This is a genomic window from Paenibacillus cookii (assembly GCF_018333375.1).
GTDB lineage: Bacteria > Bacillota > Bacilli > Paenibacillales > Paenibacillaceae > Paenibacillus_AQ > Paenibacillus_AQ cookii.
Window position 1 is genome coordinate 1 of the sequence record NZ_BORW01000030.1, and the last position, 57,671, is coordinate 57,671.

53 protein-coding genes, 1 pseudogene and 1 riboswitch (1 of these 55 running past the window's edge) are annotated in these 57,671 nt (G+C 53.7%); of the genes and pseudogenes, 39 read left to right on the plus strand and 15 right to left on the minus strand.

The genetic code is table 11. From position 1 onward, the window contains the following. Positions 1–171 precede the first annotated feature (171 nt). From KI367_RS20650 to KI367_RS20670, 5 genes are all read left to right on the plus strand, one after another. The gene (locus KI367_RS20650) at positions 172–879 is read left to right on the plus strand and encodes a DNA alkylation repair protein (protein WP_036710134.1); all 708 of its coding nucleotides are present in this window, start codon (positions 172–174) and stop codon (positions 877–879) included. A gap of 301 nt (positions 880–1,180) precedes the next feature. Next, entirely contained in the window at positions 1,181–1,534 is a 354-nt protein-coding gene (locus KI367_RS20655; protein ID WP_036710139.1) for a VOC family protein, read from the plus strand. A gap of 41 nt (positions 1,535–1,575) precedes the next feature. Further along, positions 1,576–2,970: an MDR family MFS transporter gene (locus tag KI367_RS20660; RefSeq protein WP_212952038.1), complete on the plus strand. Its 1,395-nt coding sequence runs from the start codon at positions 1,576–1,578 to the stop codon at positions 2,968–2,970. 154 nt (positions 2,971–3,124) lie between these two features. Beyond that, entirely contained in the window at positions 3,125–3,700 is a 576-nt protein-coding gene (locus KI367_RS20665) for a PadR family transcriptional regulator (protein WP_212952039.1), read from the plus strand. A 175-nt stretch (positions 3,701–3,875) separates the two neighbouring features. Further along, positions 3,876–5,015: a beta-ketoacyl-ACP synthase III gene (locus KI367_RS20670; protein WP_212952040.1), complete on the plus strand. Its 1,140-nt coding sequence runs from the start codon at positions 3,876–3,878 to the stop codon at positions 5,013–5,015. Positions 5,016–5,126: 111 nt separating this feature from the next. Here the strand turns inward: KI367_RS20670 and KI367_RS20675 are convergent, their stop codons facing one another. Then, positions 5,127–5,453: a DUF4406 domain-containing protein gene (locus KI367_RS20675; RefSeq protein WP_036710212.1), complete on the minus strand. Its 327-nt coding sequence runs from the start codon at positions 5,451–5,453 to the stop codon at positions 5,127–5,129. Positions 5,454–5,607: 154 nt separating this feature from the next. On the opposite strand from KI367_RS20675, the gene KI367_RS20680 reads away from it, so the two are divergent. The 4 genes and pseudogenes from KI367_RS20680 to KI367_RS20695 form a co-directional block, all read left to right on the plus strand. Next, positions 5,608–6,129, plus strand: coding sequence for a ribonuclease FAU-1 family protein (locus tag KI367_RS20680; RefSeq protein WP_212952041.1), 522 nt, complete (start codon positions 5,608–5,610; stop codon positions 6,127–6,129). Positions 6,130–6,213: 84 nt separating this feature from the next. Further along, positions 6,214–6,798: a histidine phosphatase family protein gene (locus tag KI367_RS20685; protein WP_212952042.1), complete on the plus strand. Its 585-nt coding sequence runs from the start codon at positions 6,214–6,216 to the stop codon at positions 6,796–6,798. A gap of 54 nt (positions 6,799–6,852) precedes the next feature. Continuing rightward, a complete protein-coding gene (locus tag KI367_RS20690; RefSeq protein WP_036710153.1) occupies positions 6,853–7,377 on the plus strand; it encodes a hypothetical protein in 525 nt (174 codons plus the stop codon). 28 nt (positions 7,378–7,405) lie between these two features. Next, positions 7,406–7,663 (plus strand): annotated as a pseudogene (locus KI367_RS20695) (GNAT family N-acetyltransferase); the annotation flags it as partial. Between the two features lie 173 nt (positions 7,664–7,836). Here KI367_RS20695 and KI367_RS20700 read toward each other — a convergent pair. Continuing rightward, positions 7,837–8,460, minus strand: coding sequence for a TetR/AcrR family transcriptional regulator (locus tag KI367_RS20700; RefSeq protein ID WP_036710156.1), 624 nt, complete (start codon positions 8,458–8,460; stop codon positions 7,837–7,839). A 179-nt stretch (positions 8,461–8,639) separates the two neighbouring features. Here KI367_RS20700 and KI367_RS20705 point away from each other — a divergent pair, with 179 nt between their 5' ends. Then, complete coding sequence (locus tag KI367_RS20705; RefSeq protein ID WP_036710159.1) at positions 8,640–9,002, plus strand: winged helix-turn-helix transcriptional regulator; 363 nt, start codon at positions 8,640–8,642, stop codon at positions 9,000–9,002. Between the two features lie 124 nt (positions 9,003–9,126). Here KI367_RS20705 and KI367_RS20710 read toward each other — a convergent pair whose 3' ends face one another. From KI367_RS20710 to KI367_RS20720, 3 genes are all read right to left on the minus strand, one after another. After that, entirely contained in the window at positions 9,127–10,353 is a 1,227-nt protein-coding gene (locus KI367_RS20710; RefSeq protein WP_212952043.1) for an MFS transporter, read from the minus strand. A 157-nt stretch (positions 10,354–10,510) separates the two neighbouring features. Further along, complete coding sequence (locus KI367_RS20715; protein ID WP_246537152.1) at positions 10,511–11,746, minus strand: hypothetical protein; 1,236 nt, start codon at positions 11,744–11,746, stop codon at positions 10,511–10,513. 613 nt (positions 11,747–12,359) lie between these two features. Further along, positions 12,360–14,501, minus strand: a complete 2,142-nt coding sequence (locus tag KI367_RS20720) for an alpha-amylase family glycosyl hydrolase (protein ID WP_212952045.1) — start codon at positions 14,499–14,501, stop codon at positions 12,360–12,362. 337 nt (positions 14,502–14,838) lie between these two features. Here KI367_RS20720 and KI367_RS20725 point away from each other — a divergent pair, with 337 nt between their 5' ends. The 3 genes from KI367_RS20725 to KI367_RS20735 all read left to right on the plus strand — a co-directional run bounded on the left by KI367_RS20725 (position 14,839) and on the right by KI367_RS20735 (position 17,004). Beyond that, positions 14,839–15,540, plus strand: a complete 702-nt coding sequence (locus KI367_RS20725) for a DUF421 domain-containing protein (protein WP_036710163.1) — start codon at positions 14,839–14,841, stop codon at positions 15,538–15,540. 81 nt (positions 15,541–15,621) lie between these two features. After that, positions 15,622–16,440, plus strand: coding sequence for a Cof-type HAD-IIB family hydrolase (locus KI367_RS20730; protein WP_212952046.1), 819 nt, complete (start codon positions 15,622–15,624; stop codon positions 16,438–16,440). A 183-nt stretch (positions 16,441–16,623) separates the two neighbouring features. Continuing rightward, positions 16,624–17,004 (plus strand): hypothetical protein, encoded by a 381-nt coding sequence (locus KI367_RS20735; protein ID WP_212952047.1) that lies wholly within the window; start codon positions 16,624–16,626, stop codon positions 17,002–17,004. 190 nt (positions 17,005–17,194) lie between these two features. On the opposite strand, the gene KI367_RS20740 is transcribed toward KI367_RS20735, so the two are convergent. Beyond that, positions 17,195–18,019 carry a methyltransferase domain-containing protein gene (locus KI367_RS20740; protein WP_212952067.1) on the minus strand — a complete coding sequence of 275 codons (825 nt, stop codon included), beginning with the start codon at positions 18,017–18,019 and terminating at the stop codon, positions 17,195–17,197. Positions 18,020–18,137: 118 nt separating this feature from the next. Then, on the minus strand, positions 18,138–19,793 hold the full coding sequence (locus KI367_RS20745; protein ID WP_212952068.1) for a histidine kinase N-terminal 7TM domain-containing diguanylate cyclase: 1,656 nt from the start codon (positions 19,791–19,793) through the stop codon (positions 18,138–18,140). 446 nt (positions 19,794–20,239) lie between these two features. Between KI367_RS20745 and KI367_RS20750 the strand changes: the two genes are divergently transcribed. The 15 genes from KI367_RS20750 to KI367_RS20820 all read left to right on the plus strand — a co-directional run bounded on the left by KI367_RS20750 (position 20,240) and on the right by KI367_RS20820 (position 34,689). Further along, positions 20,240–21,940, plus strand: a complete 1,701-nt coding sequence (locus KI367_RS20750; protein ID WP_212952048.1) for a molecular chaperone HscC — start codon at positions 20,240–20,242, stop codon at positions 21,938–21,940. Next, positions 21,940–24,033: a tetratricopeptide repeat protein gene (locus KI367_RS20755; RefSeq protein ID WP_212952049.1), complete on the plus strand. Its 2,094-nt coding sequence runs from the start codon at positions 21,940–21,942 to the stop codon at positions 24,031–24,033. Before KI367_RS20750 ends, KI367_RS20755 begins: the two co-directional genes overlap by 1 nt. Before the next feature lie 21 nt (positions 24,034–24,054). Continuing rightward, positions 24,055–24,696 (plus strand): DUF1266 domain-containing protein, encoded by a 642-nt coding sequence (locus tag KI367_RS20760; protein ID WP_052146998.1) that lies wholly within the window; start codon positions 24,055–24,057, stop codon positions 24,694–24,696. 269 nt (positions 24,697–24,965) lie between these two features. Next, complete coding sequence (gene adh, locus KI367_RS20765) at positions 24,966–26,486, plus strand: aldehyde dehydrogenase (protein ID WP_212952050.1); 1,521 nt, start codon at positions 24,966–24,968, stop codon at positions 26,484–26,486. A gap of 16 nt (positions 26,487–26,502) precedes the next feature. Continuing rightward, positions 26,503–26,880: a DUF779 domain-containing protein gene (locus KI367_RS20770; protein WP_036715029.1), complete on the plus strand. Its 378-nt coding sequence runs from the start codon at positions 26,503–26,505 to the stop codon at positions 26,878–26,880. A gap of 288 nt (positions 26,881–27,168) precedes the next feature. Beyond that, positions 27,169–27,492 (plus strand): hypothetical protein, encoded by a 324-nt coding sequence (locus KI367_RS20775; RefSeq protein ID WP_052147389.1) that lies wholly within the window; start codon positions 27,169–27,171, stop codon positions 27,490–27,492. A gap of 295 nt (positions 27,493–27,787) precedes the next feature. Further along, on the plus strand, positions 27,788–28,816 hold the full coding sequence (locus tag KI367_RS20780) for a phosphotransferase enzyme family protein (protein ID WP_052147388.1): 1,029 nt from the start codon (positions 27,788–27,790) through the stop codon (positions 28,814–28,816). A 31-nt stretch (positions 28,817–28,847) separates the two neighbouring features. After that, on the plus strand, positions 28,848–29,252 hold the full coding sequence (locus KI367_RS20785) for an RDD family protein (RefSeq protein ID WP_212952051.1): 405 nt from the start codon (positions 28,848–28,850) through the stop codon (positions 29,250–29,252). 175 nt (positions 29,253–29,427) lie between these two features. Next, a complete protein-coding gene (locus KI367_RS20790) occupies positions 29,428–29,673 on the plus strand; it encodes a hypothetical protein (RefSeq protein WP_156124735.1) in 246 nt (81 codons plus the stop codon). A gap of 119 nt (positions 29,674–29,792) precedes the next feature. Further along, positions 29,793–30,707, plus strand: a complete 915-nt coding sequence (locus KI367_RS20795; protein WP_246537153.1) for an AraC family transcriptional regulator — start codon at positions 29,793–29,795, stop codon at positions 30,705–30,707. 49 nt (positions 30,708–30,756) lie between these two features. After that, positions 30,757–31,347, plus strand: a complete 591-nt coding sequence (locus KI367_RS20800) for a GNAT family N-acetyltransferase (protein WP_212952052.1) — start codon at positions 30,757–30,759, stop codon at positions 31,345–31,347. A 39-nt stretch (positions 31,348–31,386) separates the two neighbouring features. After that, a riboswitch (ZMP/ZTP riboswitch) is annotated at positions 31,387–31,467 on the plus strand. 63 nt (positions 31,468–31,530) lie between these two features. Continuing rightward, positions 31,531–32,385, plus strand: a complete 855-nt coding sequence (locus KI367_RS20805; RefSeq protein WP_212952053.1) for a bifunctional 5,10-methylenetetrahydrofolate dehydrogenase/5,10-methenyltetrahydrofolate cyclohydrolase — start codon at positions 31,531–31,533, stop codon at positions 32,383–32,385. A 3-nt stretch (positions 32,386–32,388) separates the two neighbouring features. Continuing rightward, positions 32,389–33,027: a cyclodeaminase/cyclohydrolase family protein gene (locus KI367_RS20810; protein ID WP_036715022.1), complete on the plus strand. Its 639-nt coding sequence runs from the start codon at positions 32,389–32,391 to the stop codon at positions 33,025–33,027. Positions 33,028–33,031: 4 nt separating this feature from the next. Continuing rightward, complete coding sequence (locus KI367_RS20815) at positions 33,032–33,937, plus strand: phosphotransferase family protein (protein ID WP_036715020.1); 906 nt, start codon at positions 33,032–33,034, stop codon at positions 33,935–33,937. A gap of 140 nt (positions 33,938–34,077) precedes the next feature. Continuing rightward, entirely contained in the window at positions 34,078–34,689 is a 612-nt protein-coding gene (locus KI367_RS20820) for a histidine phosphatase family protein (protein ID WP_212952054.1), read from the plus strand. A gap of 425 nt (positions 34,690–35,114) precedes the next feature. Here the strand turns inward: KI367_RS20820 and KI367_RS20825 are convergent, their stop codons facing one another. The 7 genes from KI367_RS20825 to KI367_RS20855 all read right to left on the minus strand — a co-directional run bounded on the left by KI367_RS20825 (position 35,115) and on the right by KI367_RS20855 (position 42,643). Further along, positions 35,115–35,792 carry a methylthioribulose 1-phosphate dehydratase gene (locus KI367_RS20825; protein WP_212952055.1) on the minus strand — a complete coding sequence of 226 codons (678 nt, stop codon included), beginning with the start codon at positions 35,790–35,792 and terminating at the stop codon, positions 35,115–35,117. Positions 35,793–35,795: 3 nt separating this feature from the next. Then, positions 35,796–36,473 (minus strand): 2-hydroxy-3-keto-5-methylthiopentenyl-1-phosphate phosphatase, encoded by a 678-nt coding sequence (locus tag KI367_RS20830; protein ID WP_212952056.1) that lies wholly within the window; start codon positions 36,471–36,473, stop codon positions 35,796–35,798. Continuing rightward, complete coding sequence (locus KI367_RS20835; protein WP_212952057.1) at positions 36,470–37,693, minus strand: 2,3-diketo-5-methylthiopentyl-1-phosphate enolase; 1,224 nt, start codon at positions 37,691–37,693, stop codon at positions 36,470–36,472. Before KI367_RS20835 ends, KI367_RS20830 begins: the two co-directional genes overlap by 4 nt. Beyond that, positions 37,690–38,550 (minus strand): pyrroline-5-carboxylate reductase, encoded by an 861-nt coding sequence (gene proC / locus KI367_RS20840; protein ID WP_036715018.1) that lies wholly within the window; start codon positions 38,548–38,550, stop codon positions 37,690–37,692. The genes KI367_RS20835 and proC overlap by 4 nt, the downstream gene beginning before the upstream one ends. Positions 38,551–38,606: 56 nt before the next feature. Further along, positions 38,607–39,854 (minus strand): glutamate-5-semialdehyde dehydrogenase, encoded by a 1,248-nt coding sequence (locus KI367_RS20845; RefSeq protein WP_212952058.1) that lies wholly within the window; start codon positions 39,852–39,854, stop codon positions 38,607–38,609. A gap of 88 nt (positions 39,855–39,942) precedes the next feature. Further along, positions 39,943–41,046 carry a glutamate 5-kinase gene (gene proB / locus KI367_RS20850; RefSeq protein WP_212952070.1) on the minus strand — a complete coding sequence of 368 codons (1,104 nt, stop codon included), beginning with the start codon at positions 41,044–41,046 and terminating at the stop codon, positions 39,943–39,945. 388 nt (positions 41,047–41,434) lie between these two features. Beyond that, positions 41,435–42,643, minus strand: coding sequence for a pyridoxal phosphate-dependent aminotransferase (locus KI367_RS20855; RefSeq protein ID WP_212952059.1), 1,209 nt, complete (start codon positions 42,641–42,643; stop codon positions 41,435–41,437). A gap of 193 nt (positions 42,644–42,836) precedes the next feature. Here KI367_RS20855 and KI367_RS20860 point away from each other — a divergent pair, with 193 nt between their 5' ends. Beyond that, positions 42,837–43,688: a carbon-nitrogen family hydrolase gene (locus KI367_RS20860; protein ID WP_212952060.1), complete on the plus strand. Its 852-nt coding sequence runs from the start codon at positions 42,837–42,839 to the stop codon at positions 43,686–43,688. 49 nt (positions 43,689–43,737) lie between these two features. Here the strand turns inward: KI367_RS20860 and KI367_RS20865 are convergent, their stop codons facing one another. Continuing rightward, positions 43,738–44,652: a LysR family transcriptional regulator gene (locus KI367_RS20865; RefSeq protein WP_212952071.1), complete on the minus strand. Its 915-nt coding sequence runs from the start codon at positions 44,650–44,652 to the stop codon at positions 43,738–43,740. 194 nt (positions 44,653–44,846) lie between these two features. On the opposite strand from KI367_RS20865, the gene leuC reads away from it, so the two are divergent. The 10 genes from leuC to KI367_RS20915 form a co-directional block, all read left to right on the plus strand. After that, complete coding sequence (gene leuC, locus KI367_RS20870; protein WP_036715017.1) at positions 44,847–46,268, plus strand: 3-isopropylmalate dehydratase large subunit; 1,422 nt, start codon at positions 44,847–44,849, stop codon at positions 46,266–46,268. A gap of 14 nt (positions 46,269–46,282) precedes the next feature. Further along, entirely contained in the window at positions 46,283–46,885 is a 603-nt protein-coding gene (leuD, locus tag KI367_RS20875) for a 3-isopropylmalate dehydratase small subunit (protein ID WP_036715016.1), read from the plus strand. Between the two features lie 351 nt (positions 46,886–47,236). After that, positions 47,237–48,769, plus strand: coding sequence for an N-acetylmuramoyl-L-alanine amidase family protein (locus tag KI367_RS20880; RefSeq protein WP_212952061.1), 1,533 nt, complete (start codon positions 47,237–47,239; stop codon positions 48,767–48,769). 35 nt (positions 48,770–48,804) lie between these two features. Beyond that, on the plus strand, positions 48,805–49,491 hold the full coding sequence (locus tag KI367_RS20885) for a GerMN domain-containing protein (protein WP_036715553.1): 687 nt from the start codon (positions 48,805–48,807) through the stop codon (positions 49,489–49,491). A 276-nt stretch (positions 49,492–49,767) separates the two neighbouring features. Next, positions 49,768–51,183 (plus strand): N-acetylmuramoyl-L-alanine amidase family protein, encoded by a 1,416-nt coding sequence (locus KI367_RS20890; RefSeq protein WP_212952062.1) that lies wholly within the window; start codon positions 49,768–49,770, stop codon positions 51,181–51,183. A gap of 30 nt (positions 51,184–51,213) precedes the next feature. Next, positions 51,214–51,891, plus strand: coding sequence for a GerMN domain-containing protein (locus KI367_RS20895; RefSeq protein ID WP_212952063.1), 678 nt, complete (start codon positions 51,214–51,216; stop codon positions 51,889–51,891). Positions 51,892–52,237: 346 nt separating this feature from the next. After that, on the plus strand, positions 52,238–54,970 hold the full coding sequence (locus tag KI367_RS20900) for an S-layer homology domain-containing protein (RefSeq protein ID WP_212952064.1): 2,733 nt from the start codon (positions 52,238–52,240) through the stop codon (positions 54,968–54,970). Positions 54,971–55,061: 91 nt separating this feature from the next. Beyond that, positions 55,062–55,727 carry an endonuclease III gene (gene nth, locus KI367_RS20905; protein ID WP_036715557.1) on the plus strand — a complete coding sequence of 222 codons (666 nt, stop codon included), beginning with the start codon at positions 55,062–55,064 and terminating at the stop codon, positions 55,725–55,727. A gap of 46 nt (positions 55,728–55,773) precedes the next feature. Then, positions 55,774–56,046 (plus strand): hypothetical protein, encoded by a 273-nt coding sequence (locus KI367_RS20910; protein WP_036715558.1) that lies wholly within the window; start codon positions 55,774–55,776, stop codon positions 56,044–56,046. A gap of 222 nt (positions 56,047–56,268) precedes the next feature. Further along, positions 56,269–57,671: the 5' end (the start) of a dynamin family protein gene (locus tag KI367_RS20915; RefSeq protein WP_212952065.1), read on the plus strand. It continues 2,254 nt past the right edge of the window; only the first 1,403 of its 3,657 coding nucleotides appear in the window; its start codon is at positions 56,269–56,271; its stop codon lies off the right edge, out of view.

The window sequence follows — 57,671 nt, forward strand, 5'->3', positions numbered from 1 at the left end:
TCTGTTCTAAAATTCTGCAAGTCTGCCCTTTTCTTCATCCATATAATACCATTTTCGAAAATTACCCCTTAACGACAGTGAATATGCTATCGCTTCTTCTCTGAAACGGAATTATGCAAAACACTCAGATAAAAAAGCGTGATCTTAAACGAAAAAAAGGCGGTGCCAACGATGAACTTTGAATCGGTCATGCAGGAGCTGGAAGCTCTCGGCAAGGAGCGGCTTAAAAAACAGTATATGTCCAATGGAGCGCGGGAACCGCTTTTTGGCGTAGCGACGGGTGCCATGAAACCGATGGCCAAAAAGATCAAAATCAATCAGCCTTTGGCCGAGCAGCTATACGCCACAGGAAACTACGACGCCATGTATTTTGCCGGCATCATTGCGGATCCGAAAGCGATGACCGCGGCGGATTTTGAGCGCTGGATGGAGGGAGCTTATTTTTATATGCTTTCCGATTACGTCGTCGCGGTGACCTTAGCCGAAACGGATATTGCGCAAGAAGTCGCGGATCAATGGATCGAAAGCGGCGAGGAATTAAAAATGTCGGCGGGCTGGAGCTGCTATTGCTGGCTTTTGGGAAGCCGGCCGGACGCCCAGTTTGCCGAAAGCAAAATGGCCGGCATGCTGGAGAGGGTGAAAAAGACGATTCACGATTCGCCTGAACGAACGAAATCTTCCATGAATAATTTCTTGTATACGGTCGGGGTATCCTATCTTCCTCTTCATGAACGGGCGGTCGAAACCGCAAAGGCAGTAGGGCCGGTGGAAATGAAACGCGATTCGAAAAAAAGCAGCATCCTGCTCGCTTCGGAAAGCATCCACAAGGCGCTGGAAAGAGGACAGCTTGGTTTTAAGCGCAAATATGTGAGATGTTAAACATCCAAGCGAAGTGTTTATGCTATTGGATGGATCGCAGGAAACACGCCAATTGAAATACGTTTCGTTAAAAATATGGAATATGCGAGAGAGCGCCTAATTGCGTTCTCTTTTTTATTTGCCTGCAAGGAAGTTCCCAAGGCTCGGTTTCCAATGCGAATGGCAAGGGGAACTTACGGGAGCCGTTTGTTTTTGAACAAACATCCTAAAATTTCCATCATATATATCTAAAAAATATATTTATTTATTATATTATTTTGATATAATAAAACCGATCAAACGAATAAGGAGGAAATTTATTATGTTGAAAAGCGGAAACGTGACGGTGATGGCAGCGGATATGAAAAAGGCGGTGCAATTTTACGTCGATACTCTGGGACTGGAGCTGCAGCATGAAGGCGATGGGCATTTTGCCCAAGTCGCAGCGCCGGGATTAACGATCGGACTGTTGCACCTGGCCGGAGATCATGGTTCCGGGCCGGTTAAATCGGGCAGCATGTCCATTGGGTTTGAGGTGGACGACATGGAGTCAGCCATCCAAACCCTGAAATCCCGCGGCGTTGAATTCCATGATGCCGTAGAAGGCCAAGCGGCCCAAGTCGTGCACTTCAGCGATCCGGAAGGGAATACCCTCTACTTGGTTTGCAATCGTTAAGCCGAAGGGAGAAAACTTGAACATAAGGAGGCATCTTTCGCATGGCCTCGAAAACCAATGTCAACATCGTCGTCGCCGGACTGCTGGCGGCCATGTTTATCGGCGCGTTGGACGCGACCGTTGTTGCCACAGCGACCCCTCATATGATCAAGGATTTGCATGGCGAAACGCTGTTCAGTTGGGTGTTTGCGGTGTATACGTTGACCACTTGCGTGGCGACGCCCATTTTCGGCAAGCTCGCCGATTTATTCGGGCGCAAAGCCGTGTTTGCGGCCGGCATCGGATTGTTCGTGCTCGGTTCCGTATTATGCGGGATGGCACAGTCGATGACGGAGCTCATAGGGTTCCGGGCTTTGCAAGGATTCGGAGCCGGGGCGCTCGCCCCGGTATGCTTTACGATCATCGGCGATTTGTTCACCGGAAAGCAGCGCGGCAAGATGATGGGCGTCTTCTCGTCCGTTTGGTCCGTCGCAGGCCTGCTTGGCCCGCTTATCGGAGGTTATTTCGTCGATCAGGTGTCGTGGCGATGGATTTTCTACATCAACGTACCGATCGGCCTCATCGCCCTGCTGCTGGTCGTCGCATTTTTGCATCAACCGGTTGAACGCCAGGCGAAAAAAATCGATTACCTCGGCGCGCTTATGTTTACCGTTGCCTTCTCTGCGCTCCTCTATGCGCTGCTGAGCGGCGGGTCAGAGCATTCGTGGGATTCCCCGGTGATCATGGGGCTGCTTCCGGCATCGGCCGTATTTTTCATGCTATTTCTCTGGATTGAAAAACGGGCTGAAGAGCCGATGATCCCGTTGTCGATTTTCCGCATCCGCGTATTGAACATCACCAACATCAGCGGTTTCCTGACGTTCAGCATCACGACGGGGCTTACGGTTTACGCGCCGATCTGGATTCAGTCGGTGCTCGGCAACTCCGCCACGGGCTCGGGCCTGATCGCCATGCCGATGTCGCTGGCCTGGCCGCTGGCTTCCAACGTCGCCGGCAGGCTTATGTACCGGGTCGGAGCGAAGGCATCGATCGTGTTTGGCTCTTTGCTGGTCATGGCCGGCTCCATCTGGCTGATTGCGCTTCAGTTGGACTCGCCTTACGTATTTTGGATAGGCATCCTCGTTCTAGTCGGGTTCGGCATGGGTTTTGTCGCGACGCCCTCCACCGTTGTCGTGCAATCGGTCGTCGGCTGGGAGCAGCGCGGCGTCGCCAACGCTTCCAGCATGCTGATGCGTGCGCTCGGGCAAACGATCGGCATTGCGGTATTCGGCACGATTTACAACCAGCATGTCAACGCCATCGGCTCAAAATCGGAGTTGGTTGCGGGTATGCATGCCATTTTTATCGTCATGTCGGGCATTGCGATTGCAAATCTTCTCACCGTGCTGTTCCTGCCGAAACACCGCCAGGGGATGGCGCAGCAGCATTCGGCTTGACAGATGGGCGAACGGGAGTTGGCATGAACCGGCCGCAAACGGATGCGGCCCGGGACAGCCGCGGTCGCCGCGGCTTTTCTGTTTTTTCAGGCAGCCGTATGTTATACTGTTGATTGCTTAAAAGCAGTAGAACTTACAAGGGAGGCCATTCGTTTTGTACGAATTGTTCATACTCGGCGAATTGATGAATAACCCGATGCACGGCTATTTGCTGCATCAGATTTTGAACGGAATTGTCGGTCCTACGCGAAAGGTGAGCTGGGGGGCTATATATCCGCTGATCCACGGCATGGTGGCGGACGGGCTGATCGAGCAGGTTCCCGATGAACAACCGGAGGGCGCCCGACAAGGAAGAGGAAAAAAGATCAAAACCTATAAACTTACGGACGAAGGCAGAATACGTTTTTTTCGGTTAATGGAAGAACCGATTCCATATTCGCCGGATTACGAGCTGCATTTTTATACGAAACTGAAAAACTTCGGATTGATCAGCAAGGAATTGCAGTTTTTGATTTTGCACCAATACAAGGACTACCTGCGGTACGAAATTCGCCATGAGGAAGAGCGGTTGGAGTATGCGAGCCAAGACGAGCGGATTCCCCAAGGGGAACAGCAGTACATTCAGCTTTTTTTCCGGCATCGGTTGGAAAAGCTGCAATTTGACGAACAATGGGCTATGCAGTTAATCCACAGCCATCGGACGGATGGACAAGGGCTTGAGCGGGATTAGTTTATATCGGCGATCCTTTTTCGGAAATGTCGTCGTGAACGTTCAGGATCGCGTTTAAAGTGGAGTTCGCGGCCCTTCGGCGTGAATGGGAGTTTCAAGGACCAATTCCAATACTTTACAATTAATAGAACATCTATGATAATAATGGTATATACTAGAATTTGAGAGGTGTTCTATGAATCAGGTTTATATTACAAGCGTTGGCAAATTCCTGCCGGGATCTCCGGTAAGCAATGATGAAATCGAGGATTATATCGGCAAAATCGGGGGCAAACCTTCCAAAACCAAACGGATCATTCTGGAGAAAAATCAAATCAAATACCGGTATTATGCGATGGATAAAGAGCAAAAAAGTTTATATTCGAATGCCGAAATGGCTGCTTTGGCGATTCGCGACGCGCTGGAACGGAATACGAACGTAACGGAACGGGAGATCGGGTTTCTGGCGGCCGGGACGACCAGACCCGATTTGCTTTTGCCCGGGTTTGCAAGCATGGTGCACGGAGAAACCGGCTTGCCCGCGATGGAAATTGCCTCGCATTCCGGCTTATGCGTAAGCGGAACCCAAGCGCTTAAAAATGCATACGTACATATCAAATCGGGCGAGCATGACGCCGCCGTCTCTTGCGGAAGCGAGTTTTACAGCCGGGAGTTTAAGCATACGAAGTTTGAAGCGCAGGGGATCTACACCAACAGCCGAGTTCCGTTCGATACCGATTTTTTGCGGTTTATGATATCGGATGGAGCAGGGGCGGCCGTCTTGCAGAACGCCCCGAACCGTACGGGCTTATCGCTGCGCATCGATTGGATGGATAACAGGTCCTTTGCGAATCAATACGAAGTCTGCATGTATTCGGGCATGAATAAAGAAGACGGACTGTCGTCCTGGCATGATTACCCTTCGATTCATGAAGCGGCGGACCGCGGAGCGCTTAATTTGCGGCAAGACGTCCGGCTGGTTAATGAAATCGTCAAAGTAGGCGTCTTCCGTTTCCTGGAGCTGATGGAGGAGGGGCGATTCGATCCGAAGGACATCGATTGGATGCTTTGCCATTATTCATCGCATTTTTTCAAGGATGAACTGTTCCGGATGTTTGAGCTTGGCGGCGTGAACATTCCGGAGGAAAAATGGTTTACGAATTTGTACACGAAAGGGAATACGGGCGCGGCTTCGATTTATATCATGCTGGAGGAGCTGTTGAACGAAGGGCATCTTGCCGAAGGGCAGCGGTTGATGTGCATCGTTCCCGAAAGCGGAAGGTTCCAGACCTCGTTTTTCATGCTGACCGTCGTGGGGCCTTCCCCGGAAGCCTAACGGGCGCGTACAGGTTTGACGGGCGGCCGTCTACAGATCAAGCATTCAAACATAAACGTAAGGCTCATTCTGCGTTCTGCAGCGTGAGCCTTATGTTTGTTCGGGCGCTATTTATGTTACCGCAAATTGGGGAGGGATCCCTTCCTCGGTATAGAAGCGGACCGTTTTTCCATTCTTTCGGGCGTACTCTATTTCTTTTTGCGTGCTGCTGCCGATGTATCCGCCCGCGTCAATCACGAAGATTTCGTCGGAAAGATCGATTTTTTTCAGATGGATCGTTCCCAGCAGTTCGGCTTGTTCCTCCGTTAATGGATAACCTTCGCTCTGTTCAAAAAAAGCAACGCTCATGACGATGTTTCCCTGCAGCGTGAGGTAAGCATTGGCCTGCTCGAATTCATTTTTGAATTTGGTTGAACCGCATAAAGTAATGACCTTCATCTTCGGATCCTCTCCCAATGATTGGCTGCGTTAGTTTCCGCTAAGCTGTCCATATCTATATTACCACATTAGAAATTGATCTCCGCCTTTGTTACAATAATCATCATCAAGAAGGAATGCTTTGAAAATCGTTTTCATAGGGAGGTTTTCCAACATGCCCGCGCAATCGCTGCACAAGGGGCAACCGGTCATCGAGCGAAAAATCCGCTATGATGCAACCGTTGCCTATCATGACTGCACACTTTTGAAGATGGAGCTCCCGAAGATCGTGCTGCTGCACCAGGTAGACAAGCCGTTTACGATGCCGGCCGGCGCAAGCGAACTCACGATACCGGAAGGAACGTATACCTTTGCTTATTATTGGATCGATCGGCCTTATAACCTGTATTTTTGGAGAGACGGCCAAGGGAACTATCTCGGCTCGTATTTTAATCTGGTAAGGAACACGACCGTTACCGATGAGGCCGTATCCTTTGAAGATTTGATCATCGATCTGCTGGTCCTTCCGAACGGGGAGCATTTCGTTTTGGACGAAGACGAACTGCCGGAGCCGCTGCATCAATTCGAAAACGGTTTTGTGCATGAGGCGCTCCATGCATTAATCGGCCAGAAGGATGCCATCCTCGAAGATGCCAAAAAGGAAACCGAACGGCTAGGAGGAGAAATTGATGGCTGAATCCTATCATGCCGTTCCCGTCATTTGCAGCGGTATCGCAGCTGTCCGAATGGCTTCGCATTCCAAAATGAAGGAGGAGCAACCGTGCATACGTACATATACATGGTAAGGCATGGGGAATCGCCCAAAACAGACGGAACGGAGAGCACGCGAGGGCTCACGGAAAAAGGGCGGTTAGACGCCCGCCGGGTCACCGAGCTTTTGCGGGAGGAAGGCATCGGCGTATTTGTTTCAAGTCCGTACGCCCGCTCGGTGATGACCATTCAGGAGTTAGCCGACCAAGCCGGGAAGGAGATCATTTTATACGAGAATCTTAAAGAACGGAAATTTGACGCCGGAGAGCACCGGATTTCCGATCGGGAGCTGTATCCTTTGCTGGACCGGTCGTTTGCGGATCCGCATTATGCGTTGCCGGGAGGGGAATCCAACGCGGCTTGCCAGAAGCGGGCGATCGGCGTTCTTCAGGAAATTTTGGAAGTTTACCGCGGACAAAAGATAGCCATTGGCACCCACGGCGCCGTGATGACGCTGATGATGGGGCATTACGACAGCCGGTTCGGTTTGGAGTTTTTGCTCCAATTATCGAAGCCGGATGTGTACCGGATGCAATTTGACGATCAGGAACTGATAGAGGTAAAAAGATTATGGGCTGAATCCGCGAATGTTTGAAAAACAAGTATTCGAAGGCAAAAACGAGCGTGAATCGCGAAAGGAGAAATCGTCTTGGAAGCTTCTGAGCAACTCCACCCAAACATTCCTTGGCAGCGGTTAACGACCCCCTACGGGAGAGGGACGGACATTCCGCGGCTGATCGAGACGGGACAATTTGAATCCTTGGCCGAGCTGGCCGAACATCAAGGCACGTTATGGCAAGTTACGCCATGGGTGCTGCTTGAACTGCTGCGCGGTCTTGAGCTGCGGGGTCCGAAGGAGGCCGCTTCGGGTGAAATCAGGGTGTGTTTGAATGTCGCTTCCGCGCTATCCGATCAGGATTTGGGATTGGAACATCCGGTAACAAGCATGAACGAGCTGTTGAACGAGAAATATCTTTGGCCTGAGGACGAGGAGGAAGACGAACTGGAATGGGAGAGAGGAGAACCGACCGGGTACGACCCCGAGGCGTTTTTCAGCTATTACTATTACAGCGATTTCTTGTTGAAGCAGGCGAGACCCTTGTTTGAGGATATCATGCGCGTCAATTCCGACCTTGCGCCCGAGGTACTGGAACTGCTGGAGCTTTTGAAATAAATGAATGGCTGCTTTTAAATTGGCATGATTTAATTCAAATGGGCATTCTCAAGCACGAATACAACGGCGAAAAACTCAAGTGATAGGGGGAGCAGGTTATGCCTCCCTATTGTTTTCTTTAGCGCTGGAAAAAGCTAAGGAATTCGGCATTACGAAAGCGATTATCGCATGCGACGACTGGAATGCGGCTTCGGAAAAAACGATTTTGAAAAACGGCGGGATGCCGGACGCAAGTTTTACGGAAGCAGACGGGAATATCGTGAAACGGTTTTGGATCGAAACCTGATCTGTTCGAAAATCTTTCATGCATGTACGGCAGAAAAAGAGGGGAGGGTCCCATCTTTTTCTGTTGCAGATAATCCAGCGGTTAGGCGGATTCCCGCTACGCGGGTAAGACGCTCTCTTCCAGCGGATGTAACCGACGATCGCTCCCTCACGCCTTATGGCTGCCAATTTACGTTAATCGTTGCGGTGCCGCTTGGCGGATAGCGCATCCCATACGCTCATCAGTTGAGTGATGGCAGCGTCAATGGTTTCGTATGGGACACCGTCCCGGGCTTGCAAGGAAATTCCTCGAAGAAATGTTTCAAATAACGTCACCAGCATGGGGATATCCGTTGATTCGGGCAGCTCCCCGTTGACAACGGCCCGTTCGATGCAATCTTTCAGCCAACCGTGAACCTTTTCCCGTTCTTTGGCCAGAATCTCCTGAATGTGATGGTGCCCGGGAGAACAGTTTACCGCGGACAAAATCAACAGACAACCCAAAGGATGGGAGTGCTCCGTCTGCATCCGCGCCGATTGCCGCAAACCCTGCTCCATGGCTGCTCTCGATGTCAAGCTCGTATCCCTGAAACATTCCGACACTTGTCCGTAAGTAGAGAGATATTTATCCACCGCTTCGCGGAACAACGATTCCTTGGAATCGAATGCCGCGTAAAAACTCGCCGCCGATATATTTCCCATCGCAGCGCGCAGCTGGGCAAGTGAAGTGGATTCATAGCCGTGTTCCCAAAAAAGTACCATCGCGGCGGCGACCGCCTCGTCACGGTTAAATGCGCGTGGGCGTCCCGTTCGGGGCATAAGAAGACCTCCTTTATTTTTTATATATTAATCGATCCATAAGTCCTTGACAAGGGAGCGAGGTTGAAATTAATATATGGAATGATCGATTCAGAATTCGTCATAAGCGAGGATGTTGCAAAAACTGAAGCAATTCACAAATGGTCTTTCTTCATTTAAAGAAAGGGATGTGTTGACAGATGATAACGTTTAGAGATAAAACCTATCGCTGCACCTCCGAAATCGTCCTCAGCTTAGTCAGCGGCAAGTGGAAAATAGCTATTTTAAACGAACTGGCAAAGGGGCCGATCCGGTATAATGAGCTGCGGCGGCTGCTTCCCGACGCGACGCAACGCATGCTTACGATGCAGCTAAGAATGCTTGAAAGCGACGGACTCATTAGCCGCAAGGTGTATCCGGTGTCACCGCCGAAAGTGGAATACGATTTGTCCGAGTTGGGCAAACAACTGGCTCCCATGCTCTTGGTTTTGTGCGATTTTGGCACCACTTATATCGAAAGCTACCCCGATGAAGTATCGCGCACCAATCAAAAGCATGCCTAAGAAATGAATTCAACGCGGCTTAGTTGTCCGTTACCTGTTCATCATACCTGATTTTGATTAGCTGAAGGTACTGGAAGTTGAAGAGGTACCCAAGAAGGGTACCTCTAAACCTGATGTTCCTATATCACATGCTTTCTCCGTATTGGCCGCTTAGCTCGGTTTCCTCTTTAAATGCACTTGCCCTGCGGTCTCCCCGCTCCAAACGATCGTTGATAAAAGCCAGCACGGCTGCCAAGACGGCAACGATTCCCCCGGACCAGGACAGATCAATGAGCTTCATATTCGTCGTGACAAATCCGCCCAAAGCCGATCCCATCGCAATGCCAACATTGATGGAGACGGAGGTCAAGGACGAAGCCAAATCCCTGGCTTCCGGAACATGCCGACCGGCCCAATCAATGAAGTACAACTGCATCGTTGAGTTCATGAGGTAAACGACGAGAGCCATGCATGAGATGCTGATCAGTCCCCCGACAAGTGAGCCGGATGAGACAAAAAGCGACGCGAGAATGACGGCTTGAGCCAGGAATACGAAGCGTATTTTTCCCGTCCCATGACGGGCCGCCAGCTTTCCGCCAATTAACGTGCTGAAGATGGACACGACGCCATACAGCAAAAAGACGAGGCTGATATACTGTGCCGGAACCAACAGCACATCCTGAAGCAATGGGGCTAAATAGGTATAAACGCTATAAGTTGCTCCAATGCTTAACGCAGGGATAAAGAAAGCAAGCACAATTCTAGGATAGGCGAATAATCTGAGTTGTTTTTTGAGTGAACTCCGAGCGCCTTTTAGACCCTTAGGAATGGTTGCATAACTTGCCAACAGAGACACGATTCCCAATAACGTGGCAAACCAATAGGACAAATGCCATCCGCCCCATTGCCCGATGGAAGTGCCGAGGGGGACGCCGAGAACGCTTGCCACCGTAAAGCCCGTAAAGATGATGGAGATCACCGACCCTCTTTTTTCTGGAGGCATCGTTTCGCTGGCCACCGCCATCGCGAGTCCAATCAAGACGCCCGTAACCACGGCCGTGATCACTCTGGACGCCAGAAGCAATCCGTACGATCTCGAAATAGCCGTTATCATGTTCCCGGCGATAAATACGCCGATCAAAGCAAGGATGAGCGGGCGCTTGGAGAACCGGCTGAATAATGCCGTGAAGATCGGCGTACCTATGGCAAAAGACAAAGCAAAAGCCGATACCAGGGAGCCTGCGGCCGAGATGGCGATCGTCATGTCCTCGGCCACTTCGGTTAATAATCCGACCATCACAAATTCACTGGTTCCCAGTACGAAGGTCAATAAAAATAAATTGAAAGTCAACAATTTTTGCTGCTTAGTCACGGTAAGTCTCCTTCCTGCTCCTGATCCGGATGACTGAATTTCTTCTTGTATATTTCGAAATAGATTGATGTAGGTCTGCTGCTGCCGAATATGGACGTCAACAGTCATCTTCCTAAGGCCTGGCCGTCAAATATTTCGTACGTGAAGCCTAATGGACTTACAGGACTAAAAATTGCGTTCCGAACCCTTTGCCGGAAACGTAAGCGGCCTCCAGTTTATCCTGATCCCCACGGTCCAATAAAACCACATTTTCGGGATACAGCTTTCCCAGCAAAGCCCAGACAATCAGTTCATTTCCGCCGGACGGAATAAAATGTATTCCATCGGCATTCGTCACGAGTCCGGAATGCGAGAGAATGTTCATCGCGCGGTGCAAGCTGATGGAGGTTCGCTTCACAGCACCGGCATTGTCGCTTTCCTGCGGCCGATATAAAAAGCGATGTCCTCTAAAAAGCTGGCCGAGATCTACCGTAAACTCGCGGTCGTCCATTTCGAAGCTGAAACGCAGCGTCGTTCGATCGGCACCCGTATTGGGCAGCAGCCGGGCAATGGCGGGTTGATCGTCTTGTTCTTGGGAAACTGGAAGCGTATCTTCGCTTACCGGCGTACCTTTTCCAGCCTCGGTACGCGGCGCGGCATAATAATCGCCATATTCATAATCGAAGGAAACACTGGCCAAATCATGCGTTCCTTCTGCCGGTATCGTTTGTACCGGATGCCACTTGAGAAGGTACCGCGCCGCCGTCCCGGCAGATTCCCCCAAGCCAGCCGGCAATACGGTTCCCAGACGGTATTGAAAGCCGTAACCGACGGTGGCCAAACCCGAGCCGAGTACGCTTTGCGCATAATGGACAATCGATTTGTGCGTCAACTTTTTCCCGAGCAATTGAGTTAGGAAGACCTCCCGGGCTGGTTCCAGAAAGCGCAGTCCTTTGAACTCCGCATATTCTTTAACTTCAAACGGAACTTGTTCCCAATTGGCAAACGGAAGCAGGGCATCCCGCAGCAAAACAAATTGGTGCAGGTATTCATTATAAATCTGCATGATCCTTGGGCCGCCGAAGGGTCCCCAAACCTGAGCGGTTGCCTGGGGGATCAGGGCATGACCATAGCAGTGGCTTCGAAATTCCAGCTTTCCTAACTTTTCCGGCCCGTACTTGGCCAGCGTCTTCTTTTCGGGATTGTATTCACGGGCCCAGCTTACCAATTGCTCGCCGATTCGCGCCGCCTGAGACGTAATTTCGGCTCCGGCTCGATCCTCAAGAGCCAATGGCCCCAGAGGCAGGGAGGATACGCGTCCCGAAATCTGCAAATTGGCCTGAAGGCTGTCCAAGAGCACCATCGGATCGCCGTTCACCGGTTCGCCAAGCTGAACCAGCATCGCCTCAAGCATTTTGTCCAGCTCCATCACGATCTCTTTTGCCCGATATATGCCGGCAGGCAAATTCCAATCCAAAGCTTCGTTCATGCCCTGTCTAATCGAGTCGCCAGGATATTTGCCAATGAGAGGCTCAAGGTCGATCGCCTTCCCCCATACGATCCGCTTATCTTTCAAAGTCAGTTGATATTCTTGCATATTCTCGCACCCCGCACACCATTTTTTTTAAACGACCGTGCCGTTCGTTGGAATCTGGATCGATCGTTCTGTATGTAGGTTATCAGGTTCTATTACGCTTGAGTAGTACGCACTATTTTGTATGATCCGATCATTTTTGTAAGGTAGGATACATTTTGATACCGGGATTAAAGGCGACCGCACGCTATGGATCACCTGGTTGGGTTTACGCTCTTGTTATTGCTATTAGAGGGGAGGGAGCTTATGGGGGAATGTAATTTTTGGGAATACCGTTAGGTCAACGGAAATAAAAAAAGAGGGGAAAGGTCCCCTCTTTTTTTGGCTGAAGATCAGCCTGTGGCGGTTTGAACGGAGCGATGAGCGGTTGCTCACGGAACGGACGTCATATAGTCGCCTTTTCCAATGAATGCAGCTGCCTATCCCTCACGCCTTATGGCTGCCAATTCACGTTAATGGTCGCGGTGCCGCTGGACGGCGCGGTGAAGGTGTGGTTGCTGCCGCCTTCCCACGTGACGGTGGAGCCTTGTTTTTTCAAAAACTTGAACTCGATCGTTTTGCCGGCCGGAACGCTGACGTCATAATACCAGTTCGGATATTGGTAAACGACCTGGTTGTACATCGGCCCGATCGCTTTTGCCGGGTCCCAGTTCCCCAGCTCGCTGACATTGCCCGTCAGATACACATTTTGCCCAAGGGCCGTCGTCGCGTTGTTGACCACGAAGCGGACGCTGACCTGGTCTCCGGACAATACCTCGAAGTTGTCGTACACGTTGCTTGCCGTTCCGGCGGCGTTTGCGACTTTAATGTTGTAGATGCCGCCTGCGACGGCCGGAATTTTCACTTTGATCTGCGTGTCTTCCCAAGACGTGATGTTGGCGCCGCTCACCGCCGTCGTGCCGAAGTAGACGGTGCCTTTGCTAGAGCCGAAGCCGCGGCCGTCGATCGTGATCGTCACGCCCGGCTTGGCCATCATCGGCCCGACATGCCCGATGGTCGGCGTCGCCGTTGCCGCGGTGTACTGCCACACCGCCGTGCCGCCGGCCGCAAGCGTGAAATTGGAGGCGGCTCCGCCGGAGCCTACCGTTAACGTGTTGCCGTTCAGAAGGCCGCCAAGGACGTCATTGTAGCTGCCTTGCGGCAGGGAAGTGACAAGTCCCGAAATGGAAGCCGGCGCGTTCAAATTGCGGTTGACGGCAACGACGGCAACGTTGCTGCCGAATTTGCGCTCATAAATGAGCACGTCGTTGTTGATCCAGCGCTCCTGCGTCGATCCGTAGGCGATGGCCGGGTTGGACTTGCGCAGCGGCGCCAGCTTTTGAATGACTTGATAGGCGGTCGTCGACGTGGAGAAGGAAGGGATCCGCGCCCGGTTGTCCGGATCGGTCCCGCCCGACATGTACTGCTCGGTGCCGTAATAAATGGCGGGGACGCCGCGCGAGGTCAGCGTGAACGCCAGCGCTTGCTCCAGCTTCCGGCGGTTTGCATTGCTTGCGTGGAAACGCTCCATGTCATGGTTGTCGATGAACGTCACCTGATCATCCACCTGGGCGTAATCGGCTGCGGAGCCCTCCAGCATCGCCTTCAGTCCGTACATATTGTCGGTGTTGTCCCGGAACACCTGCCGCACCTTTTGGGCAAAACGGAAATCAAGCAGGCTCATGCCGGATTCGTTGGCAAACTTATGGTTTTCCGGGCTTACTTCGTTTACGCCCAGGAACCATTCGCCGAAGGTAAAGACCGGCTTATAGTTGTTGACGGCAGCCATAAAGCTCTTCTGCCAGCCGAACGGCATATGCTTCACCGCATCCATGCGGATGCCGTCGATGCCGAGATCCAGCCACATTTTGATCGCGTCCTTCAAGTAGACGTCCACGGTGCTGTTGTTATGGTTCAGATCGGCGAGATCGTACAGGTTTTTGTAGATGCCGTTTTCGGTCGTGGAAAAGTCCGTGCCGCCGTTATGGTGGAACAGGTTCTGCGTATCGTTCGTATATCCCCCGAGCAGCGTGCCGTTATCATACAGCCGGCCGTTTTCCGCAAAGGAAGGCTGGTCGGACGAGGCGGGCGACGTATGGTTCGGGGCGAAGTCGATAATGACTTTGATGTTTTTGGCATGCGCGGCGGCGATCAGGTTCTGGAAGTCCGCAATCGTGCCGTAGGCCGGATTCGTCTTCTTGAAGTCCCGGGCCCAGTAGCCGTGATAGGCCGTGTTGTTGACGCCGGAATAATTGATGATGCTGTAGATGTTTTCGACCGGCTGGGAGATCCAGATGGCGGTAACGCCCATCCCGGTCAGGTAACCGTCGTTGATTTTGTTGATGATGCCCTGCCAGTCGCCGCCGCAATACAGCCGGAGGTTCGTGCAGGTTCCGTCAAACGCCGCGCCGGTCGGATTGTTGGCGGGATTGCCGTCCGAAAACCTGTCGGTGAAAATTTGATAGATGACGTCGGTGCTGAAATTTTGCTTGTTGGATACCGAGGTATCCGGCGCGGCCTGGGCGGGGCTGAAAAGCCCGAACGCCAGGGATAATCCCAGGGAAAACGCGGCAGTCATTTTCAGAAATTTCTTCATGTTATACCTCCTATGTAATTATTTGAATTCCAGGCTTGTCCGCTGTCGCCGGATCACCTCCTAAAAAAGGGCGACAAAAAACCCCGGCTTCTCCATCGAGATACCGGGGTTGTTCCATACCGGGTGTGCGGTCAAGGAATGCATGGCCCTTAAATTATATCGAGTATTGCGTTCCTCCATCATTGTAGATGAAAGCGAATACAACTGTCAATAAATAACAATAAAAATTTTTTGGGGCGCTTTTCCGACGATTTTTTTCTAAGCGTAGATATCGGGCGCAATGTGGGAATACATAAAATGTACCTCCAAAATAACAAATCGCGGCGAGGTTTATGATATGAAGGAAATCACTCTCTCTTCTTTGACTGTTGAGCTGATTGTCGGATTTTTTTTGTTGTTTATCGTCGTGAAAATCGTCGGAAGAAAGCTGATCCGGCAGATCACGCCGTTTGCCTTTATCGCGTCCATCGTGTTTGGGGAGCTGCTTGGCAACGCCTTGTTTGAACCCGGCATCGGGCTTATTCACATTTTATATTCCATTTTCTTATGGGGATTGCTGCTCATTGTCGTGGAATACCTTGGACAAAAATCGTTGTTTTTCCGCGGGATGTTCGAGGGCAAGCCGTCCGCGCTCATTAAAAACGGCGTCGTGGATTATGAAGCACTGAAAAAAAACCGGATGAACCTCAATCAGCTGCAAAGCCTGCTTCGCCAAAGCGAAACCTTTTCGATCCGGGAGGTGGCCTTTTGCTACCTGGAGGTGGATGGTTCCCTCAGCATTTTGAAAAAGTCCAAATACCAGAAAACGACGCAGGAAGATTTGAAACTCCAGGAAACTCCCGTTTATGTCCCCGTCACGCTCATTCGCGACGGAAAAGTATTGTGGGACGAAATCCAAGACGCGGGCTTTGACGAAACCTGGCTGCACAAACAGCTTCAAACCCAGCATATTTCCGATTATCGAGAGGTTTTGATCGCCGAATGGCTGGAGGGGGATGGCATTTTCGTCCAAACCTACGCCGGCGGCCGAAGCCGTTAAAAAAAATCCCTGTCTTACTTCGGGCATCCTCTAGGTTATAATGGAACCGAAAGCAGAAGAGGAACGAAGGGGATGGGGAAAATGACTTATCACATGCTGTGCCTGGACATCGACGGAACGCTGCTGAATTCGAACCATGACATTTCTGCCGGGACGAAGCGGGCCATTCGCGCCTTGCCCGGCGACGTTCGGGTCGTCCTGGTTTCCGCAAGGATGCCCAAGGGCATTGCGTTTATTCACCGGGAGCTGGGTCTGGACACTCCGATCATTTGCTACAGCGGCGCATTGGTTGTCGAAACGGAGGAGGACGGCTCCTACCGGTCGCTTTGGAACAAAACGATGACCATGGCTCAAATCGAGAACATATACCGGCAGGCGAAGCTCGGACGAATCCATGCCGGGTTTTACAAGGACGACGACTGGTATGTCGACCGCCTGGATGAGTGGGCGCTTCAAGAGCGGGATATCGCCAAAACCGATCCGTCCGTCATCGACTTCGAAGCCATGTTCCGTTTGCCGGCAAGTTCGCTTCACGGGGCCCACAAGGCGTTATGCATGGGCGGGGCGCAAGAGATCGGGGCACTGGAAAACTCTTTGAAAAAGCAGTTTGCGGAAGAGCTTGCCATCTACCGGTCCAAACCTTCCTACCTGGAAATTATGGACCGTTCCGTTTCGAAAACGTCGGCCATCCGGTTTTTGCAGGAACGATGGGGCGTGGCGCGGCAGCAGGTCATCGCGGTCGGAGACAATTTCAACGACATGGACATGCTTGAGTACGCAGGCGTTGGCGTAGCCATGGGAAACGCGCCCGAGTCTGTAAAAAACGCGGCGGATGAAGTCACGTTGTCGAATGATGACGACGGCGTAGCCAAAGTTATAGAAAAGTATTTTCATGTCTAGCGGCCAGCGGGGGTGTCCTCCGGATGAACCAGGGGCCAGTGCTTTAAAAAAAGCTCCCCTCAATCGCTATAATACGACAAAAGGAGCAAATTTTGACAAGGTATTACCTTTGGAGTATTATGGAAACGTTATCAGTAGTTCTACATACCTATATCATCGTTAAGAGGGGAGAAAAGTTAAATCATGCAGCCATCCCATCGGCAGGCAAGCAGCCAAGCCCGGACGAGCAGTACGCCTGCCGGGAAACAGGGCCGTGGTCCTGTTGCCGGCAATCAGAAGCAAGCACCGCAGGCCGGCAGGCCGATCCCCGCAACCAAAAAGAAAAAGCCCCCCAAGGACAGGCTGGGGCAAGCGGTCGTTTCGCTCATCTTTGGGATTTTCGGGATTCTCATGTTTATCATGTCGTTGTTTGCGATGGATTTAGGATCCGGATACGAGGCTCCAGCCGGCGCCATGTTCATGATGCTCTTGTCTTTTATCGTCAGCCTGATCGGTTTTGTGCTTGGAATCCGGGCCAGCGATCGCCAAGCGGCAGGGGGATGGCCATCGCAGGCATCACCTTAACGGCGATTCCCGTTGCGCTGATGACGATCACGATCATTTTGGTCTTTGCGATCATGTATGTCGGGAGTCAGGCCACGATTGGTTAAAAAGGATGTCCTCACGGGTGTTTCTTGAAGACTCCTTCAAAACAAAGGGGCCGTTCGGCCCCTTCCTCAAAACGCTGCACTCGTCCCGGAAAAGGCTCGGCGGACTACGCGGAGACTTTCCGGGCGATCAATTTCGTCATGGCGTGCTGGTGCGGAACGCCCGATGAATTGCAGTCGAATACGACTTCGGAGCTTTCATGCAGGAACCAGTCGCGGTAATGTCCGATTAATTCGCCGGAATGCCATTTGTGGGCATTCGTCTCTTTTTCCGGAGGCGGGGCAATAAAGGGTTTATGGACGAAAACGTTAAAAACATGCAATCCGTTTTCGTTGGTGAATCTCTTGTAATTATCGAAAATTTCATCCCGGAAGTCCGGTTTGATATAATGCAGCACGCCGCTTGAGTATAAAACGTCGAAACCGGAATCCAACCGGAAATCCATTATATCGGCCTTAAACACGTTGACGTGGACGCCGGTTTTTTCGGCGAGCCTTTTCGTTTTGGAGATTCCGGCATCCGTAATGTCGAATGCGGTGACGTCGTAGCCGTTTCTCGCAAAAAACACCGCGTCTTTCCCTTCGCCGCACCCGATGTCGAGCAGCTTCAAGCGCCTGGTCGGAGGCATGAGCTGCAGGACCTGATAACATGCGCTGTTCGGTTCCAGACCCCAAATGTAATCCGGCGTTTTGTATTCCTCTTCATAAACCGTAACCGCCTTGTCGTAAGAAAGGTAGCCCAGAAGCTTGTCGATGCCGACCTGCAACGTTGCGGACAACTGGGGCAGCAGGGAAAGCTCGGGCAACGACTGCGCATTTTCCCATTTGGATACGGCTTGAAAGGAGAGGCCAAGCCGTGCGGCCAGCTCCTCTTGCGTTAATCCCCGTTCTTTCCGGTATCTAACGATGTTTCTCGCCAAAGTTTCTTTCAACATATGTCACGCTCCTTTATGTACCACATTGTAGCGGCGGGCATTGGAGCGGACAATAACTTTGAAATTGACTTTTTCCCCGGTTCAACCGCCGGTTGAGCCAGCCAGCCCCAAAAGCTCATTTCGAGGCGCTCACCACCCGGTTCCGGCCTTCCCTTTTCGCTTGGTATAACACATGGTCGACCGATTGGAACAGCTCGCTGATCAGGGTCATGGAGCCCGGGATCAAATCGAGCGGGAAACGATCGACGGACAACAGCCCGATGCTTACCGTCACGGATAATGCGTTTTTCAGGCCGGGCACCATCATTTTATTCGCTTCAACGGCCGCACGAATCCGCTCGGCCAGCTCCAGCGCCGCTTCCGAACCGGTAAAGGGGAGATAGACGATGAACTCTTCGCCGCCGAAGCGGGCCAAAATATCGGTATCCCTAAGGGTTTGCTTTATGACGTTGACCGTGCTGCAGATGACCTCATCCCCGGTCAAGTGCCCGTACCGGTCGTTGATCAGCTTAAAAAAGTCGATGTCCAACAACAGGATGGAAAAGGGGATATGCCGTTCGATATGATTTCTGACTTCTTGCTCTAATTGCTGGGTTATGTAATTTCGATTGAAGCAGCCGGTCAGGCCGTCCGTAATTGCCATTTGCTGAAGCTTCTGATTCGTGAGGTGCAGCTCCTGCTGCATCTCGCTTAACGTTTGATTGCGTTCCTGCAGGATCTCGTTTTGCTTTGCCGTTTCTTCGATGAGCTGGCGCAGACGGCTTCGGTCCTGGAAAGTTATGATCCGTCCGACGCGCGTCCCGCCAACGACGATGGGCGAAACATGGATATGAACATGACGCCTGTCGCCCTTTTCGTATAAAACGTCGATTTCCGGGCTCTCGAGCGGATCGTTTTTGTATTTTGCAATGAACGTGCCCGACGTGCCGGTGCCTGCATCCGGCAAAATAGCCGCGATTTCAAACCGGTCGCCGATGTGCAAATCCAAAAAGGCAGGCAGCGAACGGTTCGTCTCCACGATGATTTCGTTATCGTCCAGAACCAGGATGCCCAGATTGATGGTATTGATAATGTCTTGGTGGGCGATTTTCAGCAAATCAAAAACCTTGTCCCGATGTATGGCGACGATAAAAAAGACAGCCGAAAGCAAAATGCCCGCCGACGTCAGCCCGGGAATGACCATGGAGGAAACGCGAAAGACGACGTTCACCAAAATATCCGCGCCAATAAACGCCATGACGACGACCATTCCGCGGAGTACTTGCGTGACCTGTTTTTTGATCCGGTCTGCCCGGCTGGCCGACAATGCGGAATGAATCACCCACAGCGAAACGACCCCGTACCCGATCAGCACCAAAGACGTCAGCCAAAAAAGCGGTCCGTAACTACGTTCGGCGTATTGGCCGTGCAGCGGCTGCACGAACATCCCGTTCGGATTCGAGATGACGATGGCTGCGGCAAGACATGCCGGAAGGGCGATCAGCACGGGAAGTCCTTTGCGGGCGGGCAGCGTCCTTTTCGTCAGCAGAAGGGTAAAAAACAGCCACCCCACCGCCAGCAGCGCCAGATCCACGAAAGCGATCTTCACGTATAATAGTTGGAGCCTCGGGGAATCCGTCACCTGGATGGCGAATTGGCAAAGCGGCCATAACGTCATGAAGAAATGAAACATGAGATAAACCTTATGCAGGACGGTGATCGTGACGGAAATAAATACATACGCAAGCAAAGCCAATAAAAGGATGCAAACGATTAAATCGATCCATGCCATCACACGATGTACACCTCGAATGTGTTAAAGTAAAGTCGACTCATTCATTCTAACACGGAAAAAGATAAACGAACAAAATATTTCAGGATAAGAAAATTTTAGATAAGGAGGCGCTAGACCGGCCTTCTTTCAGGCGTACGGGGAGACCGACGAAGAGACGAAGCTGTTGGCGCGGCTCATCGGGGTGTTTAAAAAAACGCGCCAAACCGGGCAGCGTTTTTTTGGCTTTTAGGAAAATCAGATTATGCTGAATCTAGTTTGAATGGCCTAATCTACTCAAATATGAAGCAGCTGAAGGGTGAACTTCCACCGCTTTATGTTACTTTTGCAACTACTTTAGGGGAAGGATTGCTTGTTATAATAAAGATTGTGTCCCATTTTTTGGAAACCTGCCGTTTCATGCGCATATCCCTATAAAAAATGTTTGTGGAATGAGGTAATTTTTCGTGACAATGATAGGCATCGATTTAGGAACAACGAACAGCCTTGCGGCCTGCTGGACGGAGGGCGGACCTGTGATTATTCCGAACGTGCTCGGCGAGCGGCTAACGCCGTCCATCGTCAGCGTGGACGAAAACGGGGAAATTTTGGTCGGGCAAATCGCCAAGGAACGGCTGATTACCCACCCCGAGCTGACGGCCGCGGCGTTCAAAAGATATATGGGGACGGAAAAGGTGTTCCGTCTCGGCAGATATTCTTTTTCGCCGGAAGAACTTTCTTCTTTTGTCGTCAAAGCTTTGAAGGCGGATGCCGAAGCCTATCTCGGACAAGAGGTGACGGAGGTGGTCATCAGCGTTCCAGCGTATTTCAACGATACCCAGCGCAAGGCGACGAAGCGGGCCGCGGAAATCGCCGGGCTGAAGGTGGAGCGGCTGATCAGCGAGCCTACGGCCGCCGCCATCGCGTACGGGCTGCATCAACAGCAGTCGGAAACGAAGTTTCTCGTATTTGACCTGGGCGGAGGCACGTTTGACGTGTCGATTTTGGAATTTTTCGAGGGCGTCATGGAAGTCCAGTCGATTGCCGGCGACAATTATTTGGGCGGCGAGGATTTTACCGAGCTCCTTGCATCCTGGTTTGCGGAAAGGCACGGCATCGACGTTCATGCCTTGGAAGCGAAGGAACGATCCGCGCTGTTCAAACAAGCGGAAGTATGCAAGCGCGGCATCGGAAACGGTACATACGGGCAAATGAGCTTTACTTGGGACGGGAAGGAATACGAATCGACCATCGACCGGAACGAATTCGAGAAAATCGCCGGCCAGCTGATGCTTCGGCTGCGCCATCCGATCGAACGCGCGCTGCGCGACGCCTCGCTTACGCCGGACGAACTCGATGCGGTCATTTTAATCGGCGGAGCCACGCGTATGCCGGTCATCAAATCGGTCGTCAGCCGCATGTTCGGCAAGCTGCCGTTCAATCAGATCAACCCGGATGAGGCGGTGGCGTTGGGCGCGGCGATCCAGGTGGCCCTCAAGCAGAGGGACGAGGCGCTCAAAGAGGTCGTGCTGACGGACGTATGTCCTTATACGCTTGGCATCGAAACGACGAAGCCGCTGGGCGGCGGCCAATTCGACAGCGGCCATTTCAGCCCGATCATCGAGCGGAACACGCCGATTCCGGTGAGCAAGGTCGAAACCTACAGCACCATCCACGATCAGCAAAAAAGCATTCGCGTCGTGATCTACCAAGGCGAAAGCCGAAAAGTGGACAACAATATCCGCCTTGGCGAGCTGGAGGTCCAGATCCCGGCCGATGAAGCGGGGAACCAGTCGATCGACGTCAGGTTTACGTATGACATCAACGGAATTTTGGAAGTCGAGGTTACCGTGCTGAGCACAGGCCTCAAACAAAGAACCGTCATCGAAAAAAATCCCGGCAAACTGTCGCAAAAGGAAATCGAAGAACGGCTGCAGCAGCTGAAAGACATCAAAATCCATCCCCGCGAACGTGCGGAAAACCGGCTGCTGCTGGCCAAAGGGGAGCGGCTTTACGAGGAATCGCTGGGCGAAAGACGCTCGGAGATCGCGTTTTTGCTGCAAAGATTCGAGCAGGTGCTTGCCTCCCAAAACGAGCAGGACGTCAAAAAGGCGGCGGCGGTCTTAAAGAAACAGCTGGAGGAGCTTGAAAGGTGGCGTGACTATTAATGCAAGTTTGGAATATCCTCGGGATCGAAGCGACGGATGATACCGCCAAGATCAAAAAGGCTTATGCGGCCAAACTGAAGCAGCATCATCCCGAGGACGATCCGGAAGGGTATCAGCGGCTCAGGGAGGCATATGATTTCGCCCTGAAGGAAGCAAAGCGGCACCGGAAACAAGCGGCAAGCGCGGCTTCCGCGGAACCGGAAGGGCTGCGGGAGGAAGACGGGACATCCGCTTTTTTTGAAACGGAGACGGAATTGGAGCAGCACCATAAAGCCTGGCATGGGGAGATGTTCGACCTGGACGAAGACGGACAGGAGGAGGTTGGATCCGCTTCCGAGCCCGAGACCGAAACGACGTACGTTCACCGCCGCGTTGCCGATTTTGGCCAGCCCCTGCCCCGCGAGCAGGCCGATCCGGCGGAATCCTTCATGGAACGGATCGAACGGCTGTACGAGGATTTTCCTTCGCGGATCGATCCGAACCGGTGGATGGAGGAGCTGAATTCCGACGCCATCTGGAACGTAAGCATCCAGTCCAATGTATCCGGCCGGCTGCTTTATTTCATGGATGATCATCATTTTGTGCCCGAAGCCGTTTGGACGATGCTGGAAGGCACTTTTCATTGGAGCGAAATGGCTGCGGAGGATCCGGAAGAGTTCAAGGACGAATTTCCGAACGTATACGCCTATGCGGTGGAGAAACCGTCGCTGCTGCATTTGGGATATTCGGCGCTTTTGCAGGCACAGGATGCCGATGTGGAGGATTTTTTGTGGTTGCGGGAAAAAGGGCTGCTGCTGATGCTGGAACAAGATTACGAGTCGGCGGCGGAGCTGCTTGAAGAAGCGGCAGGCATGTTCGGAGCGGATCCGGATGTCGTCCGGCTGCTCACGGAATGTTACGTGCAGACGGGAGAGCGGGATAAAGCGCTTCAGGCAAGCAGCGAATTGATCCGGCTTCAGCCTGATGAAATTGACGGATACCTGCACCGGGCACGGCTTTGGCTTGATCAAGGCAACCTGAACGAAAGCCTCCAGGACGCAAACCGCATTTTGGAGCGCAACCCGTCCAACAGGTTGGCGCTTTCCATCGCCGGGCGCTGTTACATGAAGCTTGGAGAGCTGGATAAGGCGTACGGCATGTTCAAACGGATCGCGGACGAACAGCCGAACGATATCGAAGCCGTGTTGGCCCTGGCGGACATCGACATGCAAAAGCTGGACGCGCTCAAGGCCCGGCCTGCCGGCGGCAAACAAGCGGAACGGAAAAAGCTGCTGCGGGCGCTGGGCAGCAAACCTCTTGGCCTGCGGCTCAAGCAGGGCGCTTATTTTCTGCTCGCGGGGAAATGGGTCAGCCTGGTCATCCTTATCATTTTGCACCTTTATGCGGCATCCTCTTTTGCGAAGTACACAGGGGAAAGCCTGATCGGTTATTTCGCCCATGCCGATAAACCGCTCGAAATCCGAACGGTGGCTTCCGTCGACGAACTCGGCCGGCTGCCGGCGAAGGTGGACGGCGTTCGTTTCACGCTTGAAAAGGCGCAATATACCGGCGTGGTTCAAGTGACGACGAAGGAAGAGGATGAAGAGGATGAAGGGGATATCAGTTATTTGAAAGAAGAAGAAGCGCAAAAGCAGGGAACGGATTCGGTTATAACCGGATATGTATTTGTGGGCGAGTTGAACGGCAAGCAGTTGATCGTCCTTGCGAATCAAAAGCAGGCCGAACAGATGGGCGGCCGGGGCAAGATCGAGCTGGAAGGAACGGTTCGCGATACGGATGCGGATATCGTCAGCGAATACCAAACATGGAGAAGCCATATGGCCGAAGCCGAAGCGGCCGCGGCGGCATTGCCGGAAAAAGACGAAGCGGACAAAATCAAGAACAGCCTTGAACGAATGAAAAAGGTACAGATGAATCTACCGTTTATGTATCCCAAGCCGGAAACCTACGTCGATGCGGTTAAGACGCCGACAAGCGACGGTCATGTCCGCATCCCCGTAAGGTTTTATATCCTGTTCTTCATTATGGCGTTGTTTTACATCTCCGTCTTTGCCGAAATTCGAAGAATATGGCGTTTTCTGCGTTACAATTAAGGCTTGAAGGGAGGAATGGGCTTGCAGCAGACGATGGAGCTTGCCGGGGCTTTGCAGCCCTATGTCGATGCGATGACGGCGCTGTGCATCGAAGGGCGTTATGCCGACTATCACGTTCAAAACCCGAACAGGGTGTTTTCCAAAACAACGGATACCCGCAATACGTTAAAATTATGGAAAATCGAAAATGCGGACGGATTAAAAGAAGCGCTGGAGTGGTTTTTGGCGGAAGGAATGAGGAAAGAGTTCGCGGATCTGGGCGGTACATTGTCCGTGCTGAAGGCTGAAAAGCGGGCCGGATATATCGAGGAAACGCAGGACCCGGTCCTCAGGCATAAGCTGTCCGTCGCCAACCAATATTTGGGGCGGCTGCCTGCCGGGGGGATCGCGGCGTACGATTGCAGCTGGGGCGTGTTTATCAGCTGTGCCGCGCGGAAAATGGTTTATTTGACCGAACAGGAGCGGTGGGATTATGTCGCCCGATTCGTCGCGCTCGCGAAAGAAAACTATTCGGACTGGAACGATTACACGGCGGGTTTTGCGGCCGGGGCCGCCTATGCTTTCGGGCAAAAAAGAAGCAGCTATATCTCGGACAATCAAGCCGTTTTCGCGAAGCTGCTGCGGTCGCGCTTTAGCCCGTTCCGGAAAGTGCAGCTGAACTAAGCGATCACACATAAAAGAATCCGTTCCCCTTGAAAGGCGGTCTTTGCAGCGCAAAGAGACCTAAACATCGAGGGGCGGGTTCTTTTTTATGTCACGGGCTGAACCCTATGAAACCGCATAGCGAACTATATTACATAAAGTTTTCTCTATAAAACAGGACTAGATTGGAAAACATCGCCATATACATGGTGTTGGACATGCTTGGTGATCCATTTTACGAGTCTGGGCTGCATGGCAGCAACATTTTTATTAGAGGAGGCTGTTTGGATATGGTATATGCTGAACCGGGACAAAACGGATCGAAGGTCACGTTTAAAAAACGCTACGACAATTATATTGGGGGCAGATGGGTTCCTCCCGTTCAAGGCCAATATTTTGAAAACGTTTCGCCGGTCAACAACCGGGTGTTTTGCGAGGTTGCCCGTTCGACGGCGGAAGACATCGAGCTTGCGCTCGACGCTGCGCATGAAGCAAAAACGGCTTGGGGACGGACTTCCGCTTCTGAGCGTGCGAATATGTTAAACCGGATCGCGGACCGGATCGAAGACAACCTGGAGCTGCTTGCGGTGGCCGAAACATGGGATAACGGCAAGCCGGTCCGGGAGACGCTGGCAGCGGATTTGCCGCTTGCGATCGACCATTTCCGTTATTTTGCCGGCTGCATTCGGGCGCAGGAAGGAACGCTCAGCCAAATCGACGATGATACGGTGGCCTATCATTTCCGTGAGCCGCTCGGGGTCGTCGGGCAAATCATCCCGTGGAATTTTCCGCTGCTGATGGCGACTTGGAAGCTTGCGCCCGCGCTTGCGGCAGGCAACTGCGTGGTGCTGAAACCGGCGGAGCAGACGCCAGCTTCGATCATGGTGCTTATGGAGCTGATCGGGGACCTGATCCCGCCGGGCGTCGTCAACGTCGTGAACGGGTTCGGGCTTGAAGCGGGCAAACCGCTTGCATCGAACAGCAGAATCGCCAAGGTTGCTTTTACCGGCGAAACGACGACAGGGCGGCTGATCATGCAGTATGCCTCGCAAAACCTCATCCCGGTGACGCTGGAGCTCGGCGGCAAATCGCCGAATATTTTCTTTGAAGACGTCATGGCCAAGGACGACGCTTTCTTCGATAAAGCGCTTGAGGGCTTTACGTTGTTCGCGCTGAATCAAGGGGAAGTTTGTACCTGTCCGTCCCGCGCATTGATTCAGGAATCCATTTACGATGCGTTCATGGAGCGGGCGCTCAAGCGCGTCGCCTCGATCAAACAAGGCCATCCGCTGGATCCGGCGACCATGATCGGCGCGCAGGTCTCTACCGAACAAATGGAGAAAATCCTCAGCTACATCGACATCGGCAGGCAGGAAGGCGCGGAGTGCCTGATTGGCGGCGGCAGAGCTTCGATCCCCGGGGAGCTTTCGGACGGGTACTATATCCAGCCGACGGTTTTGAAAGGGCAAAACAACATGAGGATTTTCCAGGAGGAAATTTTCGGACCGGTCGTCGCCGTGACGACGTTCAGGGATCGGGAAGAAGCGCTTGCGATCGCAAACGATACGCTTTATGGGCTTGGCGCAGGCGTTTGGACGCGAGACGTCAACACCGCGTACCGGGTCGGACGCGAAATTCAGGCCGGCCGCGTCTGGACGAATTGTTATCATGCGTATCCGGCTCATGCGGCGTTTGGAGGTTATAAGTCGTCCGGCATCGGCCGAGAAAACCATCGGATGATGCTGTCCCATTATCAGCAGACGAAAAACCTGTTAGTCAGCTACAGCCCGAAAGCGCTCGGATTTTTCTGAGCCTGAGGAGCCGAAGATGACGCAAGGGAACAGCGAAGTTCGCAAGGTCGTTGCGACGGAGGCCGCATTGGAACTGATTGAACGGCTTCGCTCGAAACACGGGCCGGTTATGTTCCATCAATCGGGGGGATGCTGCGACGGAAGTTCCCCGATGTGCTTTCCATTAGGCGAATTTATCGTCGGCGACAGCGACGTGCTGATGGGAGAGATCGGGGGCGCTCCTTTTTACATGAGCAAGGCCCAATACGAGTATTGGAAATTTACGCAGCTCATCATTGACGTGGTTCCGGGCCGCGGCGGCATGTTTTCGCTGGAAGGACCGGAGGGGCAAAGATTTCTGACCCGCTCCCGCGTTTTTACCGAAGAGGAGCAGCGAAGATTGAAGCTTTTGTAAAGCGTCGTCAAAGCTTGCAAAGCGCTTGCAATCCATGACTCGGATCCAAGAGGACGAGCGGTCGACAAAAGCGGTTTTCTATGATATGGTTACCGGTAGATAAGGCATTTCGTTCCATGGAACGAAATGCCTTATCCCATATTCGGTTTTAAATGACATTAAATGTATAAAGGGCGGTGATGTGATGGTGCTCGTGCTTCCCCAGCTACGGGGGGCGAAATCCGTAGTCGAATAGACGATTGATTTTGGAGAGCATAAATGACCAATGATAAGAGGAGAGTTGTTAAAATGAAAACATGTTTTCAAGCTCTGCAGCGCACGCCAATGAATCGGACGGGCCTCAAACGTCTACGGAACTCGGGACGGCTGCCCGCGAACGTTTTCGGTTCGGGTGCAAATCCTGTCCATATCCACCTGTCCGCAAGGGAATTCGCAAAATGGATCCGAAGCGGGGGAGACGGTCTGGTCGAGCTGAATCTTGAAAATCATGGACCTATAACCGTTTTTCTGGAAGCGGTGCAACGCGATCCGGTCACGAGGGAATACATTCACGCCGATTTCATCCGCGTCAAGGAAGACGAACAAGCGCAGACGCAAGTCAACGCCGGGTAGACCTCATTTGGTCCTGTCCCGGTCGGGGTTTTTTGAATATAGCAGCACAAGAAGGCCTTCCGTACCGGGGGGCCTTTTTTAAAGAGCTGGAACAAGTCATGGGGGGATGTGGAGATGACGTGGGCCTCGATCAGAGGCGATGCTCAAATTTTGAACAAGGCAACTGCCGCCGGAGCTCTTGGCCCGGATCGTTCAACTATAACCGTTTTCTCCCGCCTGCCGGCAAAAAGGCTATGTTAATCTAAAGGTATGACTACCGGTTACATGAACCGGATCAAAAACCGAGGAGATGGACATGTACAATCAACCAACAGCTTTACGCTCCGTATTGGCTCCCGAATATTTGGAGCATTGCTTGAGCCGCCTATATGATATCGGGCCGTGGAAGCAATGCCTGTTTTGGTTAAGAGGTTTGAATGACACTTACCGGATCGAAACTCCCGACGGGTTTTATATTTTGCCCGTGTACCGTTCCGAAGTCAGTGAAAGCGACGTGAACTTTGAAGTATCTCTGCTAACCGAACTCCGGAGAATGATGGATGCGACAACCCATGTATCAGAGCCTATCCCGAAAAACGATTCCACTTTGTATACCGTTTTGAATGCGCCGGAGGGGGAGCGGATCACGGTCATTTTTCGTTATTTGAAAGGCATTGAACATCCGCTTGATGACGAAGCTTCCTGCTATGCCTTCGGCCGATCGGCCGCTGCCTTGCATGCTGCCATGGATCTGGTCACCATCGCGCAGCCACGGTTTGCGTTAGATACCGATTTTCTTATTCAACAACCGTTAAAACGGATTTGCGAATACATAGGGTTAGAACATCAAGCTGTTCCTTTTTTGCGGGAATTTGCGGTTTCACTACAAAAACGCATCGAAATTGCAGCTGCATCCGGTTTGGATTGGGGGCTGTGCCACGGCGACATGCACGGCAACAATAACGCCTTTCTAGAAGGAGAGCAGTTCACCCATTATGATTTCGAGTGGGCCGCAAAAGGGTGGAGGGCGTATGATCTTGCGCAGGTGAAGGCAAGGAAACGCCAGTCGCCGGAAAAGCAAGATGCCTTATGGAATTCGCTGATGAGAGGTTATCGATCGGTCAGGCATTTCTCAGACGAAGACGAACAAGCCATCGAGTTGTTTATTATGGCAAGGCGGTTTTGGGTGATGGGATTGGATGTCGCCTTTATCCATCAGGATACGGGTGCCCTTGATTATGGCGAAGCATGGCTTAACGGCTTTCTTGAGGAATTCAGTCACGCGGATCATCGGCAAAATATCCGGCAACAAATGATGAATGCTTACATAGTCTTAAAAGAATGACGCAATCACACCGTTAAGGAGCGAGCTAAGTATGCAAGCGGGATTTTGGGTTAGGCTCGGAGCGATGTTGCTGGATGCCCTCATCGTCGGATTGCCTTTGGTCATCCTTTCTTTGCTGATTACCGGCGGAAGACCCTATGAAGAATATGTGACCAATATATTGTCCTTTTTGTATTCATTGCTGGTGCCTGTTTTTTGGGGCGGATATACCGTCGGTAAGCGGATTTGCGGGATCAAAATTAGAAAAGTGCAGGACCATTCCCCGCCCGGGATCGGAACCATGCTGCTGCGCCATGTCGTTGCAGGCATCATCTACGGCCTGACGTTTGGGATCGGCACGATCATTAGCGCGTTCATGGTTGGGCTGCGGGAAGATAAACGATCGATTCACGATTTTATTGCCGGGACGGAAGTCGTGCATGATGATTTTTCGTAGACCGACAATTTTGATTGAGCGATAAGTTATAACGGCATATCCAAGGCAGCCGATTTCCATCGGCTGTTTTTTTACGCCCGTGGTTTTCGGCGGTGACGTAGCTTTGCCGCGGCCGGCCGAGCCCGTCCTATGTGCCGATCAAGAATCTGTGGCGGGCAAATATGCGGCCCGCGACATGATGATCACACTGGACGTTTCCTTTAGAAACAAAGGACTTTATCTTACCGTCCCTAAAATGTACGGCGTGGAATATACTTTCAGGCTCATTCCCGTAAGCCGGGATTCGGCCCAAGCGACGTCTCTGACCGAAATGATTCATGAGCAGCTTGTGTTTCGTTTTTCGGCATCCGGCGGGGCGGAGCACGTTGAATATACCGACGATGTCGGCAAAAAACGGCGGCTGTTCAAGGTTGGCTCCTGATTTTTTTCTGAAAAAAATGCCCCCAATGCGTTCCTACCCCGAAGATTCGGTACTCCGAAGGACTTGCCATCGTGTATAATTTTGGTAACAGATTCCTGAAAAAGGCGGGAGATCCGAGCATGATGAACGGGGAGTACAGGCACAGGATCGATTCGGTGATCCGATATATCGAAGAAAACGGCAGCCAAAAATTGACGCTGGAAGATCTGGCCCGTGCCGCGAATTTTTCAAAATACCATTTCTCCCGCATTTTTACGGCCATGACGGGCGTAACGCCGGTGGCGTTTTTGAACCGGAAAAGGCTTGAGAAGTCGGTGCGGCTGCTGGGGGAAACGAATATGACGGTTTTGGCGATCGCGGGCGAATGCGGGTTCGAGTCGCTGTCGGCATATCACGCGCTGTTCAAAAAGCACTACGGAACAACGCCCAACGAGATGCGCAAAGCACGAACCCAATACAGCAATATTTCGCAATGGGCAAGCAATATGCCGGAGGAGACCGCGTCCGGAACGGCCTACAATGAAAACCGTAAGAGATCATTGCTAGGAAGGACGTGGGATCGGATGATCGCCATAAAAGAATTACCCCCCCTTAACGTCGCATATGTCCGCCATGTGGGAAGCTATCTCGACACGGGCGCCGCATGGGACAAACTTGGCCGTTGGGCCTACGAACGGGGGATAACCCCGCCAAGCCAGCATTTTATCGGCATTTCGCTGGATGACGCCGGGCTGGTGGACGAATACGCCTGCCGGTATGACGCTTGCGTCACGTTGCCCGAAGATTGGACGCCGGATCCCGCGGACCCGCAGGTGCAGTATAAGTCGCTGTCCGGGGGTACGTATGCGGTTTACCCTTTTTACGACACCATCGATAAATTCGTGCTGGCGTATCAAAACGTATTCGGCCTTTGGCTGCCGAACAGCGGCTATGAAGCCGACGACCGGCCATGCCTGGAATTTTGCCTGAACGATCCTGCGCGGGATCCGGAGGGAAAATGCAGGGTGGACTTGTACGTGCCGATCAAAAAATAAAATTTAAAGACATTGCAAGGCAGAACGCCTGCAGCTTGGAGGAATGAAAATGAATTTCGAGGCGGCATTCGGCCGGTTTCCCGTGATCGCGTCAGACAGGCTCGTGTTAGGCAAAATCGGAGAGGAGCATTTGGAGGAACTGTTCGAAATCTATGACAATGACAACGTTTTTACATACTGCGGCATCATTCCGAAGCATAACAAAAACACGGTCAAATCCATGATCGGACATTTCGAACGGGATTTCCTCAAAAAAAGCCGGATCAAATGGGGCATTTTTGCGGTGGAGGACCCCGGCAAGCTGCTCGGCATCATCGAAGCGTTCGATTGGAACCAGAAGGTCAATTCGCTTTCCGTGGGTTATTTTCTGGCGGAACGGCATTATGGAAAAGGCATTGCGACGGAAGCGCTGCAAACGCTCACCCGGTTTTTGTTCGAGGTGGCCCTCGTCAACCGGATCCAGGCCGAAGTGATGCCGCCGAACGAAGCTTCCAAAAGGGTGCTTGCCAAAAACGGGTTCCGAAAAGAAGGATTGCTGAGACAAGCGACGTTATGGTCCGGAAAAGGGGTCGTCGACCTTGAAATTTACGGCAAATTGAAGGAAGACGCCGCGAAAGAACCCGGATGGGCAAAAATATGACGTATCAACGCCGATTTTGTGCTATACTAGAGATAACTTCAAGCCGTGTGTGACTGGCGTAACGTGGGGAACCACGAGGGAGCACATGGATCATAACAGCCGTACGCCTGGGCGAAAGTATTTGGAGGGGATTCCTTTCCGAATGCTTTTTTTTGTTTGAAACCAAAATCGGAGGCGACAGAAATGAGCATGCTGCTAAAAACGAAACCGCTGGCGAGCGAGGTGTCGGAATCGATCATCGAAGAGGTGAACCGCTTTAAGGCAAAAGGGATTCACCCCCGGCTGTCTGTCATTTTGGTAGAAGGCGATCCGGCATCGGCATATTACGCGAAAGCAAAAGAGAAAAAAGCCCAACAGCTGGGCATCGCGTTCGACCTGATTTCGTTTACGCCGGAGGTGACCGAGCAGCGCCTGCTGGACGAAATCGAAAAATTGAACCAAGATCCGGCCGTGCACGGCATCATGCTGGAGCTGCCGCTCCCCAAACATATCCGCCTGCAAACCTGCTGCGACGCCATTCGACCGGAAAAAGACGTCGACGGCATTTCATCGGCGAACAAGCTGGCCTGCATGACGGGGGCAACCGGCATTTATCCGGCAACGCCGCAGGCATGCATTCGGATCGTGAAACATTTCGGGTTTTCGCTGCAAGGGAAAAACGTGGTGCTGGTCGGGCACGGGGAAACCGTCGGAAGGCCTTTGATGCAGATGCTGCTCCGCGAAAACGCGACCGTCACCGTTTGCCATTATTACACGCAAAATCTCGCCAAACATATCGCGGGCGCGGATATTTTGATGACCGCCACCGGCTGCGCCGGACTGATTACGGCCGATATGCTGCATCCCGAGCTGGTCGTGATCGATGCCGGCATTTCCGAAACGCCGAGCGGCATCGTGGGAGACGCGGTTCCCGAAGCGGTGGAAGCGGCCAAAGCGGTAACGCCTGTACCGGGCGGAGTGGGGACGTTAACGACCGTTCTGTTGTTCGAAAATTTGTTGCATGCCATCCGGCTGCAGCAGCCATCGAAAGAGGTGTAGCGCATGAACGGACAAAATCACGTTTTTGATCAGCCGATCCGCGAATTTTTGCATTCGGCCGCTTCCAGTGCGCCGACGCCGGGCGGGGGAAGCGTTGCGGCATTGGCTGCGGCCCTGGGGGCGTCCATGGGCTCCATGGTGGCGAACATTACGAGCGGACCGAAGTTTGAGCAGGTGCGGGAACAAATGGCGGAAATCGTGAAGCTGATGCAGGACGCGATGACCGAAGCCGAAACCTTTTTGAAAAAGGACATCGAATCCTTTAACGGTTACATGGCCGCGCTTGGGCTCCCCAAAGCATCGGAGGAGGAAAAGCGGCAGCGCTCCATCGCTTTGCAGCAAGCGGCGGTGCAGGCGGCTTCCGTGCCCCTGCATCTCATGAAACGCTGCCTGGAAGTCATGTCGGCGCTGGCGTCGGTAACCGAACAAGCGAATAAAAACGTCATTTCGGATCTTGGCATCGCGTTGCTGATGCTGGACGCTGCGGTTCAATCGGCGTGGATCACGGTCGAGATAAACCTTGGCAGCATCAAGGATGCCGGCGTGCGGGCCACGTTCCAGGACACGGGGGCGGAGCTTTCTTCCCGTTCGGCGGGCATAAAAGATCAAGTATTGGGACAAATCAGGGAGAGGTTGGCATAGACCTATGAAAATTGAGCCATGGGAGCAGCTCATTCGTCATATCGAACCGGAAGCAAAGCTGCTGCGGGCACAAAAGCTTCAAGGCGGCGTTTCCGCCCAAGTAACGAAGCTGGAAATCGAACTGCCCGAAGGCGTCGTTCGGAAGCTGCTTGCGCGTCGGCACGGCGAAGCGGACCGCAGTCGAAATCCCCATATCGCGCGGGAAGAATACAAGCTTCTTCAGCAACTGACTGCGGCGGGGCTGCCTGTTCCGAAGCCGCATGCCGTGCTCAGTTCGTTCGGCGATGCACCGCTGATCGTCACGGAATTCGTGGAAGGCGAAGCGATCCTGTCGCTGGATCAGATTCCTGATGCCGAGCAGCAATTGGCGGATCGGTTGTCGGATATCCATCGGTTACCATGGGAACGGTACGCGCTCCGTTTTCTCCCGAAACAGGGGGATCGGTGTTCCGCCAAACTTAAGAACAGGCCCGGTCAATTGGATGATTCGTTGTGGGAAGGCAGGATCCGAGACAAACTGGAGTCGGTCTGGCCCTTGAAGCATACGAATAACGAAGCGTTACTGCACGGGGACTTTTGGCCGGGAAACGTCATTTGGAAGGATGGAAGCATCGCGGCGGTCATCGATTGGGAGGATGCGGCGCTGGGCGATCCGCTGTTCGATCTGGCAAATGCCAGGCTCGAACTATTATGGGCCTCCGGTATCCGAGCGATGGAGAAGTTTACGGAGCGGTATCAAACCCGCAATCCTCATCTCGATTATGCGGGGCTTCCCGCGTGGGATTTATTCGCTGCGCTGAAACCCGCCTCGGCGTTATCCGATTGGGGGCTTGCACCCGACGCCGAGAGGCAAATGCGCGAAAGGCACCGCCTGTTTGCCGAACAAGCTTTGGCAAGGATTTTGGGCTGAAAGAAATGCATTGACGCAAACGGATTAGCAAGGACATCGAAACTTCGTGTTTGATAATGTCAAAAAAGCGGCATGTTTCACATACTATTCGTTAAGGCGCATGATTTGCGCATGGAATGAAAGCGACAGGCGGTGCGTAAATGAGCACAACTTTTTTTCTTGTACGGCACGCCATAAAAGAAAAAGCCGTCGGAGACGTTCCGCTCACCCCTAAGGGCGTGCTGCAAGCTCAAGCGACGGCCGGCCGTTTTTGCCATTTGCCTATCTCAGCCGTCTATTCCAGCCCCCTTCGAAGGGCGCAAGAGACCGCCGGATGCATTGCCCAAGCGACGGCATCGGCCGTCCGCGTGGACAGCCGTTTGAGGGAGCGCGCGAATTGGGGGGATTTGCCCGGACAAAGCTTTGAAGCGTTTGTCGCCATGTTGGAGCGGTGTACGCGTGATCCGGAATATTTGCCGCCCGTCGGGGATTCGGCCAAGCAAGCGGGGGAGCGGTTAAACTCCTTATTATCGGAACTGGCCGCGGAGCACTCCGCTGAAAGTCATATTGTATTGGTCACGCATGGAGGGTTGATCACCGACTTTTTGGTGCATGCCTTTTCCGAAGAAGCTTTGGAGGTTTGGCATCCGAATTTCGTTGCCGTCCAAAGCGAGTTGATTCCCGAATGCTCCGTCACGACGCTTATATATGAACGCGGGACTTATGCCATTGAGGACTTTGCATCCGTCGATCATTTGAAATCAGTCCGCTAACTTGAAATCGGCGTTATTGAACAACCGGCAATCCGCCGGTGTTTTTGTTTTTGAACAGGAAAAATGGCGGAATTCGCGCAGAGCGTTTATCCGAAAACGCCGCCGTGGCTGTCAGAAAGCGTTCAACGGGCAAACCGCCTGCTGATAGAGGCTTTTAAATACGGACATAAAAAGGGGACGAACCGAACCGCCGGGTCAAGGAATTGACCGCTGCCGGAGACAAGGGGCCGCTGACCGATGCTCACATGCAAGGAAATCCGGAATAGCGATGATGGCGCTGGGAATGGACTTCGCGGTTTCATAGAAAAAAAACCGTCCCGACGGATGAACCGATGAATAACGGCCGGGGCAAGGGCACTTTTGTTCAAAGTGTCCGTCTTTCGGGCCACAGTTGACGAGGCGGGACGGTTTTCTTCATTTCGCTGTCAACGGCGGCCGTCGGCGATGACCTGAGGCGCGCTGTTTTTCAGCAGGATGTTGCGGTACAAATATTCGAAAATGAATTCAAACGCTTCCAGATGTTTTTTCGCTTCAAACGCGTTTTGCCCCCAGGCGTAGATGCCGTGGTTGCGCAGCAGAATGCCCGGCACGTTCGGATTCAGCACGTCTTCGACGCGTTCGGCGATCGACGGGATATGGGCGAAGTTGGGCAGCACCGGAATGGAAATCGCCGCATTTTCCTCCCAAATGTTAAACGCTTTGATCAATTCGATGCCTTGGGCCGGCACCGCGCCTTGATCGCCGAACCATTCGCTGATCAGGTTGTTGAAAACCGTGTGGACGTGAAACACGGCGCCGCAGCCGGTCAGGCGGTAAATATCGCAGTGGATCTGCGTTTCCGCGCTGGGCTTCAGGCTGGTCGTTTCGACGGCCCGGCCGCTTTTGTCCACGAACAGGAAATCCTCCGGCGTGCTTACGGACTTGTCTTTGCCGCTGGCGGTGATCGCAAAATAAAACTGCTCCGGATCGAATTCGCCGACGCGGACGGACAGATTGCCGCTGGTTCCCGGAAACCAGTTTTTGGCCGCGAACTGCTGCTTGATTTGCCGAAGCTCGTCCAGCGCTTGCTGTTTATGCTCCAGGCTGATGTTCGCAAACGTCATAAATTACCGCACCCCCTGTTGTCGTTTCTGCTTCATATCGTTCATGATATCGAAAAAGTCTTGGAATGGTACGTGCTTGACGCCGAGCTCGGCGCACTTGTCGGTCAGGATGGAGCGGGAATAGACCAAATCGGCGATTTTGGCCCCTTCGAAATCCGTCAGGCTGTCCCCGATCAGAATCCGTTCGTACCGGTCCTCCGGAAAACGGCGCATGACCGTCGTCTTGCACATGCCGCAGCCGTTCCGGCACGGCTCCTGGCATGGATGAGGCCACAATATTTCGATATGGTCCCCGCTAAAATCCGCGCTGTTGCAGAAAATATGGCCGCTTGGGATATCAAACGGCGCCAGCAGCGGGTCGATGAAAAAATCCATGCCGCCGCTGGTGACGTAAAAATCGATGCCTTCCTGCTTCGCGTAGCCGAGAAACTCGCGAAATCCTTCGCGAATGCCGGCGCGGCGCACGACGAAATCCACGATTTCTTCCTTTTTGCCGGAAGGGAGGAGGGCAAACATGGCGCCGACGCCTTCGCGCAGCGAAATTTCTTGGTTGACGGTCCGCTGCATGATCGCCTCATAACCTTCGGGCTTGAACTCTTTCATGATGGCGACGATGTTGTCCGAAAGGGTAATCGTCCCGTCGAAATCGCAAAAAATGACGGTTTTTTTGCCTGATTTCATCGTTCTCCCCCCCAAGCTTCAAGGGCTGCCTTCAGCTCGGGATGGCCGTCTTCCGCGTAATCGGCCAGGCGAACGGAACGCTGCGCGGCTTCGATCGCCTGCACGAAAGCGCGTCCGCCGGCTTCGGTCCCCATCGGATGCCCGTGAATGCCGCCGCCGGCATTGACCACGACGTCCTGGCCGAAGTCGCGCAAAATGAGCGGGACGAGTCCCGGATGGATGCCCGCGGAAGGCACCGGCATGCTCGCTTTGACCGGCAGCGCGTCCGTCAGCAGTTCGTCGCGGATCGCCATGTTTTCATCGCGCGGCATCGTCACCGACCCGTAAGGCGAAGGGAACAGGACCAGGTCCGCGCCGGCGAGGCGCATCAATTGCCCGAGCAGCACCGAGGCGGAAATGCCGTAGTGGGGAGAAGGATAAAAAGCGCCGGCCATGGCCGGATGTGCGGCAATCGGCACGGTAATTTCCGGATCGGAACTCAGCTCATGCAGGACGTCGTATCCATACGACAGCACGTTGAAAAGGAGAGCGTTGGCGCCGGCGTTGATCGCTTTAAGCGCCTGGGATTTCAGGTTCGACGTATGGCCCGTCAAATTGGCGGCGTACAGCAGTTTTTTGCCCGTCGCGCGGCTGGCTTCCTCTGCGGCTTTCAGGCAGACCTCGACGCGTTTTTCGATCGGCGTCAGTTCGTTTTCGAACAGGATTTCGTCGTCCTTGATCAGGTCGACGCCGCCGAGGGCCTGCTTGACGAATTGGTCGCGGAGCTCGTTCATGTCGAGCCCGATGACGGACTTGAAAATGCTCATGAGCAGCGGGCGGTCGTGAACGCCCAGCAAATCGCGAATGCCCCCGATGCCGAACTTCGGACCGGAGAAGGCCGAGAGATATTCGTCCGAAAACCCGAGACGGTTCAGCTTGATCCGCCCGTCCATGGAGATTTTGCCGAAAACGGTGACGAGCAGCGCCGGAATGTCTTTGCTGAAGTTGACGTCCGGATAGGCGATCGTTACGTCGGCGTAACGTTCACCCGGCTTTGTGCCTTCCGGTTCATGGACTTCGACGTTCAGCACCTGGCCGAGATGTTTTTGCATCGACTCGCGTTTGGCTTGCGGAAGCTCCGTCCAACTGCCGACGGTCATGCCGACGGCGATGGACTCGGCTTTTTTGCGAAAATCCGCTTTGTCGTCGTACAAGCGGTATGTGGCCGTGCAATAACTCATGAAATTCCCTCCTTCAATGCAGCTCCCATTTCCCTTGAACGTTCCGCGCAGCGGGCGACCGCAGCGATGACCGTTTCGAAGAAGTCGCCTTTGTCGAGGACTTCCAGCGCGGCTTGCGTCGAGCCGTTCGGCGAGGTGACCTTTGCTCTCAATGCCGCCGGTTCTTCGCCGGTCACCTGTACCATGCGGGCGGCGCCAAGCACGGTCTGCACCGTCAGTTCGCGGCATTGCTGGGGCGTAAGCCCTCCGCGGATGCCGGCGGCCATCATCGCTTCCATCATGTAATAGATGTAGGCCGGTCCGCTGCCTGAAATTCCGGTCAGAATTTCGAGCTTTTCTTCTTCGACGATCGTGACGGTGCCGACCGCGCCGAACAACGTCATGACGGTTTGGCGCTGCTTGTCGGTGATTTCCTTGGAGTAGGCGATGCCCGTCGACCCGAGGCCGATGGAGCTGGACGTATTCGGCATCGTGCGGGCCACCGGCTGTTTGCGGCCTAGCAAATCCTGCATGGTGCGGATCGTAAGACCCGCGATGACCGATACGATCAGCGTGTCGTCGGAGAGCAGCGGCCCCAGCTTCTTCAGCGCCTCCGCCGCGTCCTTCGGTTTCATCGCAAGGACGATAACCGGCGCATGTTGCAATATCCGGGGCAACGCCTCCGCATCGTTGCTGACATTCACGCCGTATTTCTGCTGAAGCTCATCCAGCCGGCGGGAATTGCTGCGGTTAAGCATCGTAATGTCGGCCGCCTGCACCACCGATTTGTGGATCAGTCCCCGGACGATGGCTTCGGCCATCGATCCGGCGCCGTAAAAGGTAATAGGTTCCGCGATCATCGCTTGCTGTTGACTCATGTTATATCATCCTCCCTGCGGTGTATCGAATGGGCAGCCGGACCAAAGCCGCGGGATTAGCCGCGAATTTGGCCGCTGCCGTGAATGACGTATTTCGTTGAAGTCAGCGCAGGAAGTCCCATCGGACCGCGGGCATGCAGCTTTTGCGTGCTGATGCCGATTTCCGCGCCGAAGCCGAATTCGAAGCCGTCCGTAAAGCGGGTGGACGCGTTGTGGTAAACCGCCGCCGCGTCAACCTCCTGCAAAAACCGGCGGGCATGGTCTTCGTTTTCCGTCACGATGCATTCGGAATGCTTGGTGCCGTAACGGGAAATGTGGTCCATCGCCTCATCGAGCGTATCCACCGTTTTAATGTTCAAAATATAGTCATTATATTCGGTGGCAAAATCCTGTTCCGTTGCGGGCACGGCCCACGGCACCAGCTTCAGCGTTCGTTCGCAGCCGCGGATTTCCACGCCCGCTTGCCGCAGCGCCTCCGCGAGAGGGGCCAGCCGATCGGCAGCAAAGCGGCTGTTGACCAGCAGCGTCTCCATCGAATTGCAGACGGAAGGGCGCTGGACCTTGGCATTGATGGCGATGGCTTCGGCCATGGCGCCGTCGGCCGTTTCATCGATATAAGTATGGCAGATGCCTGCCCCGGTCTCAATGACCGGAACGGTGGCGTTTTCCACGACATTGCGGATCAGCGCCTGCCCGCCGCGCGGAATGATGACGTCAAGCAGCCCATTCAGCTTTAGCATCTCGTCGACCGAGGAACGGTCCGCGCTTTCGATCAATTGGATGGCATCCGCGGGCAGCGCCGAAGCGTCCAGAGCTTCGTGAAGCACCTCCACGATTTTGCGGTTGGACGACAAAGCCGACGAACCTCCGCGAAGAACGACCGTATTGCCCGCTTTCAGGCACAGGCCGGCGGCGTCGACGGTCACGTTCGGGCGCGCTTCGTAAATAATGCCGATAACCCCGAGAGGGACGCGGAGCTTGGAAATTTTAAGCCCGTTCGGGCGTTCGAAATCGTCCAGCACGTCGCCGATGGGATCGGGAAGCGATATGATTTGCTCCAGGCCTTCGGCAATCGCTTCGATCCGCTGCGGATTGAGCGCCAACCGGTCGAGCAGGGAAGTGGAGATGCCCTGGGCTTGGCCGCGTTCCAGGTCTTCCCGGTTGGCGGCGATGATGTCTTCCCGGCGCCGGCGAAGGGCGTCCGCCATCAATTGAAGGGCCTCGTTTTTCTGCTGCGTGGTCATCCGGTTTAATGCCGCAGCGGCGGCACGCGCTTTTCCGGCTTTTAATTTGACTTCACTCATGAAACATCCTCCTTATTTAAAGTAATGGAATACGCAAAACCGGCTATGACACTTGTCGGCCGCGATTCATGATGCCGAAAGGATACGGCTATTTTAACGTGATCCATTCGTCCCTGTGGATCACTTCGAGACGATGGACCATATCCAGCGTTTGAATGACTTCGGCGCTGCTCATCCCTTGGATGCGCCGCAGCTGTTCGTCGTCGTAATTGACGATGCCCCGTCCGAGCACGGTGCCTTCGAGGCTGAGCACTTCCACGACGTCCCCCGCCTGAAAATGCCCCTCGACGACCTTGATGCCCACCGGCAGCAGGCTGTGGCCGCCGCTCACGAGCGCCTGCTCGGCCCCGGGATCGACCCGGAGGGTGCCGAGCGGGGTCGACATGAACCCGAGCCATTGTTTTTTCACCGGCAGCGAGTGGAGGGTCGTATCGAAATACGTTCCTTTGCCGTTTCCCGCCACCGCCTGCCGCAAATCCCCGCGGGAATCCACCTTGCCGACGAAGACGGGAACGCCGCCGCGCATGGCGATTTTGGCCGCGTCCACTTTGGAGCGCATTCCGCCCGTTCCGACGGAAGAACCGGCTCCTCCGGCGATGGCGTAGATCTCTTCGGTAATTTCCTCGATATGATCGAACCGGACCGCATTCGGATGTTTGCGCGGATCGCCGGTATACAAGCCGTCCATATCGGTGAGGATGAGAAGGTTTTGGGCTTTGACCAAATTGGCTACGAGAGCCGATAACGTGTCGTTGTCGCCGAACTTCAGCTCATCCACCGAAACGGTGTCGTTTTCGTTGATGATCGGGATCGATCCTTGCTTGAGCAGTTCCTCGATCGTCATGCCGGCATTGTTCATCCGCTTCCGGTTGCCGAAGTCGGTACGCGTGAGCAGGATTTGCGCCGTCGTAATGCCATGGGCGGCAAATGCCTGCTGGTACGCCTGCATCAGCAGCGCCTGTCCGACCGCGGCTGCGGCTTGCTTTTCGTGCAGGAGTTTGGGGCGGAATTGATAGCCGATGGCCCGAAACCCGGCGGCCACCGCCCCGGAGGTCACCAGCAGCACTTCGGCGCCTTCCTTTTTCAAAGCTGCAATTTCGTTCGCAAAAAACGCGACGGCATCCCGGTTGAGTCCGCCTTCGGCGGACGTCAGCGAGCTGCTTCCTATTTTGACGACGACGCGCGTCGACATCATTCATCACTTCCATTTCATTAATTTCGCATCAGGCGCCGGAAACATACCAACGTAAAGTCGCGAAGGCGATGGAGAATGCAAAAAAGACTTTCGTCCTTGATTGCAAAGGACGAAAGTCTGAGCTTCCGCGGTACCACCTTTATTGATGACATAAATCATCCGGCTTTAAGCCCTGTAACAGAAGGCACTGTCCCGCAGGGGATGCGGGCCGTTCAGGGGTAGGTTTCGGAGGGCACCCGGGTAAATTCTTTCAGCCGCTGGAATTTACTCTCTGTTTGCGCGGATGGTTCCTCTTACTGGTCCCGTCGTCACGTTTCATTGGTATGGAAAACCCGTTATTTCCACTTAGAATACCACGGAAATGGCAGGTTTGCAAAATAAAGATTTATGCGAACAGGCCCAGCCCGCCGATGCGCCGGGCGGCTTCCCGCAGCCTGTCCTCGGATGTGAGCAGTCCGACGCGCACGTAGCCCTCGCCGTGACCGCCGAAGCCGATGCCGGGCGCGACGGCAACCTTGGCTCGCTCGAGCAGAAGGTCGGCAAACGAAGCCGACGTATGCCCTTGAGGCACCGGCAGCCAACTGAAGAAGGAGCCGCTTGGTTTCTCGGCTTCCCAGCCGATTTCGGCGAGCCCTGCGAAGAAAGCATCCCTGCGGGATTCGTAACGCTGCACCAGCTCGCGGACGCATTCCTGGGAAGCCGTCAACGCTTCGGCCGCCGCTGCCTGGATGCCGCCGAAAAGGCTGACGTAGATATGGTCCTGAAGTTGGTTGATCATCGAGACGACTTCGCGGTTGCCGAGGGCAAAGCCGACGCGCCAGCCGGCCATATTGTACGTTTTGGAAAGGGTGTAAAACTCGATGCCGACCTCTTTGGCGCCGGGCGCCTGAAGGAAACTGACCGGCCGCCGGCCGTCGAAGCCGATGGCGCCGTACGCGAAGTCGCTGGCGACGACGATGCCGTTTTCCGCGGCGAATTTGACCGTATCCTCGTAAAACGACAACGGCGCCGTGGCGGAAGTCGGATTGTTCGGATAATTCAGGAACATCAGCTTGGCCCGGCGACGGACGGACTCGGTGATGCCGGCGTAGTCCGGCAGGAAGGCATGGTCTTTTCGGAGCGGCATGAAGGACATTTCGGCCTTCGCAAGGGCGACCCCGGACCAGTAATCCGGATAGCCGGGATCGGGAACCAGGCAGAGGTCCCCCGGATTAAGCAGGATTTGCGGGAGCTGCACCAGGCCGGTTTTGCCGCCGAACAAAATGGCGACTTCTGTTTCGGGATCGAGCGAGACGCCGTAATCCTCGAAATAGCGTCTGGCGATCGCTTCTTTTAAAAAGCCGTATCCCGTAAAGGGAGAGTATTTATGATATACAGGGTTTGCCGCCGCTTCCTGCAGCGCTTGGACGACATGGGGCGGGGTCGGCGTGTCCGGGTTGCCCTGTCCCAAGTTAATGACGTCATGGCCCGCGGAAATTTCGCGGTTCACCTTTTGCACGAGCGTGGCGAAAAATTGCGTCGGCAGCTGCGTCATCACGTCCGCCGGTTGGATATGAAAAGCCGATCGATATTGCGCGGGGTCTGTCGATTTCATCGTATGATCACTCCGGTTTCCAGCATCGAATAGAATAGATTTAATCTAACATGATTTATCCGAGCTGTATAGAGGGAATAGCCATCCTGCACCTGCCCTTGATGAATCGCTCCGCTGCATTTATGATGGAAGACAACGCAGGCGGGGAAGCTCTCCCGCCCTAATCCTAACGCGGAGGGCAAGGAGGAGAAACATGACACAGAGAGGAAAAACATTGGCCGTGGCGCTCATCCAAGCCGACATCGAAATCGGCCGCCCGCAGGCCAATAAGGCTCACTTGGGGGACTTGATGGAAAAGGCGGTTCAAGGCGATCCGAAGCCGGACCTGCTGGTGCTGCCGGAGATGTGGAATACCGGGTACGCGCTGGAGCAAATACAGGAGATCGCCGATCCGGGCGGGGAGGACACGAGGGAATGGCTGTCGTCTTTTGCAAGGAGACACGGGGTCATGATCGTCGGGGGGTCCGCAGCCGTCAAGATCGAAGACCGCATTTACAACACGATGTACGCATTTGACCGGACCGGACGGCAGATCGGGGCATATTCGAAGCTGCACCTGTTCCGCCTGATGGACGAGGAGAAACATTTGACCGCCGGAAGCGCGCTCGTGAAGCTGGAGCTTGAAGGCCTGACGGCCGGCGCATCGATCTGCTATGACATCCGTTTTCCGGAGCTGGCCCGGAGCCTGGCGCTTGACGGCGCCAAAATGCTGATCGTGCCGGCGGAATGGCCGCATCCCCGCCTTCGCCACTGGCGTACGCTTTTGGCGGCGCGGGCGATCGAAAACCAAATGTACGTCGTCGCCTGCAACCGGGTGGGCAGCAGCCGGGGCACCGACTTTTTCGGCCATTCGATGATCATCGATCCATGGGGCGAAATCGTCGCCGAAGGCGGCGAGACGGAGGAGATCGTCACGGGCTGCGTTTCGCCGGAGCTGGTGGACGAGGTACGGGGACGGATTCCTGTATTCGCGGATCGGCGGCCAGAGTTGTACGCGGATAGAAAACGGGGGGCGGACATCGACCAAGGTTCGCAGCCGCAATAAATAAAAAAGGAACGAGCCTTTTGAAACGTTTCATCAGGCCCGTTCCTTTTTATTTGACCAATTCCCGCATCGTTTCCCGGAATGTCTCGATAAATGCTTCTGCCGCTTTGGACAGATAACGTCCGCGCCGGTAGGCGATCACCAGCGTCCGGCTGGGGACGGGCTCCGCGAGCGGAAGGTACACCGGAACGAATTCGCTTCTCGACGATCGGGAAATGAACCTTGGCACCAGCGTGATGCCCATCCCGGTCGCGACCAGCGACTGGATCGTTTCCATGTTGCTGCTTTCGAACACCACCTTCGGCTCGAACCCGGCTTGCTGGCACAGGTCGAAGGTGATTTTGCGGAAACCCTGGCCTTTTTTCAGCACGATAAACGATTCCTCGCTTAATTCCTCGATGCGCACGGGGAGCGGTTTGCCGTGATTCGTCCTTTCCGCCAGAGGATGCCCCTCAGGCACCGCAAGGTCGATGTCCTCCTCTCCGATGACCTCGTAAGCAAGGGAAGGCTCCAGAAGCGGCAGCGCAAGCAGGCTCAGGTCGGTTTTGCCGCCGGCGGTAAGTTTCTCGAGATTCATGGATGAATCCTCGAGAAGCGTGATTTCGATTTCGGGATACTTTCGCTTGAACGAAGGAAGGACATGGGGCAGCAAATGCGCGCCTGTAATCGGCATGCTGCCCACGACCACCTTGCCGCCCCGCAGCTGCGAAATGTCCGACATTTCCTGGCGAAGCAGCTCCACCGCGTCCATGATCTTTTGCGCCTGTTCCATAAATGAAGCTCCTGCATGCGTCAGCTCGACCGTGCTTGTGTTCCGCTGAAAAAGCAGCACGCCGAGTTCCTTTTCCAGCTTGGACAGCTGCTGGCTGAGGGAAGGCTGGGCGATGTGCAGCTTTTCGGCCGCCCGCGAAAAATTGCGCTCCGCCGCGATCTGCAATGCGTATTGAAGTTGTCTCAGTTCCATGTTCACCGGTCCCATCGTCTTTTGAATCATTCGAAATACGGATGTCCTTCTAATAGTTATTTCCTATTACGTTTATAGATATTATATCTTGGAACTATGAAGAAACCAATGCTATATTTATTTCATTCAAGTCGCGCCGCTGACCCGGCGGCAGACTTAACCAAGGACGTTATAACCACGATGAGGTGAAAAAGATGAGTAAAAGAACAATGTTTGAAAAAATCTGGGATAACCACGTGATTCATCAGGAAGAAGGCAAGCCAAGCATCCTCTACATCGATTTGCATCTCGTCCATGAAGTGACTTCCCCGCAGGCGTTCGAAGGACTTCGCCTCAGCGGCCGCAAGGTCCGCCGTCCGGAGCTGACCTTCGCCACGATGGACCACAACGTGCCGACGAAAGACCGTTTCAACATCAAAGACCCGATTTCGAAGCAGCAGATCGATACGCTGACCCAAAACTGCCGCGATTTCGGCGTGACGCTGTACGATCTCGAAACGATCGACCAAGGGGTCGTCCACGTCATGGGTCCCGAGCTCGGACTGACGCATCCGGGCAAAACGATCGTTTGCGGCGACAGCCATACCTCCACGCACGGCGCTTTCGGCGCCCTGGCCTTCGGAATCGGAACGAGCGAGGTCGAGCACGTGCTCGCAACGCAGTGCCTGCAGCAGGCCAAAGCCAAAACGATGGAGGTCCGCTTCGTCGGCAAACGCAAACCGGGCATTACGGCTAAAGACATGATCCTCGGCGTCATCGCCAAATACGGAACGGACTTTGCGACGGGCTACGTCATCGAATATACGGGCGAAGCCATTCGCGAGCTGACGATGGAAGAGCGCATGACCGTGTGCAACATGTCCATCGAGGGCGGAGCGCGCGCCGGCATGATCGCGCCGGACGAAACGACGTTCGAATATCTGCGCGGCCGCCAGTACGTGCCTGCGGGCGAAGAATTCGAAAAGAGAGTGGAAGAATGGAAGCAGCTTGTCACCGACGAAGGGGCGACGTACGACAAGGTCGTGGAGTTCGACGTTGAAACCTTGATCCCGCAAGTGACTTGGGGTACCAGCCCGGGCATGGGAACGGACATCACGGCAAAAGTGCCGGTGCCTGCGGAGCTGCCGACCGAAAACGAGCGGAAAGCCGCTGAAAAAGCGATCGAATATATGGGACTCGTTCCGGGTACGCCAATGACGGACATCGAAATCGACTACGTGTTCATCGGCTCCTGCACGAACGGGCGTATCGAAGACCTTCGCGCCGCCGCCGAAGTGGCCAAAGGCTACAAAGTTTCCGACCGGGTAACGGCCATCGTCGTGCCGGGCTCCGGACGCGTGAAGCTGCAAGCCGAGAAGGAAGGCCTCGACAAAATCTTTATCGAAGCGGGCTTTGAATGGCGCGATGCCGGATGCAGCATGTGCCTTGCGATGAACCCGGACGTATTGCAGCCTGGGCAGCGCTGCGCATCGACCTCCAACCGGAACTTCGAAGGACGTCAAGGACGCGGCGGACGTACGCATCTGGTTTCCCCTGCAATGGCTGCGGCAGCAGCGATCAAAGGGCGGTTCACCGACGTTCGCGACTGGAAATTCAAAACTGAAGTGGTTAGCTAAGGAGGACAACGAACATGGAAGCTTTTACTAAATTGACCGGACTTGTTGCCCCGGTAGACCGGGTAAACGTGGATACGGACGCAATCATCCCCAAACAATTTTTGAAACGGATCGAACGGACCGGCTTCGGACAATTCCTGTTCTATGAATGGAGATTCGACGAGCAAGGAAACGACATCGCCGATTTTTCGTTGAACCAGCCGCGCTACAAGGGCGCTTCGATCCTGATTTCCAGAGCCAATTTCGGCTGCGGCTCTTCCCGCGAGCATGCGCCTTGGGCGATCCTGGACTACGGCTTCAAATGCATCATCGCGCCGTCGTTTGCGGACATTTTCTATAACAACTGCTTCAAAAACGGAATTTTGCCGATCAAGCTTTCCGAAGAGCAGGTGGAGGAACTGTTCCAGCGCACCGCGGCCAATGAAGGTTATGAGCTGAACGTCGATTTGGAAAACAAAACGATCACCGACAACCAAGGCCTGCACATCGGCTTCGATCTGGATGAGCATCGCCGCCAGTTCCTGCTCCAAGGCCTGGACGACATCGGTTTGACGCTGCAGCATGAGGACGAAATCGCCGCTTATGAGCAAAAGCATGCTTCGCGCCTGTTCGCTTAAGCAGCGGCGAAGTTTATCCGATTTGGGCCGTCTATCAGCTCGGCCTGCAAAGGCTCCTATTTTCCCTCAGGAAATAGGAGCCTTTTTTTGCGGCTTGCGCGAAACATGTCGTCATGGAAAACGCAAAAAGCCCGAAACCCCGCCATGATCCTACGCACGGTCGATTAGGCTGTTTATATGGCGGATTTTGCAACGACGGAAAATAAACAGGCAAAAAATGAAAGTTCGGCAGGAAAAAGATGGGTGGATGGCGAATATTGCCTGCATAGCGAAGATTATGAACATTTTTAGATAGATTTGTTTCATATTGCCTGTTTACCGGCAAAAAAATCAGATTGGCAGAGGTGTACAATGAAGAAAATCGGATTTTTACTGTTTTTGTTGTCGTTATTGATCCTGTTGGTTCCGCTTCAGAACCAGGCGTCGGCCAGCGAAGCGCGCGTCCACATCTTTTTGGACGGCAGCGAGCTGAACGTGTCCAAAGACGCCAAAGTAACGAACGTGAACGGAAGCATCATGGTTCCCTTTCGCGTGATCGGGGAGAATCTCGGCTTTGACGTGAAATGGGAGCAAAAATCGAAGAAGGTTCTGATCAGCAAAGACAAAACGTCGATGGAACTGGCCGTGAACCAAAAAAACGCCACGGTAAACGGGAAAAAGGTTAAGCTGGACACCCCGCCGCTGCTGGACAAAAACATCGTAAGCGTACCCGTCCGTTTCGTGAGCGAACAAATGGGACTCCGCGTGAGCTGGGATAACGCCGACAAGGCGGTGTACCTGACGACGGCCGAAGCGCCGCCTGCCAAGGATAACGGAACCGGGGCGGGCGCGGGAGACGTGCCTGTGCCTCCGCCGGTAACCCGGCCGGATTCCACGGGAAATCCTTCGGACGGGCAGGATGAGGGAACGGGTCCTGTTACGACGACGCCGGCCGCCGGCCAGGCGCTCATCAACGGTATCAGCTTCAGCGAAAATCGCCTGATGGTCTCTACGCAAGGCGGAGCGGTGACGCCGAAAGTATTCACGATGTCCGGGCCCGACCGGGTCGTCGTCGATCTGCCGAACACTTCCTTTTCGCCGGATTTTCTGGGCGGACAAGCTGCCGGCGTGGGCAACCAGAGTGAACTCGAAGTGAGCGGTTATCCGGACGTGTCGAAGATCCGTTACTCCCAGTTCAGCAGCAATCCTGCTACGGTGAGGATCGTCATTGTTTTGAATTACGCGAAGGATTATGCGGTATACAACGAAAATGAAGGGCCGGATTCGGGATTGCTGATCGTAGACTTGAACAAAACGGGCAGCGCCGAACCCCCTGTAACGCCTCCGGTCGGCGGCAACGGCAAAAAGGTCGTCGTCATCGACGCGGGCCACGGGGACCAGGATCCGGGCACAACGGGATATTCGAAAACCAAAGAAAAGGATTTCAACCTGGCCGTCGCCTTGAAAGTAGGGCAGCTGCTGGCCAACGAACCCGGCATCGATTATGTGCTGACCCGCAGCGACGATACCTACCTGAAGCTTGCGGAAAGAGCGAAGATCGCCAACGATTTGAATGCGGACGTATTCGTTTCCATACACGCCAATAGTACTGGCGATAAATCGACAGCGGCCAACGGCACTGAAACATACTACCAACGGGATGCAAGCAAGGAATTGGCCCGAGTGATCCATAATTATGTGAGCAAAGCCACCGGCCTGAAGGATCGAGGCTATAAGTACGGGAATTTTCATGTCATCCGGGAAACGAAGATGCCGGCCGTATTGATTGAATCGGGGTTCATCTCCAATCCGAAAGACGAGGCGGCGTTGTTCAGCGAAAGCGTGCAAAATGCCATCGCCCAGGCTATTGTGGACGGAATCAAGGAATATCTCGGCATTCAGTAATAAAGACGTTTTGCAAGGAAGAAGGAGGCAGTTAAGTGAATAAAAAGCTATTAAGCGCGGCGCTTTTGGCCCTTGTCATGGTGGCGGGAGCAGGCTGCGGCCAAAAACCGGCGGCAGCGCCTGCCGCGCAGGAAACCACGCAGCAGCCCGGCGATACGTCCGTCAACGCGGCCCAGCCCGATCCAACCGATCTAACCGATTCGACCGAACCTGAACAGACAGGGGACGGACAGGAAGGGAAGGAAACGGCGCCGAACCAGACCGATAAGCCGGACGAGTCGGACAAGCCGGACAAGCAGCCGCAAAAGCCGGAGGAACCGTCCGTTCAGAAGCAGACGATCGAAGTCTATTATACGGACCCGCAGGAGCTTGAACTGAAAAAAAGCGAAAAGGAAATCAAGTTCGGCCAGGAAAACGATAAATACAAAGCGGCTTTTAAGGCGCTGCAGGAAAGCGGGGACGCCGATTTGATCCCGCTGTGGGGCAAAATGGAGCTGAAATCGCTGGAGTTCAAGGAAGGCATGGTAACGCTTGATGTTCATATGCCGGATGAAGCCCGCCTTGGCGCCGGCGGCGAACAGTTTGCCCTGGATGCGCTGACCAAAACCATGTTCCAATTCAAAGAGGTGGAATCGATCGAGCTGCTCGTGGACGGGCAAAAGCTCGAAAGCCTGATGGGGCATATGGATCTGGACCATCCGATCAAGCGAAACGGGAACTAATCCGCAAACGCAAACACGACACGAAACGAAGACCGTCTGTTCGGGCCCAGGCCCATACCGGCGGTCTTTTTGTTTATGCTTAAAGAGTTCTGCGGAAGAGGCACAAAAGCATCGATTTGTCTACCTTAAGCCATAGTTAAAGTTTTGCATAAAGAGGAATATATTCGCAACTTTTCGCAGCTTCCGACGTCTAACTTATGTCTGGTGATGTCGAAGGATAGCCAAAGCCGAAACGTCAGAGCTAACGACAAAAATTTAAGAATGGAAGGGTGAAGGATGAAAAAATTTGGTTTTATGGCAGTGCTCCTCTTTGTCTTCATTTTGGCGTTTCCTCACAATGGACAGGCTGCGGCGGGAAGTGCCAAAATTGTTCTGGACGACAAAGAACTGAGTCTGTCGGGAAATGCAAAAGTGGAAAATGTAAATGGCAATGTTATGATTCCATTACGTGTCGTCGGAGAGAATCTGGGGTTTGACGTCGCATGGGAAAAAAAGACGCGCACGGTAACCATACAAAAAGATTCCAAAGTCATGAAGCTGGTCGTCGGCCAAAAAACGGCCGAAGTGGACGGCAAAAAAACGTCCATGAATATCGCCCCCATTTTGCGCACGGACACGGTAATCGTGCCGATCCGCTTCGTCAGCGAAGAAATGGGTCTCACGGTATATTGGGACAATCAGAAAAAGATCGTAAACTTATATACCCCGAATTTCGGGAGCGGAAACGGCGATGCGGGAACCGGCGCCGGGAACGGAACGAATCCGGATGCCGGCAGCGGAGCCGCCGCGCAGGTTGACGGCATCAGCTTCAGCGACAACCGGCTGATGATCGCCGTTACCGGGAAAGCGAAAGTGAACGACTTTAAAATGAGCGGACCGGACCGCATCGTCGTCGATCTCGAAAATACGGGATTTTCGGACACGTTCAGCAGCGCGTCCCTGGACCAGAACAAAACGGGCTCCCTGGACGTCAACGGTTATCCGGATGTTTCAAAGGTCAGATATTCGTTATATAACAGCAATCCTTCAACCGTTCGGATCGTTATCGATCTGAATTATTCCAAAAATTATAAGCTGACGAACGACAACGGTTTATACATCGTCGATTTGAACACATCAGACAGCGGCACGCCGTCCAAACCCGGCACAAGCGGGAAAAAGATCGTCGTCATCGATGCCGGACACGGCGACCATGACCCGGGAACGACGGGCGTGACAGGCAAAAAGGAGAAGGACTTTAATTTGGCGATGGCCTTGAAGGTCGGCAAAATTTTGGAGCAGGATTCGAACTTCGAAGTGGTCTTGACCCGGAGCGACGATACGTTCCTTGAACTGAAAGAACGGGCGAAAATCGCCAACGACTTGAAAGCGGACGTGTTCGTATCGATCCACGCGAACAGCGCGGGTTCCTCGGCGGCAACCGGCAGCGAGACCTACTACCAGCGGGAAGCCAGCAAAACGCTTGCGAACGTGATGCACAAGCATTTGGTACAAGCTACCGGCTTGAAGGACCGCGGCGTGCGTTACGGCAATTTCCATGTCATCCGCGAAACGAAAATGCCGGCCGTTTTGCTTGAAGTAGGATATTTGAGCAACAAAAACGACGAAGCCGCCCTCTTTTCGGAAAGCTTCCAGCAGCGTGTTGCCCAAGGAATTGCAGATGGAATCAAAGAATATTTGGGTGTTCAATAATGAATGTCCCTTTTTAGGAGGCGGTACAGAATGAGCAGAAAAATTTGGTGTGCAGGCATTTTGGCTTTGGTGATGGTCGCCTCGGCCGGCTGCGGCCAAAAGCCGACATCCGCACCGGAAAGCGGACAACAACAACAGGAGACCGTTTCGGGCGAACAGCAGCAGCAAACGACGGGAAGCGGCGGCGAGAGCGTCAGCGAACCGAAGACCGAAGAAAACGGAAACGGAAGCGGAAGCGACGCGGGCAAAGAACCGTCCCAGGGGAACGTTTCTCCGGGCAAAGAGGTTTCATCGCAAAAGCCGCCGGAGTCGACGGCCAAAAAAGAAACGATCGACGTGTATTACACGGACCCGGAAGAGCTCGATCTGAAAAAATCCCGGAAGGAAATCAGCTATAAGGACGAAGCCGACAAATACGCGGCAGCTTACAAAGCGCTGCAGTCGAGCGGCAACGCCGACCTGATTCCGCTTTGGGGGGAAATCGAACTGAAAAAGCTTGACTTTAAAGACGGGCAAATCACCATGGACGTTCATATGCCGGATGAAGCTAGGCTCGGAGCCGGCGGCGAACAATTCGCCCTGGATGCGCTCACCAAAACCATGTTCCAGTTTGACGAAGTCAAGTCCGTGGAGCTTTTGGTGGACGGAGCCAAGGTGGAGAGCCTGATGGGCCACGTCGATTTGGAACATCCGTTGACAAGACATTGAAAATATTCGGATAAAAGCAGGAGATTGCGTTCTTCTTGTCGAATAGCATCATACGTCGCGATTTTTTTGAAGATCATCGGAATGCGCAACCGTTCGGCGAAGCCGGACAAGCCGATGATCGCAAGAAAAAATTCCGCTGAATGCAGTCTGTCTTCGTTGAAGATGCTCACGATACGATGATAGACGGTTTTCTTATATGAATTGAACTAAAGTTTGCGCTCCGGGAGCGGCCGGGTTTCGGACAGAAGCCTGGGCGGGAGCGCAATCTCTTTAGTTCTTTTCTTGTTATTTTCAGGGTTATACCGGTAGCGGTACGACCGTCATTTCGAAAGGGGAAAAGTAAAGAATGGTCAAACGGCGCAGCAATTCATCATCTCATTCTAAAAAAGTAGTTTCGGCCGTCATCGCAGGCATGATGGTCATGGGTTCCGGAACGGCGGTGTTCGCCGACAACGCGTCCAATAATACGGCAGCCCAATCCACTGCGGCGAGCGCGCTGTTCAAAGACGTCAAAAGCGGATACTGGGCCGAAAAACATATTTATAAGCTGGCTTCCCAAAGTATTCTCCTCGGCAACAACGGACTTTTCCGCCCCAATGACAACGTCACGCAGCAGGAAGCGGTCACGATGGCAATCCGCTTTGCGGGGCTCGAAGGCAAAGTCGACAAAAACGCCTCGGTGGCGCTGCCGGCGAACATGCAGGTCAACAATTATTTCAAACCGTACGTCGCGCTAGCCATTCAGCAAAACTTGCTGGATAAAACGAGCGAAAACGCGGCTTCCGACTCCAAGCAGACCTGGGGCGAACGCAAGGCAAGCCGCGAATGGATCACCGAGGTTTTGATCCGCGCGTTGGGCAAAGAAAGCCAAGCGGCGGCGCTTGCAAGCAAAGCGACCAATTTCGCGGACAACGGCAAAATTTCCGCAGCCAAAAGAGGTTTCGTCAACGCGGCTTTGGAGCTTGGGCTGACCAACGGCGTGGAAGGCAACCGCTTTGATCCTCAAGGCTCCGTCACCCGCGCCCAGCTCGCAACGTTTTTCAGCCGGGCCGAAGCTTATAACGACGTGAAATATGCCAACACGGCGGAAGGCGTCGTTACCGGGCTCAGCAGCAACAAGCTGGAGCTGTACGTCGATGGGGCCATCCGTACATATGCATTGGACAATTCCACCATGTACTTCACGAGCGCTTCCGAAAGCAAAATCAGCTTTGCCGACCTGAAGCCATACACGAAAGTGCTGGTCATCGGCAGCGGATCGAAGGCGGCTTACGTAGAGGTGACCGATGCCAAAGAGCAGCTCGAAAGCGTAGAGGGCACGTTCCAGAAGCTTTCCCCGGGCAACATTTTGTGGCTGGAAACGAACAGCACCTTCAAACCGTTCACGTATGACGAAAGTACGGCGTTCCTGGATCAAAACGGCGCCAAAATCGATCCTTCGGCCCTCGTCGCCGGCAGCAAAATCGTCATCCGCCAAGAGACGTTCACGTCGGCGAAAAAACCTGTCATCGTTCAGGTGAAATCCGGCGTCGTCAACAAAAACGGAACCGGCACGCTGCAGAGCGTGGATACGGCGACCAAATCCCTGGTCATTAAAAATTCGTCCGGCGACCTGGAAAGCTACACTTGGGACGACAGCCTGGTCGTCAAATACCAAAATCAGCTGCTGTCCCCATCCGAGCTGAAAAACGGCGCGGTGATCAAATACACCGTGAAGAACAATGTGCTCGAAACGGTGGAAGTAACGCAGAGCGTGGAAAGAACGATCCGCGGCACGTTGTATGAAGTCGGGGCGAACAATGCCACGATCACCTACAAACGCGACGGCGGACAGCTTGAAGTGAAGCTGCTTGCCGAAAAACCGGAGATCTTCATCAGCGGAATCGCCGCGCCAACGCTCAGCGATTTGAACGCGGACGAGACGAACGGCGATCAGGTGGAAATTACGCTGAATCCGCAGGATCAGGTAACGAAAATCCAGGTATTGAACCGCCAAATGGAACAGAAAAAAGGGGCGACGGTCGTTCAATACGAACCGAAATCCAGAGTGCTGACGCTGATGGATGCCAATAAAAAGCCTTACGTCGTAACGCTTGACGAAAAAACCAAATTGTCTTACAACGCGTCCGAACCTACGCTGGACGGCATTGCGCCATACCTGACGAACGGCCGGAAGGTCAATATCACGTACCTGTCGAACCGGGCGCTTTCGATCGACGTCATTTACCAATATGAAGGCAAAGTATCCTCTTTGAACTTGACGACCAAAAAGCTGACGCTGCTCGGGGCGGACGGCCAAAGCATCACGCTGCCGTTCAACAATCCGGTCGTTTCGGTATACGGAAAAAGCAGCGGTTCGCTCTCCGACGTTAAAGTGGGCACCGACATTGCGGCCGTGCTGAATGCGACCCAGGACGCGATTCAGACCATTCAAGTCAAAACCAACGTGCAATTCGAGCTTCTCGGCGTGGATTATGCCAACTCCCGCGTAACGGTTAAAAAAGACGGCGTAACCAGCCAGTTCTATGTGGACAAAACCGCGCTGAAGGACGAAAACGGGCAGGCGATCACGGTTCAGGACCTGCGTGCAGGACAATTGCTGAACGTGACCTTCAACGGCACCGAACCGGCATCCGTTCAGCTGGTGAAGCTGACTACCGGCGAGGTGACCGCGGTCAATTCGTCGTCGACGCCAAGCATTACGGTCAAAACGTATGGCGGAACGACGGAAACGTTCAAGCTGGACAGCTCCTCCAAAATCATGAACGATGCCGGAAGCGCGCTGAGCATCACCAACGTTTCGGCGGGCAACCGCGTCGAGGTGCGCAAGGATGCGGACGGAAATTCGGTCGTCAAAGTGCTTTCCGTAGCCACCAAAGCATTTTGGAAATATGACAGTTATGCGAAGGAAATATATGTGAAACGCCAAAATGTCAATGACGCCAACCAATTCCCGCTTTCTCCGGCTGCATACATCCATCAGGGAGATACCACATTAACCGTGCAATCCCTGAAAGAAAATGATAATATTGTTTTGTATTTAAGCAATGGAACGATTGTCGAAATACAGAAACAATAGTATGCTTTGGGAATGGTCATGAGATACACCGTCTTGATACGGGGAGTCTTACCCGTATCAAGACGTTTTTTTTGCAGGAGGTACAAAAGCGATGAAGGCAGCCACCGTACGACATATACTGGATACGATCGGCGAAATGTTTCCCGACGCTCATTGTGAATTAAACCACAGCAACGCTTTCGAATTGACGATCGCCGTGCTGCTGTCGGCGCAATGCACCGATGAGACGGTAAACAAGGTCACGAAGGATTTGTTCCAAAAGTACAAGTCCCCCGAAGATTACGTTGCCGTTCCGCTGGAGGAGCTGGAGCAGGACATCCGCAGAATCGGACTCTACCGGAATAAGGCGAAACATATCCGCAATTTATGCATGCTGTTAATGGAGCAATACGGCGGCGAGGTTCCCAGCGAACACGACGAATTGGTCAAACTGCCGGGAGTGGGCCGCAAAACCGCCAACGTCGTGGTTTCGAACGCGTTTGGCGTTCCGGCCATCGCGGTGGACACGCATGTGGAACGGGTCTCGAAACGGTTGGCACTGGCCAATTGGAAGGATTCGGTGCTGGAAGTGGAAAAAAAGCTGATGAAGCAGGTGCCGCGCGAAGAGTGGACGCTGACGCATCACCGGCTCATTTTTTTCGGCCGTTACCACTGCAAAGCCCAAAACCCGAAATGCCAGGTTTGCCCGCTGCTTGACGTATGCCGCGAAGGGAAAAAACGTATGAAGACGTCCCAAATCAGAAAAGATAAGAAATAGCAATAAAGGATAGGACCTACAAAGATGGAGAAGGATGGGATTATACATGAAATGCATCTCAGTGTATACAGACAATTTTGAACTGTTTTCCGATATTATGGACCAAGTGATGGAGACCGAGCTGGCCGAAAACGAAGAAAAAGAATTCGAGGGCGTGACCGTCAGCCACTCCGGCGACGTCCCGGAGCATTATTTGGACCGCATGTCGGTGAAGCCGGAGGTTGTCGTCATGAAGGACAAGTCCCGCGGCACGACCATTTTGCAGCATGGCAAAGTATTCGAAATTCTCGTTCCGGAAATCGAAAACGCCAACGCTTAAGGTTAGCGGCGCACAGTTGAATCAATGGCTTGATACCATAAAACCGAAAGGAATTTCGGTTTTATTTTTTTGCCCGTCGCCGCCCCAAAAGGGGAGGCCCCCGGCGAAAAATGTTTCTCATTCCGCTGCCGAAATGTTAAAATGTAACTATTTGAGGAATCTGGAAACGGATCAACAGGATCATTCCGGAGTCACTGACAGAGCTAAGGGGAGAAACGCAGTATGTCGACATCGAGTCCGACCATTCAATCTCATACGGAGTCTTTGCAGGATTTGCAGCAAACATTGGACGGCTGGGGAGACCGCCAGTCGGCCCAATGGGTAAGCGATTTGATACGAAAAGCTGCGGCAGGGGAGATGACGATCGCGTTTTGCGGCCATTTTTCCGCCGGCAAGTCCAGTCTGATCAACTCCTTATGCGGCAAAAAGGTGCTGCCGTCGAGCCCGGTTCCGACGAGCGCCAATGTCGTTTCGATCCGCAACGGCGAGCCGAAAGCCTTGATTTATCCGGCAGCCGCGGCTAATAAGGCAGGGCAAACATCCGAACCTCAAACGGTTTCCCTGGACGAATTATACGCATACTGCACCAATGGCGGCTCGTATTCCTCCGTCGAGGTGTGGGACCGGATTCCGCTGCTGGGCGAGCGCGGCGTGCTCATGGATACGCCCGGGGTGGATTCGACGGACGACAGCCACCAGAAGGCGACGCATTCGGCGCTGCATCTGGCGGATACGGTGCTGTACGTCATGGACTACAACCATGTGCAGTCGGAAAATAACCTCGCTTTCGCCAAAAGCTTGTCCGATTGGGGCAAACCGCTGTATCTTGTCGTGAACCAAATCGATAAACACCGCGAAAGAGAGCTGTCTTTTGAAAGCTATCGGGCCGAGGTGGAGGCTGCGTTCAAACGCTGGCAGGTCCATTATGTGAGCCTGCTGTTTACGTCGCTGAAGGAACCGGAGCATCCGTACAACCAATGGAAGCAGATCAAGGAACTGGTCGAACGGTTGATCGAAAAGCGGGAACCGATCCTAAGCTACAGCCTGGATTGCTCCGCCCGCCATATCGCCGAGCAGCATGTAAAGAAATATGCGGATTCGCTCGAGGAAACGAAGGAGCGGCTGCTGGAGGAAATGGGCGGCACCGAAGCGGCGGCGAAGCTGGAGGCGGAAATCTCTGGCTACCGCAAAGAGCTGGAGCGGCTGAAGGAGCTGCCGCAAACGGAGCGCGAGCACATTCGCAAACAGGTCGATTCGCTGCTCGACAATGCCAACATTACCCCTGCGGAGCTGCGGGATTTGGCCGGCGCGTTTTTGGAAAGCCGGAAGGCCGGGTTCAAGAAAGGGCTCTTCTTCAGCGGCGCCAAGACGGAGCAGGAGAAGCAGGAGCGGCTGCGCAAGTTCGCGGTTGCGCTGCGGGAGCAGACATCGGCGCAGATCGAGTGGCATTTGCTGGAGCTGCTGAAGCAGTGGAGCAAATCGCTGAATGTCTGGACGGAAGGGCTGCAGGCAAAGCTGCAGGCGACGATGCCCGAGATCGGCGAGGGCATGCTGGAGAGTTCGGTGAAGCCGGATGCGGTCATGTCCGGCGAATATGTTTTGAATTACTGCCGGATGCTGTCGGC

Excerpts from the sequence above, each read along its gene's own strand:
- KI367_RS20650 (WP_036710134.1), top strand. The coding sequence starts at position 172 with ATGAACTTTGAATCGGTCATGCAGGAGCTGGAAGCTCTCGGCAAGGAG.
- KI367_RS20655 (WP_036710139.1), top strand. The coding sequence starts at position 1,181 with ATGTTGAAAAGCGGAAACGTGACGGTGATGGCAGCGGATATGAAAAAG.
- KI367_RS20660 (WP_212952038.1), top strand. The coding sequence starts at position 1,576 with ATGGCCTCGAAAACCAATGTCAACATCGTCGTCGCCGGACTGCTGGCG.
- KI367_RS20670 (WP_212952040.1), top strand. The coding sequence starts at position 3,876 with ATGAATCAGGTTTATATTACAAGCGTTGGCAAATTCCTGCCGGGATCT.
- KI367_RS20675 (WP_036710212.1), bottom strand. The coding sequence starts at position 5,453 with ATGAAGGTCATTACTTTATGCGGTTCAACCAAATTCAAAAATGAATTC.
- KI367_RS20680 (WP_212952041.1), top strand. The coding sequence starts at position 5,608 with ATGCCCGCGCAATCGCTGCACAAGGGGCAACCGGTCATCGAGCGAAAA.
- KI367_RS20700 (WP_036710156.1), bottom strand. The coding sequence starts at position 8,460 with ATGCCCCGAACGGGACGCCCACGCGCATTTAACCGTGACGAGGCGGTC.
- KI367_RS20705 (WP_036710159.1), top strand. The coding sequence starts at position 8,640 with ATGATAACGTTTAGAGATAAAACCTATCGCTGCACCTCCGAAATCGTC.
- KI367_RS20715 (WP_246537152.1), bottom strand. The coding sequence starts at position 11,746 with ATGCTTGAGGCGATGCTGGTTCAGCTTGGCGAACCGGTGAACGGCGAT.
- KI367_RS20720 (WP_212952045.1), bottom strand. The coding sequence starts at position 14,501 with ATGAAGAAATTTCTGAAAATGACTGCCGCGTTTTCCCTGGGATTATCC.
- KI367_RS20725 (WP_036710163.1), top strand. The coding sequence starts at position 14,839 with ATGAAGGAAATCACTCTCTCTTCTTTGACTGTTGAGCTGATTGTCGGA.
- KI367_RS20730 (WP_212952046.1), top strand. The coding sequence starts at position 15,622 with ATGACTTATCACATGCTGTGCCTGGACATCGACGGAACGCTGCTGAAT.
- KI367_RS20735 (WP_212952047.1), top strand. The coding sequence starts at position 16,624 with ATGCAGCCATCCCATCGGCAGGCAAGCAGCCAAGCCCGGACGAGCAGT.
- KI367_RS20745 (WP_212952068.1), bottom strand. The coding sequence starts at position 19,793 with ATGGCATGGATCGATTTAATCGTTTGCATCCTTTTATTGGCTTTGCTT.
- KI367_RS20755 (WP_212952049.1), top strand. The coding sequence starts at position 21,940 with ATGCAAGTTTGGAATATCCTCGGGATCGAAGCGACGGATGATACCGCC.
- adh (WP_212952050.1), top strand. The coding sequence starts at position 24,966 with ATGGTATATGCTGAACCGGGACAAAACGGATCGAAGGTCACGTTTAAA.
- KI367_RS20770 (WP_036715029.1), top strand. The coding sequence starts at position 26,503 with ATGACGCAAGGGAACAGCGAAGTTCGCAAGGTCGTTGCGACGGAGGCC.
- KI367_RS20775 (WP_052147389.1), top strand. The coding sequence starts at position 27,169 with ATGAAAACATGTTTTCAAGCTCTGCAGCGCACGCCAATGAATCGGACG.
- KI367_RS20780 (WP_052147388.1), top strand. The coding sequence starts at position 27,788 with ATGTACAATCAACCAACAGCTTTACGCTCCGTATTGGCTCCCGAATAT.
- KI367_RS20785 (WP_212952051.1), top strand. The coding sequence starts at position 28,848 with ATGCAAGCGGGATTTTGGGTTAGGCTCGGAGCGATGTTGCTGGATGCC.
- KI367_RS20790 (WP_156124735.1), top strand. The coding sequence starts at position 29,428 with ATGATGATCACACTGGACGTTTCCTTTAGAAACAAAGGACTTTATCTT.
- KI367_RS20795 (WP_246537153.1), top strand. The coding sequence starts at position 29,793 with ATGATGAACGGGGAGTACAGGCACAGGATCGATTCGGTGATCCGATAT.
- KI367_RS20800 (WP_212952052.1), top strand. The coding sequence starts at position 30,757 with ATGAATTTCGAGGCGGCATTCGGCCGGTTTCCCGTGATCGCGTCAGAC.
- KI367_RS20805 (WP_212952053.1), top strand. The coding sequence starts at position 31,531 with ATGAGCATGCTGCTAAAAACGAAACCGCTGGCGAGCGAGGTGTCGGAA.
- KI367_RS20810 (WP_036715022.1), top strand. The coding sequence starts at position 32,389 with ATGAACGGACAAAATCACGTTTTTGATCAGCCGATCCGCGAATTTTTG.
- KI367_RS20815 (WP_036715020.1), top strand. The coding sequence starts at position 33,032 with ATGAAAATTGAGCCATGGGAGCAGCTCATTCGTCATATCGAACCGGAA.
- KI367_RS20820 (WP_212952054.1), top strand. The coding sequence starts at position 34,078 with ATGAGCACAACTTTTTTTCTTGTACGGCACGCCATAAAAGAAAAAGCC.
- KI367_RS20825 (WP_212952055.1), bottom strand. The coding sequence starts at position 35,792 with ATGACGTTTGCGAACATCAGCCTGGAGCATAAACAGCAAGCGCTGGAC.
- KI367_RS20830 (WP_212952056.1), bottom strand. The coding sequence starts at position 36,473 with ATGAAATCAGGCAAAAAAACCGTCATTTTTTGCGATTTCGACGGGACG.
- KI367_RS20835 (WP_212952057.1), bottom strand. The coding sequence starts at position 37,693 with ATGAGTTATTGCACGGCCACATACCGCTTGTACGACGACAAAGCGGAT.
- proC (WP_036715018.1), bottom strand. The coding sequence starts at position 38,550 with ATGAGTCAACAGCAAGCGATGATCGCGGAACCTATTACCTTTTACGGC.
- KI367_RS20845 (WP_212952058.1), bottom strand. The coding sequence starts at position 39,854 with ATGAGTGAAGTCAAATTAAAAGCCGGAAAAGCGCGTGCCGCCGCTGCG.
- proB (WP_212952070.1), bottom strand. The coding sequence starts at position 41,046 with ATGTCGACGCGCGTCGTCGTCAAAATAGGAAGCAGCTCGCTGACGTCC.
- KI367_RS20855 (WP_212952059.1), bottom strand. The coding sequence starts at position 42,643 with ATGAAATCGACAGACCCCGCGCAATATCGATCGGCTTTTCATATCCAA.
- KI367_RS20860 (WP_212952060.1), top strand. The coding sequence starts at position 42,837 with ATGACACAGAGAGGAAAAACATTGGCCGTGGCGCTCATCCAAGCCGAC.
- KI367_RS20865 (WP_212952071.1), bottom strand. The coding sequence starts at position 44,652 with ATGGAACTGAGACAACTTCAATACGCATTGCAGATCGCGGCGGAGCGC.
- leuC (WP_036715017.1), top strand. The coding sequence starts at position 44,847 with ATGAGTAAAAGAACAATGTTTGAAAAAATCTGGGATAACCACGTGATT.
- leuD (WP_036715016.1), top strand. The coding sequence starts at position 46,283 with ATGGAAGCTTTTACTAAATTGACCGGACTTGTTGCCCCGGTAGACCGG.
- KI367_RS20880 (WP_212952061.1), top strand. The coding sequence starts at position 47,237 with ATGAAGAAAATCGGATTTTTACTGTTTTTGTTGTCGTTATTGATCCTG.
- KI367_RS20890 (WP_212952062.1), top strand. The coding sequence starts at position 49,768 with ATGAAAAAATTTGGTTTTATGGCAGTGCTCCTCTTTGTCTTCATTTTG.
- KI367_RS20895 (WP_212952063.1), top strand. The coding sequence starts at position 51,214 with ATGAGCAGAAAAATTTGGTGTGCAGGCATTTTGGCTTTGGTGATGGTC.
- KI367_RS20900 (WP_212952064.1), top strand. The coding sequence starts at position 52,238 with ATGGTCAAACGGCGCAGCAATTCATCATCTCATTCTAAAAAAGTAGTT.
- nth (WP_036715557.1), top strand. The coding sequence starts at position 55,062 with ATGAAGGCAGCCACCGTACGACATATACTGGATACGATCGGCGAAATG.
- KI367_RS20910 (WP_036715558.1), top strand. The coding sequence starts at position 55,774 with ATGAAATGCATCTCAGTGTATACAGACAATTTTGAACTGTTTTCCGAT.